The sequence below is a fragment of the Rhizobium album genome, assembly GCF_003122325.1.
Classification (GTDB): Bacteria; Pseudomonadota; Alphaproteobacteria; order Rhizobiales; family Rhizobiaceae; genus Metarhizobium; species Metarhizobium album.
Map to the genome: position 1 here is coordinate 1 of NZ_QFBC01000008.1, position 57,671 is coordinate 57,671.

The window sequence follows — 57,671 nt, forward strand, 5'->3', positions numbered from 1 at the left end:
TGGAACCAGCCGATCCAGCGTATCCGCGGTCGGATCGAGAAGATCTTCGGGACCTGGAAACGAAGCTACGGTCTGCGCCGGATGCGATGGTGGGGACTTGCAAAGGCAGGCGTGCAAATTCGCCTGACCGCCATCGCCTACAATATGAAACGGGGTTTGCAGATCATTGCCGCGGCCGGATAGGCCGTGGAACCACACGCAGGGCGCTCCGCCGCCCAACCAGGACGCACCAGAGCGCTAAAGGTCAACGCATGCCGCCGAAAGCCTAAGAAAATTCAGGAAATTCAGCCGTCTATAAATTTCCCCGCACAGGTCTCCTAGCCGTAATCAAGATGAAATTCGACGTTGGTGATCGCGATTGGCCGCGCGCCTGTTGGTAACATTGTCAAGCGCGCTGCCGGTGAAGTCTGGCCGATAACCCAACGATAGCCTCGAATGCTCGTTCGATTTAATTGCTCCCTGACTCTTACTATGCTTTCGGACCACATATGCAGCAGAGTCCGCCTGCATTCTCATCCTCCATTAGGTGCGATCATATGTGAATGATGTCAGCAGCGTGGTGACGAAATTACTCGCATTGTCCTTGACAAGCACTTCAGTCCATTCGCTCGTGCCACGCAGCCTTAGGTCGGAATAAATGCTATCGACCGCAGCCTCTTCGATACGCTTGATGTTTGCCAGAAAGGCTTTCTCTCCGTCCGCGTGATACATGTCGCGGATCACCATCCGCAGGATTTCCTGAATCGCGATCTGCCAGGCTGTGTTGATTGCCTGGAGTTCGCCGGGATTGTCTGCCATGGAGGTTTCCCTTCGGTCTAATGGATCTTTGGTAGCGGTTCATACCGCACTGTCAGTTGCGGATTTGAGCCGGCGGAAAGAGCCCGCCGAAAGCGTCTGGATTTGTTGGCGCCGCAGGGCCACGCGACCCCCCAACTTCCTCCGGGTGTTCTTAAAGCTGGAGACTAGGCTCGTCTGGCCTTGCGGTTGGCGTAGCGTCGATCGCGCTCGGCCTTGCGGGCGGCCTCGTCTTCGAGCACTCGCGCGATGCGGTTTGTTTCCGCTGCCTCGCGCGCTTCGGTCTCGGCGCGCGCTGCGGCGTCTGCAGCCGCCTGCCGCTCGGCGGCCTCGGCTGCTTGGCGCTCGGCCTCGTCGCGTTTTATCCGTTCGCGTTCAAGGCGCCGCTCTTCCCTCGCAGCCGCGATACTCACCCGCTCTGCTTGTCTCGCCAATCTGGCCGGTTCGTCGGCAGTCCTTGCGGCGCGATAGGCATTCAGGAGAGCGAACTTCGCTTCCGCAGCTGCAGTACGGCGATCGGAAAGGTCGTTGTTTCTGGTATTCTTCAAATCTTTATCCTGAAGAGAATGTTGCGGAAGGTCAGACGGACTTGGCCCGTCTGGCGAGAAGAGAGGCGGTCGCCGCCTCGCGATCGTTCAATTCTTTCGCAAGGCGAGCTTCACGAAGCCGCCGCGTCTTTTCCTCGCGGGCCAGGACGAGGGAATCGAGTTCCTCGACGGCGCTGTTACGGGCGAAGAATTGCGATTGGGTATTGGCGAAGGCAATCTCCGCCGTCTGGCGGGATTTGCTGTGTGTCTGTGCCATGGTTTTTTCCGGATTGGACGCCGCAGGATAACGCGGCAATAAAAAAGGCCAGGCAATCTGCCTGACCTTGCTGGTATCATGCTCTCGACAGTGCCAGTACATCCGTGGTCAACGGAGAGCGGATACCGGGATGATTAAGCAGCCTGCAGGTTGCAGGCCGACATTTTGCCCGACTTGTTGTCGCGCTCCAGCTCGTAGCCGATCTTCTGGCCTTCAACGAGTTCGCGCATTCCGGCGCGTTCGACGGCAGAGATGTGGACGAACGCGTCGGCGCCGCCATTGTCAGGCTGGATGAAGCCGAAGCCCTTGGTGGAATTGAACCATTTAACTGTGCCAGTGGTCATGACAAACCCTTTCATAGCAATAAGAGAGCCACAGCGCTCGCGGCGCTGCAGATGTGATAGCGATTTTTGAAAGAAAAGGTTCGTTCAGGGCACGGTGCCAAGCGCGCGATAACCAAAGCTAAGCAAGCAAATATCGACAATCAACATATAGGTATCTCATGTTCGATTGTCAACTTTTAGTTTTTGCTTTCCGGTATTCTCGGCAACTGGTTGCAATCTCGAGAGGGTTTTCACAGCCGAGATCGCCAGACCTCGCAGCATGCCATTCGTGGTTTTCGTCATCCATGCTTATCCATGGCAACCTCCACAAACTGCGCCCCTCGGGTCCCGAAGGCTATCGGCAAACCGGTAAACAACAGAAAATCAAAAGAAAGCGCTGCCCGTGCTCAACTCTCTTCCGACTTTCGAGCAATCTTGCCGACGGTCAAAGAGGTCAACAGCGAATTGTATGTTATGCGGTCACGCCAAGAGCGGTTGGGATTTCCAGAGGTGGAGGCCTCTGCCGCAGCGACGAGCGGGCAATTTGCAATGAAATGGACACAATAGCCCACACCAGCGCTGCCGCTGCTCTGTTGTCCCGTTTCAGCCTGTGTAGACCAACGCCCCTGATGGGGCGCTGGTCCAAGGATATGTCATCCTGCAACCCGGTCGATCAAAGCGAGTTGACGTTTTCTGCCTTCGACTTGCCGGTTTTGCGGTCCTGACCGAGGTCGTAGCTGACCTTCTGTCCGTCCCGAAGCGAGCCTGCGCCCTGCAGCGCCGAAACATGGACGAACACGTCCGGGCCGCCATTTTCTGGCGTGATGAAGCCGAAGCCCTTGTCCTGATTGAAGAATTTTACCGTACCGGTCGCCATTATCGTCCTCGTTGATTGAGCGGCTTACATGCCACGGGCGCAGTTTATTCATCGGCGGACGCTTTCGCAACTTCCCTTTGCCTTTTTGTTGTCTTTGAGCGGTCGTTCTCACACCTTTTCGCTGTCTTCCCGTTTCTGCCGCGCCGTGGCGACAGCTTTTTTCCGGAATTCCGCTTGTCCGGACATCCGTCGCCATTGTTGCCATCTTGCGACAGCCATTCATGCCTGTCCGTTCTATGATGTCGCCAAGCGGGGGATGCGGGATGCTGACAGTTTGGCCGAAAGAGGCCCTGACGTCTGAAACGATGATGTTTCTTCAGTCGATCCTTCTGGATTGGTGCAGGCAAAACGGCGTTGCCGTTATGAGCGACGTGGGTGTCGCCAAGGCGCGCTCCCTGATCGACTGGTACGAGTTCGGCATCAAGGAGCGCGGCGAACTGTTCAAGCTGCTGTCCGAGGAAATCGGCATGGCTGGTCCGGCCGCGCCGTAATTTCGTATCAGCAATTGGCGATCATCGTCACGCCGCCGGCCTGGTCGGCCATCCAGAGCGACGTTCCGCTTTCCTGCGGGCGCGCATTCAGGGAAATGCGTCCTCCGGCAAACAGCGGATGAACCGAGCGGAAGGCGAAGTTTTGGGGGATCTCCCCGTTTCGCAATTCTGTCGCCAGGTCGAGGAGCAGGTTTGCCTGCAGCGGTCCGTGGAAGATCAGTTGCGGATAGTTCTCTTCGTTTTTGACGTAGGGCTCGTCGTAGTGGATGCGGTGGCCGTTAAAGGTGATGGCGGAATAACGGAACAGCAGGACGGAGGTTGCCTCGATCTTGCGTGTATGCACGGCGGCTTGCGGCGGCGGTGCCGCCGCCGGCTGGCCGGCGGCGCCTGAGGTCTCCAGTTTGCGAAAGACCAGGTCCTGGCGTTCGTTCAGCGCTTCCCCCCGCGGTGTCGTGTAGCGATGACGCACGGTGACGAAGATCATCTCGCCGCTGCGCCCGGTCTTGAGCACGATGTCCTCGATCGTCGAGCGACGCACCACCTCGTCGCCGATGCGAAAATCGCCGGTAAACGTCAGGTCCCCGCCCGCCCACATGCGCCGGGGAAAAGGCACCGGTGGCAGGAAGTTGCCGCGTGCCGGATGGCCGTCCGGGCCGATCTGGCTCATCGGCGCGATGTCGGGGGCGAGGCACCAGTGAATGCCGACGGGGGCTGCCTTGCCTGCTGCCACCGGCTTGTCGATATCCAGCACGGCATTCAGGCTGCTGGCGAGGCGCGGCGTGATGATGTCGGCGATGCTGCGCTCGCGGCCTGTCCAGCTTTTCAGATAGTCGATATCGACGTCGGTCATGGTATTTCCTCAATAGGACCGCGGCAGGCCGAGCACATGTTCGGCGATGAAACTCAGGATCAGGTTGGTCGAAATCGGCGCGACCTGATAGAGGCGGGTCTCGCGGAACTTGCGCTCCACGTCATATTCCTCGGCAAAGGCGAAACCGCCATGGGTCTGGACGCAGGCCTCGGCCGCCGCCCATGAGGCTTCGGCGGCCAGCATCTTGGCGATGTTGGCCTCTTCGCCGCAGTTCTCGCCCTTTTCATACAGGCCGGCGGCTTCCGCCACCATCAGTTCGGCGGCACGCATCTGGGCATAGGCGCGGGCGATGGGAAACTGGACGCCCTGATTCTGGCCGATCGGCCGCCCGAAGACCACCCGCTCCCTGGAATAATCGCTCGCCTTCCTGATGAACCATTTTGCATCGCCGACACATTCGGCTGCAATCAGGATGCGTTCGGCATTCATGCCGGAAAGAATGTAGCGGAACCCCTTGCCTTCCTCGCCGAGAAGGTTTTCCGCCGGAATGCGGACGTTGTCGAAAAACACTTCGGTGGTTGCATGGTTCATCATCGTCCGGATCGGCCGGATCGTCATGCCGGATTTCGCCGCCTCCTGCATGTCGACGATAAAAACGGAAAGCCCGTCGGTCTTCTTGGCGACCTCATCCTTCGGCGTGGTGCGGGCCAGAAGCAGCATCAGGTCGGAATATTCCGCCCGCGACGTCCAGATCTTCTGGCCGTTGACGACATAGTGGTCGCCGTCCCGTCTGGCGAAGGTCTTGAGCGATGTCGTGTCCGTGCCGCTCGATGGTTCGGTGACGCCAAAAGCCTGCAGCCGCAACGCGCCGGTGGCGATCTTCGGCAGGTACTGGCGTTTCTGCTTGTCGTTGCCGTGCCGCAGGATGGCGCCCATGATGTACATCTGCGCATGGCAGGCGCCGCCGTTGCAGCCGGATCGCTGCACCTCCTCAAGGATCGCCGCCGCCGCCGAAAGCGGCAGGCCGGACCCGCCATATTCTTCCGGAATGAGCGCCGAGAGATAACCGGCTTCGGTCAGCGCATTGACGAATTCGCTGGGGTAGGCGCTTTCCCGTTCAAGCTTCTGCCAGTAGTCGCCCGGAAACCCGGCACAAAGCTTCGCCACTTCCGCTCGAATTTCGGCATAATCTTGAATAGGCACGTCTTTTCCTTTCTCTGGGGATGAAGGCAAGACCGAGTCTAGGGGCTGCAGGCTATAACCACAAATACAGATTGGTGAGGCTGAGTATATGAAGAATGTATGGCTTTAGCCGGCGAGATTACGGATGTCGCCGATCGTTTCTAGGCCGGACAGGCGGGAGAACAGGGCGGATGCGGCATTGCCGAGAACGGGTGTGGCAAGCGTCATGAACTTCGCCTCGACATCCGCCCTTGCCGGAAACGTGTCCGGTTCGCCGGAGGGGTCCGGGATGGTTCGTTCGATGGTGGCAGCAGTCGTGCGGACGGTGATGGTTGCACCGAAGGGATGGCGCAGGCCTTCGAGCCGCTCGTCGCGCCGGACATCGATGCGGGCGGTCATCGCTTCGATGTCGGGATTGCCGAGCAGGGCATAATCGTCCCAGCCGAAGCTGCCCTTGCTCAGCGCCACGGCGGCGGCGAAGGGCATGGAAAACTGCCCGTCCACCACTGTTTTCGGCCGGCGTTTTTCATCGAGCGGGGCTCCGGTAAGCACGATGCCGTTGGTATGCAGGCCAATCTCGACGGAAAGGATATCGGCCGGGCTCCAGCCGTGATCGCGCCGCAGCGCCAGCAGGCCATCGACCGCCGCATGCGTATACCGGCAGGCGGGATAGGGTTTCATGCCGATCTTCATCGTTTCGTAGACGTTGCCGAGTGCGGCGACCGCCAGTTCCGGCCGCGGATTGCCGGTATAGCCGACCAAAAGCCCGTGCTTGCCTTCGATGGCTTCGGCGGCGCCGATAAAATTTTCGCGGGCCAGCGTGGCGGCGATCAGCCCGTTCATGGCCGCGGCCCCCACCTGGTAGCGCTTGTTCCACGCACCGTTGACGAGGAATTGCAGCGACCCGGCGGCCTGGCTCGCCGCCACGCCGAAGGCGGAGGCGATCCCGGCCGTATCGAGACCCAGCAGCTTGCCCGCCGCGGCGGCGGCCCCGAAGGTGCCGGCCGTCGCCGTCGGATGGAAACCGCGCGCATAGTGGGCCGTCGGATCGAGCGCGTTGCCAAGCCGGCAGCAGACTTCATAACCGGCGACGATTGCCGCCAGCAGATCTTTGCCGGAGGCGCCGGTCATCTCCGCCGCCGCCAGCGCTGCCGGTACGACCGGCGCGCTCGGATGCAGGGAACTGTCGGAATGGGTGTCGTCGAAATCGAGCGAATGGCCGAGCGCGCCGTTCAGCAGCGCAGCCGTTGCCGGGATGTAGCCGCGGGCAAAACCGAAGACGGTTGAATGACCGGGCGCATCCAGACCCAGCCGCGCCAGCATGCCGAGCAGGCTGGCGGTGGAATCCGCCTCCTTGCCGGCGCGAACGATGCTGCCGATCAGGTCGATGGCGAGGTATTTCGCCCGCTCCGGCACCGCCGGTGGCAAGTCCGCATAGTCGAGATCCGCCACGTAGCGGGAGAGGGTTTCGGTGATTCCGGCCATGTTACGATCCATTCGAAAAGCGTTGATGCGCCCGGACGACCTGCCGCGCACGGGTGAGCACCGGCAGGTCGACCATGGCGCCGTCCACCGCACGTGCTGCACCATCCTCGACGCTGGCGACGATCCGCAGCGCCCAGGCGAGATCTTCGGCGCCGGGTGCCAATCCCTTGCGGGCCGGTTCGATCTGTCTGGGGTGGATCAGCAGCTTGCCGCCGAAACCGAGCGAGGCACCATAACGCATGTCATCCTCGATAAGGGTCGTTTCCCCGATTGCCAGCGTGACACCGTCGATCGGCGTTGGTGCCTTCGCCAGGCGCGCGGCCAGGACGATACGGCTGCGGGCGAAAAGCAGCGCCTCGCGATTGTGGGCGCAGCCGAGATCGGCGGCGAAATCGATGGAGCCGAAGGCGAGGCGGTCGGCAGCAACGGCGATCTCGTCCACTGCCGAAAGGCCCCTTGCCGATTCGACGATGGCGATGATGGGCATGGGCTCGGGCAAGCGCTTGCGCAGGGCTGCGATATCCGCCGCCGCTTCCGCTTTCGGCAGTATGACGCCATCGATGGGAAGAGCCGCGATCACGGCGACGTCGCCGTCATGCCAGGCCGTTTCCGCTCCGTTGACGCGAACGAAGATCGGCGAAGCCCTGTCCGTATCGCCCAACGCAAGACCCAGTCCGTCGCGCGCGCCCGCCTTGGCGTGTGCCGGCACGGCGTCCTCCAGGTCGATGATCACCGCGTCGGCGCCGGATGCGACAGCCTTGGCGAAACGCTCGGGCCGGTCGGCGGGAACGAAGAGAAAGAGGGCGTGGTCTGCAAATCCTGGCAACATGGTCATCCGAAACATCCGTGAAAACGGCGCCATTTTCGGTGGTTGCGCCCCGCCAGGCCAATATATTTTTGCTGGCGCGCATATAGTCTGCCCGTATATGCGCGGACCTTGATGGGATAACTTTCCTGTATGGCCATCCCATTAGAGTGTTATTTGAAGTGATGGCGAAAATCGGCAATGCTGCACGGGCAGGCTGAGGCAAGTCGGCGCTGACGCAACAAAAACCGGTTGGCAGGACAATGAAATCAGATCTTGAAGGCGTGCTGGTCGTGTCCGTCGAGCAGGCGGTTGCCGCGCCCTATCTTTCCTGCAAGCTTGCCGATGCCGGTGCCCGCGTCATCAAGGTCGAGCGGCCGGAAGGCGATTTCGCCCGCGAATACGACCATCTTGTGCATGGCGAGAGCGCCTATTTCGTCTGGCTGAACCGCGGCAAGGAATCAGTCTGCCTCGACCTCAAGCAGGAGGAGGACCGGGCGATCCTGATGGCCATGGTCAGCCGAGCCGACGTCTTCATCCAAAACCTGGCGCCCGGCGCCGTCGACAGGCTCGGTTTCGGCGCCGAGAGCCTGCGGCAGCGTTTTCCGCGCCTGATCACCTGTTCGATTTCCGGTTACGGCGACGAGGGACCGCTGAAGGATCTCAAGGCCTATGATTTGCTGGTGCAAGCCGAAAGCGGCCTTTCGGCGATCACCGGCAACGAACATGGTTCGGCCCGCGTCGGCGTCTCGGTCTGCGATATCGCTGCCGGAATGACCGCGACCCAGGCCGTGCTGCAGGCGTTGCTTGCCCGCGAAAAAACCGGCGAGGGCCGGCATATCGCCGTGTCGCTCTATCATGCGCTGTCGGACTGGATCAACGTGCCCTACCTGCAATTCCAGTATGGCGGCAAGGTGCCGGCGCGCAGCGGCCTCAACCATCCGACGATTGCGCCTTACGGTTCTTATGCCTGTGCGGATGGCAAGTCGGTGCTGTTTTCCATCCAGAACGAACGGGAATGGGCGATGTTCTGCCGCGAGGTGCTCGACTGGCCGGATCTGGCGACCGACCCGCGCTTCTCCTCCAATAGCGACCGCGTCAAGAACCGCGAGGCGCTCGACGCCGCCATCGTGCCGGTTTTTCTTGCCGCGAAGCGGGATGAGATGGCCGCACGCCTGCATGCCGCCCGTATCGCTTATGGTCGCGTCAGCACGCTGGAGGATGTCGCCGAACATCCGCAAAACCGCTACATGCAGGTCGATACGCCGACAGGGCCTGTGCAACTCATGGCGCCCGGTGCGCTTGCTGATGGCGTGATCCCGTCCTTCGGCGCCGTTCCGGCCCTCGGCGAACACACGGCGTCGATCCGGCAGGAATTTTCCGTCGTCCGCGCGGTGCAATGATCGGCAGGCCGTGATCGGCGGCCCCGCGTTCTTGACATCCGCGACCAAGCTCCCGCTATAATAAAAAACGAAGCTGCGCCATGCAGCCATAAAAGAATATTGGAGGAGTGCGTGGATCTTCGCCAGTTGCGGTATTTCGTTGCGATCGTCGAGCAGGGCTCCTTTTCCAAGGCGGCTGCGACGCTGAACGTCGCGCAGCCGGCCCTCAGCCTGCATGTGCGCAACATGGAGGCGGATCTCGGAACAGCGCTTCTGTTTCGCAGTCCGCAAGGCGTGATGGCGACAGAAGCCGGCGAAATCCTCTTGCGCAACGCCCGCATCATCATCGACCAGTTTGCGATCACCCAGGAGGAAATCCGCGGGCACGAGGCGGAACCTGCCGGCGAGGTGCGGCTGGGATTGCCGGGGACGATCAGCCAGATCCTCTCGGTTCCGCTGATCATCGCCGCGCGCAAGCGCTACCCGAAGATCAAGCTGCGGATTGCCGAAGCCATGAGCGGCTTCATCACCGAATGGATTCGTGAGAGCCGCATCGACATCGCCGTTCTGTATATCCCTGTCGAGGACCGGGTTCTGACCTCCTACCCGGTGCTGACGGAAGAGCTTTGCCTGCTCGGTCCCGCGACGCCGATGGAAGGCATCAAGACGCCGCCGTTCGGGCCGCTGGCGCTGGCCAAGGTCGCGCCGCTGCCGCTGATCCTGCCGAGTGCCAATCACGGCCTGCGCGAGCTTCTGGAGCGTGAAGCAACGTCGAACAGCCTCGATCTCAACACCGTCATCGACGTCGATTCCTACGGCAACATCAAGGAGCTGGTGGAAAAGGGCATGGGTTATTCCATCCTGCCGTTCAACGCCATCGCCCGCGAAGTGCGCGAAGGCCGGCTGCGCTCCTGGCGCATCACCAAGCCGGAATTGAAACGCGATGTCCATCTGGTGCATCCGGCCGACCGGCCGATGACCAACGCCGTTTCCGCCATCGAGGCGTTGTGCCGCGACACGTTGCTGGAACTTGCCGCGACCGGCCAGTGGAGCGGTGCCAAGGCACTGCGCTGAGCCCGGCAGGCTCATCGCCGAACAATCCTGAAATTATAAGCATTTAACCGCGATTTTTCCCACGCCGCCAGTAGCTCTGGCCGTGGTGCGGCATGCCGATACGGATGCGGTCCGCAGCCGCTTGCGGACATGTCGCCGCTATAACATCGCTATATGGAGCTTAACGCAATTTGATAATTTAATTAATACGCCCGCCTGTTATAGTTTCATTCCAGCAGCGGAGATTTCTGTTGGAATTTCAGTTGGTTGGACATTGCGCCGGGAGGGGCGGCGGATCTGGTTTCAGGTTCGCGGGTCCATGAAACCACATGAAGGATCTGCTTCCGTCGCCCATCCGCAAATCTGCGTGCAGGGGCAACGGGAAGCGGTCTTCGGCACTGTGACTGTCAGGGAGGACGTGCGTCGTGAACGCTCGAAAACTGTTCCGCTATCTCAACCAGGAGAAGATCGTCTTCCTGCTGACGGTGCTGCTTTTTGTGGCCTTTTCGCTGACGCTCAACAACTTCCTCGACGGCAACAACATCCTCTCGCTCATCCGCAGCGTCGCCGTGCTCGGCATCCTCGGGCTCGGCATGCTGATCGTCGTGCTCGGCCGCGGCATCGATTTGTCGCTGGTGGCGACCATGGCGATCTCCATTGCCTGGTCGATGCAATTGATCCATGAGGGGATGCCCGTCTATGCCGCCCTGACCACCGGCCTGCTGTTTGCGCTCGGCGTGGCGCTGTTTACCGGCATTCTGGTCGCTTATGCGGAAATACCGCCGCTTTTCGCCACGCTGGCCATGGCAACCTTCGTTTACGGTTTCGGCCGGGCGCACCTGATCGTCGGCACCGATGTCGTCTACATGCCGAAGACCATGGGCTGGATCGTGATGCTGGGCCAGGGAAAGCTGTTCGGCGTGCCGATGCCGATCGTCGTGGCTGCCGCCATGGCGCTGATCGTCTTCCTGTTTCTGAAATTCACCAAGGTCGGCAACTTCGTCTATGCCATCGGCGACAATCTCGCCGCGTCGCGCATCGGCGGCATCGCCGTGCGGCCGATGCTGGTGCTGCAATATGTGCTTTCCGGCGGCATCGCCTTCGTGGCCGGCATCATCACCGCCACCTCGGTCGAGGCGATGAACACCCGCATCGTCAATTCCAACATGATCTACGACGTCATCCTGGTGGTCGTACTCGGCGGCGTCGGCCTGTCGGGCGGCCGCGGCAACGTCCGCAACGTCATCGTCGGCACGCTGCTGATCGGCGTGCTGATGAACGGCATGACGATCATGGATATCCAATACACGGTTCAGAACGTCATCAAGAGCCTGATCCTGCTGCTCGCCATCGTCGTCGACAGCATCGTCAATCCGCGCGACGAGCAGACGGGCCAGCAGGGAGACATCTGAGCGAACAGGCAGACAAGATCACCAGACAGATGTGACAAGGAGGAGTGGAACATGGGTAAGACTGGTTTGATGAGACTTGCGGCGACGGCGCTCGCCGCCTTTACCATCGGCGCAACGGCGGCCTATGCCGACGACGACATGAACGATCCCTATCGTGCGCCGGCGCTTTCGGCGCTCGCCGGCAAGAAGATCGCCTACCTGCCGATTTCCATCGGCTTCGATCTGGCCCAGGCCTGGGGCGGCGTGGTCAAGACCGAAGCCGAGCGTTACGGCATGAGCTTTTCCTCGCAGGACCCGAACTGGAACACCGACGCGATGGCGCAGGGCATGACGGCGCTGATCGCCGAACATCCCGACGTCATCGTCACCCAGAACCCGGACATGCAGTCGCTGGCCCGGCTTCTGAAACAGGCCAATGCCGAAGGCATCGTCGTGGTGCAGCTGAACATGCAGGGCGCGGTGCAGACCGACGCCTTCGTCGGCCCCGACTTCATCGCCATGGGCGAACAGGCCGCCAACATGATGCTGGCGAAGTGTGGCGCCGAGACGCAGACCTCCCATAAGGTGGCGATCGTCCAGGGCGTGCTGACCGGCGGCGTCAGCTATTACCAGGTCCAGGGCATGATGAAGGTGTTCAACGAACATCCGGAAATCCAGATCGTCTCCAGCCAGGCGGCTGACTGGGATGCCTCGAAGGCGCGCGCCATCACCGAGACGGCGCTGCAGCAGCATCCCGATCTCTGCGGCGTCATCGACGTCTGGGACGGCCAGGGCATCGGCACGGGCGCTGCGATCAAGCAGGCCGGCAAGCAGGGCCAGGTCTATTTCATCACTTCGGGCGGCGGCGCGCAGAGCATGTGCGACGGCCTGCTGGACGGCACCTATTCCGCGACGATCAACTACAATGCGCCTGGCATGGGCCGCGACGCCTGGACGGCGATCACCACGGCGCTGCAGAACAACCAGGGCGCCGGCGTCATCAAGACCCAGATCTATTCGCCGACGCGCGTCATGACCAAGGACGACGTGCAGGCCGGCACCTGCTGGGATCCGCAGCAATACGCCAAGATCCTCCGTTGATCCGATCTTGACCAGCGCACGGCCGGCGGTCTGCCGGCCGTGTTTTTCCAACCTTTCGATTTGTATTGACCATCAAGCATGGAGGCGGGCCTTGGCGTCGGCGAACACCCTTACAAAGCTGAGATACCGCTTCATTCCCGACCACGTCATCGGAGAAATCCTCTCGAAGAAGTGGATCGACAATGCCATTCCCTTCCTGGTGCTGATCTGCGTCATCGTCGTCTTCGGCTCGTTGATCCCGAATTTCTTCAGCGGCAGCAACCTGTCGATCACCTCACGGCAGCTTGGCGAATTCGCGCTGGTCTGCATCGCCATGATGCTGGTCATCGTCGTCGGCGGCATCGACCTGTCGGTCGGGTCGAATTTTGCGCTCGGCAATTTCATGACGCTGGCGCTGCTCAATCTCGCCGGCTGGTCGGTGTGGACGACCGTACCGGCCGTCATCCTGATCTGCGGTTCCGTCGGCCTGCTCAACGGCGTTCTCGTCGGTTATCTGCGGCTGCGTGCCTTTCTCACCACGCTGGTGACGCTGATCATCGTGCGCGCGGTCGTCGACATGCTGCTCCTGAAATACGCCCAGGCGATGTCGATGAGTTTTTACCAGTCGGACGCCTGGGATCTGATGGGTCTTGGCGGTTTCTTCGGCATTCCCTTCTCCTTTTGCGTGCTGATCGTCGTCGCCATCGTCGGCCATATCCTGTTGACGCGTTCGCGGCCCGGCTGGCGGCTGATGGCCATCGGCGGTTCGCGCCGCTCGGCGCACAATATCGGCCTGTCCGTGCGCCGCACGGTCTGTGCTACCTATACGATCTCCGGCATGCTCTGCGGCCTCGCCGGCGTGCTCTACGCCGCCCGCCTTTCCGGCGCCGGCACCGATACCGGCATGGGCCTGGAGATTTCGGCGCTGACGGCCGCCGTGCTCGGCGGCAACAGCCTCGGCGGCGGCCGCGGCTCGATCGTCAAGGCGCTGATCGGTGCCGTCATCGTGCTCGTCATGACCAATGGCGTGTTGCGCCTCGGCCTCAATTCCGGTTCGGGACCGATGGTGCTCGGCCTCACCCTGATCTTCGCCGTCTTCGTCGATGTGCGCTGGCTGAAGAACCGCGACAAGCTGCTCAACAAGGTCTACGTCTCGCCCACCTATATCGAACTGCCCGAGCCGGCATCCACCAGCGCCGATTCCGGCTCCGCCTTCGCCCTCAACGACCGGCTGAAGGACGTCGAGATCATCGGCCTTGCCGATGTCGAATCCCCCGAGGACGTCATCCTCGATGACGACGATTACCTCTATTGCGGCACACGCCACGGCGATATCGTCCGCTTTGCCCCGCCCGACTACAAGACGCATGAGGTCTATGCCCATATCGGTGGCTCGCCGCTCGGCATGAGCTGGGACAAGGACAGGAACCTGCTCGTCTGCGTCGGCGGCATGGGCCTCTACAAGATCGATCGCAGCCGTACGGTGACGAAAGTCACCGACGAGACCAACCGGTCGAAACTCTCTGTAGTGGACGACTCCCGCCTGCGCCTGGCTGACGATCTCGACATCGCGCCGGACGGCCGCATCTATTTCTCGGAAGCGACGATCCGTTACGAAATGCACGACTGGCCGGTGGATGCGCTGGAAAGCCGCGGCAACGGCCGTCTCATCTGCTTCGATCCGAAAACCGGCCGGACGCAGACGGTGCTGCGCAACCTGATCTTCCCGAACGGCATCTGCACGGCCCAGGACGGCCAGTCGATCCTCTTTGCCGAAAGCTGGGCATGCCGTATCAGCCGCTATTACATCGACGGCCCGAAGGCCGGAACGGTCGAGCGGGTGCTCGATCGGCTGCCCGGCTATCCCGACAACATCAACCGGGCATCCGACGGCACCTATTGGGCGGCGATCATGGGCATGCGTTCGCCGGCGCTCGATGTGGCGCTGCGCATGCCGGGCTTCCGCAAGCGCATGGCACGCCGTATCGCCCCCGACCAGTGGCTTTATCCCAACCTCAACATCGGCTGCGTCATCCGCTTCGACGACAGGGGCGAGGTGCTGGAGACCCTGTGGGACCAGGGCGCCGAAAACCATCCGATGATCACCTCGATGCGCGAACACAAGGGTTATCTCTATCTCGGAGGCATCACCAACAACCGCATCGGCCGCATCAAGCTCGAAGGACGCGATACCAGCTGGTCGGGTTACCGGAACTATTGGGGGAGGGCGTGATGGCCAATGCTCTGCGCAACTGGGTCGACCGCTTCCTCGGTCGCGGCGAAGCCGCCGTCACCGTGCCGCCGCTGGACGGTGCGCTGAAACCCAACAATATCCTCGAGGAAGCGCCCGTCGGCATTCATGCCAAAACCCCCGACAATCTCGTCGTGACGACGACCGGGCTGGTCTATTCCAGCGGCTCGACACTCCATCACCAGCCGGCCTGCGGCGGGGCGGGCGCCGTGCTGCTGGATGCCGGGGCGGCGGTGACGGCGATTGCCGCCTCCGAAACCGGGCTGCTCGCCGTTGCGACACCGCGTGGGATTGCTTTCTTCGACGCGTCCGGCAGTCCCGCTGCAGGGTTTTCGTCTGGAACCCAGGCCTGTGCCAACGTCACGGCCATGGCCTTTTCGCCGGACGGTTCGCTGGTCGTTGCGGTGGGTTCCTCGAAAAATGCCCTGGAGAATTGGCAACGCGACCTGCTCGACGGCGAACGGGCAGGCTCCGTCTGGCGGCTTGACCCGAATACCGGACAGGCGGCCGTGCTGGCAAGCCGGCTCGGTTTTCCAAACGGCATCGCCATCGAACCGGATGGCACCATCGTCGTCAGCGAGGCCTGGGAGAAGCGCCTTGTCCGGCTGGACGCCGGTGGCAAGATGCTGGGCCAGGTCATGGAGGATCTGCCCGGTTATCCTGCCCGCATCAGCGGCTCGGCGCGGCAGGGTTATTGGCTTTCGGTATTTGCCCCACGCAGCCAGCTGATCGAGTTCGTGCTGCGCGAGGATGTTTACCGCAAGGCGATGATGGCCGAGGTTGCGCCGGAATTCTGGATCGCTCCGGCGCTGCGCAGCGGTTATTCCTTTCGTGAGCCGATGCAGGGCGGGGCGCTCAAGCAGATGGGCATCCTGAAACCTTGGGCACCGACGCGCTCCTATGGCCTCGTCATCGAGCTGACGGCCGATTTCGTGCCGCTTCGCAGTTTCCACAGCCGCGCCGGCGGCAGGCGGCATGGCATCACCTCTGCCGTGGAGGCGGGCGGCAAGCTCTGGGCCACCAGCAAGCGCGGCGACGAGGTGATCGCCGTCAACCTCGGCATGCAGGGAAATTGACATGAGCCCCATTCTCGAACTCAAGAACGTCACCAAGGAGTTCCATGGCGTTGCCGCCCTGCGCAATGTCAGCTTCACCCTGATGCCGGGCGAAGTCCATTCGCTGCTCGGCGAAAACGGCGCCGGTAAATCGACACTGACCAAGATCATGGCGGGCGTGCACGAGCCGACTCAGGGCGAGGTGGTCTTCAACGGCCAGCCGATGACCTTCGGCAGCCCGGCAGAGGCGCTGCACAAAGGCATCGCCATGGTGTTTCAGGAAACCAGCCTGGTGCCGTCGCTGACGGTGGCGCAGAACATCTATCTCGGCAACGAGAAATTCCTCAACCGCCTGCGCGGCATCTACATCGCCGCCCAGCAATTCCTGCAGTCCCTGAATTTCGGTGTCGATCCGACCATGTACGTTTCACAGCTCGGTGCGGCGCAGAAGCAGATGGTCGAGATCGCCCGCGCCGTGCACCACAAGGCGCGCATCATCATCTTCGACGAGCCGACCGCAACGCTGACGCCGGAAGAAAAGCATCATTTCTTCTCGCTGGTGAACCGGCTGAAGCGCGAGGGCGTCTCGATCATCTTCATCAGCCACGCGCTGGAGGAGGCGCTGGCGATCTCCGACCGGATCACCATACTGCGCGACGGCCAGCACGTGATCACCGACGATGCGAAGAATTTCGACCGCGACAAGATCATCTCCTCGATGGTCGGCCGTTCGCTTTCGGCCGAACTCTACAGCCGCGACAAGAGCCGCAAGGCACGGGCCTATGGCCAGAAGGTGCTGTCGGTGCAGAACCTTTCGATGGGCAAGATGGTGCGCAATACCTCGTTTTCCGTCTATTCGGGGCAGATCACCGGCATTTTCGGCCTGATCGGTTCGGGACGCACGGAAACGGCGAAGATCATTTCCGGCGTCGTCAAGCGCGATTTCTTCCATGGCGGCGAAGTCAGGCTTGACGGACGCTCGGTGCGTTACCGCGTGCCGCGACCGGCGGTGAAGGACGGCATCGTCTACGTGACGGAAGACCGCAAGATCGAGGGTTTCTTCGAAACCAAGTCGATTGCCGAAAACATCTACATGAACCTCTTGTCCTCTGATCTCAATCGCGGCGTGGTGGTGTCCCATTCGGAAATGATGGAGCTTGCCAAGGACTGGACGAAACGGCTGAACGTCAAGGCGATCGACGGCAATGCCCGGGTGATCGAGCTTTCCGGCGGCAATCAGCAGAAGGTGGTGATCGCCAAGGCGCTGGTGCAGAAGCCCAAGCTGGTGATCTTCGACGAGCCGACCCGCGGCGTCGATGTCGGCGCCATTGCCGAACTTCACCAGGTAATCAACGAACTTGCCGATGCAGGCCTCGCCGTCGTGGTGATTTCTTCGTACCTTCCGGAAATTCTCAATCTGGCCGACCGCATCCTCGTATCGCGGCAGGGCCGGGTGGTGGAGGAATTCTCCACCGAGGAGGCGACGGAAGAGAAGATCATGTATGCGGCGGTCCACTGACCGGCCGATCGAGGACACGGCCGCTGCGGCCGCAGGAATGAGGAAGACGAGATGAAGATCAGGGCGGCTGTTCTGGAGGAAATCGGGCTTGAACGCCCCTATGCGCGCACGTTGCCGCTGAAGGTGCAGGAGGTGGAACTTGAGGGGCCGGGGCCGGGTGAGGTGCTGGTGAAGATCGCCGTTGCCGGCCTTTGCCACTCGGACCTGTCGGTCATCGACGGCAACCGCCCGCGGCCGGTGCCGATGGTGCTGGGGCACGAGGCTTCCGGTGTGGTCGAGGCGGTGGGCGAGTATGTCGAGGACCTGAAACCCGGCGACCATGTCGTTTTCGTCTTTGTTCCTTCCTGCGGCCATTGTTCGCCCTGTGCCGAGGGGCGGCCAGCACTTTGCGAACCGGGTGCGGCCTCGAACGGCCACGGCGAACTTCTTGGCGGCGTGAGCCGGCTTTCCCGCCATGGCGAAAGGGTTCATCACCATGTGGGCGTCTCGTCCTTCGCCGAATATGCGACGGTCTCCCGCCGCTCGCTGGTCAAGGTGGAAAAGGATGTACCGCTGGATATCGCCGGCCTGATCGGTTGTGCGGTGCTGACCGGTGCGGGCGCGGTGTTCAACACCGGTGACGTCAAGCCCGGCTGCTCCACGGCGGTGATCGGCCTGGGCGGGGTCGGGCTTGCAGCTCTGATCGGCGCTGCCGCAGCCGGTGCCGAAACCATCGTTGCCGTGGATCGGCTGGACTCCAAGCTGGAATTCGCCAGAGAACTGGGTGCTACCCACACATTCAACGCCGATGATCCGGATATCGTCGGCAAGGTCAAGGAGGCCACCAAGGGTGGCGTCGAGGCGGCGCTGGAGTTTGCCGGATCGGTCAAGGCGCTCGAATTCGGCTACGCCATCACCCGGCGCGGCGGCACCACGATCACCGCCGGCCTGCCCAATCCCAAGGCGATGCTCTCCCTGCCTGCGGTTACTCTGGTGGCCGAGGAGCGGACGTTGAAGGGCAGCTATATCGGCTCCGGCGTGCCCTCGCGCGACATTCCCCGTTTCCTCGCCCTCTACAAGCGCGGCAAGCTGCCGGTCGACCGGTTGCTGACCCATCGTCTGCGGCTCGACGACATCAACGAAGGGTTCGACCGGCTGGCGGATGGGTCTGCCGTGCGTCAGATCGTCGAATTCGACTGAAAACGGCAAGACGCCTTCCAGGAGCCGCCGCTGTCGGCATAGTCAGGACATAGGGAGTTATCGACATGGCCAGAAGCCAGGAGATCAAGGATTTTCGCTGCTTTATAGACGGCGAATGGACCGATGCTTTATCGAAAGAGACCTTCGAATCCTTCGACCCGTTCACCGGCAAGGTCTGGGCGAACATCCCGAAATGTGATGGACGCGATGTCGACCGCGCCGTCAGCGCCGCCCGGCGCGCCTTCGATACGGGCGACTGGTCGAAACTCAACGCCACCCAGCGCGGGCACCTGCTGCGCCGGCTGGGCGATCTCATCGCCCGCGACGCCGATCATCTGGCGGCGACGGAAGTGCAGGACAACGGCAAGCTCTACGCCGAAATGCGCGGCCAGGTCGGCTATATGCCGCAATGGTTCTATTATTTCGCCGGCATGGCCGACAAGGTCGAGGGTGCCGTCCAGCCGATCGACAAGCCCGACATGTTTACCTACACCCGCCACGAGCCGGTCGGTGTCGTCGCGGCGATCACGCCCTGGAATTCGCCGCTGCTGCTGCTGACCTGGAAGCTGGCACCGGCGCTGGCGGCCGGCTGTACCATGGTCATCAAGCCGTCGGAATTCACCTCCGCTTCGACGCTGGAACTGATGCGGCTTGTCGAGGAAGCGGGTTTTCCCAAGGGCGTCGTCAATGTCATCACCGGCTTCGGACAGGATGTCGGCGAGGCGATCTCGACGCATAACGGCATCGACAAGATCGCCTTTACCGGCGGCGAGGTGTCCGGCCGCCGCATCGCCCAGCAGGCGACCGGCAATTTCAAGCGCATGACGCTGGAACTCGGCGGCAAGTCGGCGCAGCTGGTATTTCCCGACGCCAATCTCGACAATGCCGTCAAGGGCGTGGTCTCAGGCATATTCGCCGCCACCGGCCAGACCTGTATCGCCGGCTCGCGGCTTCTCGTGCACCGGTCGATCCACGATGCCTTCCTCGAAAAATTCCTCGAACTGGCAAAGACGGCCCGCATGGGCGACCCGATGGAAATGACCACGCAGGTCGGGCCGGTGACAACCCAGCCGCAGTTCAAGCGTGTGCTGTCGATGATCGACATGGCCAAGGCCGAAGGCGCCGAGGTGGCGATGGGCGGCAGGCGGGCAGACCGACCGGAATGCGGTGATGGCTGGTTCATCGAGCCGACCGTATTCGTCGGCGTCAGGAACGACATGCGCATCGCCCAGGAAGAGGTTTTTGGCCCGGTGCTCTCGGTCATTCCCTTCAACGAGGATGAAGAGGCCTACCAGATGGCCAATGATACGCCTTATGGGCTTGCTGCCGGCGTCTGGACCTCCGACATGGCGCGGGCCTTCACCGCGGCGAAACGCCTGCGTGCCGGCACGGTGTGGACCAACACCTACCGCGCCGTTTCCTACATGATGCCTTTCGGCGGTTTCAAGAATTCCGGTGTCGGACGCGAAAGCGGCCAGGACGCCATCTACGATTTCCTCGAAACCAAGAGCGTCTGGCTGGCCTTCAACAAGGACGTGCCGAACCCGTTCGTCATGCGGTGAGACGGGAAGGCCGCAGTTTCCCATTCTCACCGGGCGCCGCCCGGCGAGATCGTCGGAAGCGGTCGGGCCGCCTGCTCAGCCAGACGTCCGTTCCCAGTACCAGGCGACATACATCTTGTCCCGGTCGTGCTTGCGGCTCTTGAGAAAGGAGCGAACGGTGCGCACATCGTCCTTTTCGCAGGCGACCCAGACGAAGGTATCCGCATCGGCGGCAGTGATCGCCGCCTTGATGGCATCTGCCAGCACGCTTGCCGATCCGGCCGGGTAGTCGGCGCGATGCAGCCAGCGGACGTCGAGCGAGCCGGCGGAGGGAAGGGGCTGTTCTTCCGCCGCATCCTGCACTTCGATGATCGCCTGTATCTGCGTGCCGGCAGGCACTTCGGCGGCGATGCGGACGATCGCCGGAAGCGCGCTTTCGTCGCCGGTCAGGAGGAGTTTCTCCGCCTTGGGCAGACTGCCGCCGCCGGGGCCGAGCAGCGCCAGCTTTTCGCCGGGCTGCGCATCCCGGGCAAAATCGGCGCCGGGAGTGGCAACGCCCGGCGTCGGATGCTGCAGGAAATCCACCCACAATTCGCGGCGCTCCGTATCGATGGCGCGGATCGTGTAGACGCGGACCAGAAGTTCGTCCTCGCCCTCCGGCCAGGCGACCCGGCCGTCGTCCTTCAATCCCGGCCAGACCGGCGTGCGGCCCTTCGGGGGAACCAGCAGGCGCACATGCATGTCGCCGCCGATGAACGGCGTGACATCGGCGCAGGCGAATTTCACCCGCCGCATGTGCGGCGTGACGTCCTCGGCGGAGACCACGGTGATCTCATGCAGGTTCGGCAGCACCTGCGTCGATGCCGGTTGCGACCATGTCAGTTCGAGCGGATCCTCGCCGGCGAAATAGAACATGTGTTCGGCTACGCTCGTGCGGCTCATCTGCAGCATGGCTTCCGAAAACGAGGCCAGCTCGATGAGCAGCTTTCCGTCCTGCAGCCTAATGTTTGCGGTTCCCGCCTTGCTGGTCATCGACGCCAGGTTTCCGTCCCGCCGGACATCGCCGTGTTCGATGAAGTGCTCGCATATGTCATCGAGCATGCGCGCGGCATCCTTCGGAAGCGCTACACCTGAGAGTTTGAATGTCTGGGCCGCGTTCATGACCGTTCCTCCGTGGCTTCTGTTGGTGTTTTCATCCGGTGGCGACCGATCGGCAGCATGATCGGCCGGCCCGAGGTGGGGTCCAGGATGATCCGGCTTTCCAGGCCGAAGACCTGCCGCACGTTTTGCTGCGTCAGCACCTCTTCCGGTCCGCCTGCAACGTGTATGCGTCCCTCGCTCATCGCAACGAGATAATCGGCGTAACGGGCGGCGAGATTGAGGTCGTGCAGCACCATGGCGACGGTGGTGCCGCGCGACTGGTTGAGATCCGTCAAAAGGTCCAGCACCTCGACCTGGTGGTTGATGTCGAGGAAGGTCGTCGGTTCGTCGAGCAGCAGGACTTCCGTTTCCTGCGCCAGCGCCATGGCGATCCACACCCGTTGCCGCTGGCCGCCGGAGAGTTCGTCCACCGGCCGTTCCGCGAGATCGACGATTCTGGTGGCGGTCAGGGCATTGGCCACCGCTTCGTCGTCCCGCTGCGTCCAGCGCGAAAACAGCCCCTGGTGCGGATGCCGTCCGCGGCTGACGAGGTCGGCCACCGTGATGCCTTCGGGAGCGATCGGCGATTGCGGCAGCAGGCCGAGGGTGCGGGCCAGTTCTCTGGAGGGCGTGCGGTGGATCGACTTGCCGTCGAGCAGCACCTCGCCGCCGTTCGGCGAAAGCAGCCGGGACATGACACGCAGCAGCGTGGATTTTCCACAGGCATTGGCGCCGACGATCACGGTGATCTTGCCCGGCGGCACGGCGAGATCGAGCCCCTGCAGGATGTCGGTATCGCCGTAACCGGCCGAAAGCCGGGTGGCGGTAAGGGAACGGGCAGTCATCACGAGCCTCCGATGCGGTTGACGCGCATAATGAGGAAAATCAGATAGGGAGCGCCGAGCGCGCCGGTCAGCACGCCGACCGGATAGCGGCTGGGCAGCAGGAACTGCCCGGCATAATCGCCGGCAAGTACCAGCAAAGCGCCGACCAGCGCCGAGGGAATCAGCGACGAGCCGCTGTTTGCGGTGATGCGGGCGGCAATCGGGCCGGACAGGAAGGCAACGAAGGCGATCGGCCCCGTCACCGCCGTCGCCGATGCGATCATGCCGACGGCTGCGATCATGACCAGCACGCGGGTGGTGGCGACACGAACGCCGAGCGCCGCCGCCATGTCGTCGCCGAGCCGCAGGGCTTCAAGGTCGCGGGCGCGGCCGAGCAGCAGGCCGCCGAACACGATCAGGGCCACGAGAAGCGGAAGCGCCTGGCCAAGCTGAGCGCCGTTGACGCTGCCGGTCAGCCAGCGCATCGCCTCCTGCAGGTTCCAGGCCGGCGCCTGGGAGAGGATGTAGGCGATAAAACTCTCCAGCATCGCCGAAACGCCGATGCCGACGAGGATCAGCCGCGTGCCGGCGACGCCGTTCTTGAAGGAAAGCCCGTAGACCATCATCGCCACGCCAAGGCCGGCCGTCACCGCGAAGATCGAGACCACCGGCCCCGTCAGCGACAGCACGACGATGGCGAAGACGGCGGCCGCACTGGCGGCGGAACTGATGCCGATGATATCGGGACTGGCGAGCGGATTGCGCAGCATGGTCTGGAAGGCGGCGCCGGCAAGGCCGAAGCTCAGCCCGGCAAGCACCGACAGCACGGCCCGCGGCAATCGCAACTGGCCGACGGTAAAGACCGTCGCCGGCAGGCTGTCGCCGGACAGCATGCGGATAATCTCTCCGGGCGGTGTAAACGACTGACCGAGCATCAGCGTCAAGGCGAAGATTGCGCCGACCAGCGCCAGCAGCGCGGTGATTACCAGAAGGCGCCGGTTGCTGCGGCAACTGCGATTGTCGGCGATGCGGCGGAGGGTGGCGGAGGATGTCGTCATAGTTCCCGCACCCTCTGCCGCCGGACGATCCAGATGAAGAACGGCGCGCCGAGGAAGGCCGTGACGATGCCGACATCGAGTTCGGCCGGTCGGGCGATGATGCGGCCGAGGATATCGGCGGCCAGCAGCAGGCAGGCGCCGCCCAGCGCCGACAGCGGCAGCAGCCAGCGATGATCGACGCCGACGAGCAGGCGGCACAGATGCGGCACCACCAGGCCGAGAAAACCGATGGGACCGCAAACCGCTGTTGTGGCGCCGCACAGCAGGATCGCGCCGAACGAGGCCGATGCACGGGCAAACGCCACGCGTTCGCCAAGTCCGGCGGCCAGTTCGTCACCGAGCGCCAGTGAATTCAGTTTGCGCGCAGAGAGCAGGCTGATGGCGAAGCCGACGGCAAGAAACGGCAGGACCGGGAGAATGCGGTCGAAGGTGGCGCCGCCAACGCCGCCGATCTGCCACGAGCGGACGCCGCCGGCGATATCGCCGCGCGGCAGCACCACGGCAATCACCATCGAGGCAAAGGCGACCGATGTCGCCGCCCCCGCCAGCGCCAGCTTCAGCGGCGTGGCGCCGCCGCGCCCCAGCGAGCCGATGGTGTAGACGAACACCGCCGTGCATCCGGCGCCCAGGATCGCCGTCCAGATAAAGGCATTGGCCGATGTCATGTCGAACCAGGCGACACCGACGACCACGGCGAGCGAAGCGCCCATGTTGACGCCGAGGATGCCGGGGTCCGCCAGCGGATTTCGCGTCACGCCCTGCATCACCGCGCCGGCCAGGCCGAGGGCGGCGCCAGCGAGCAGCGCCAGCGCGGTCCTCGGGATCCGCAGCGCCACGGCTGCCTGGCCGATGGTTTCGAGCCTGCCCGCCAGTGATGCCCAGATATCCGCCCAGCCGACCTCGCGCGTGCCGACCGTGACGGACAGAGCGCACAGCACGGCCAGCAGGGTCACCAGCCCGACCAGGAACAGGCTGCGGTTCCGGTTAGACCGTCCCGGCAAGGGCGGCCGGCGGGCGGGCTGCGGCGCGGCTTGCGTCATCTGGATTTTCCGGCCGCCTCCGCAAGTAGGGCGACATAATCCTTCAGCACCCACGGGATGGACAGCGGCGTCGGATTGGCCGCGGTGCCGACCGGGTTGCGGCCGAGGACGACGAGCGCACCGTTGCCGACGGCCGGCATCCTCGATGTCAGCGGGTTGGCGGCAAGCGAATCGAGCAGCTTGCGGTCGCCGTAGGTGACGAGAATATCGACGTCGTCGAATTCATCGATGCGCTCGGCGCTGATCGAGCCGGAAAATTTTCCCGGCAGCGAGGCCGTCGTGACGCTCTTGGGCGCCTTGAGGCCGAGATCGGCGAAGAATTTCACCCGCGTGTCGTTCGTCGTGTAGAAATTGACGACGCTCAGGTCCGTGGCGTTGAGATGGGTGATGAACATCGCCGATTTGTCGTGAAGTTCGGGATGGCCGGCCACCGTCAGGGCGATGTCGGCTTCGATCTTCCTGATCAGCGCCTCGCCTTCCGCCGCCATGCCGAGGCCGAGGCTGTTGAAGCGGATCATCTCGCGCCAATCCGTCGACCAGGGTGCCTCGGGATAAGCGACGACGGGAGCGATCTGGCTCAGCGTATCGTAGTCGGCCTGGCTGAGGCCGGAATAGGCGGCAAGGATGACATCCGGGCTGGTGGCGGCGACCGCCTCGAAATCGATGCCGTCGCCTTCGTCGAACAGCACCGGCTTTTCGCCGGGATGTTGCGCCAGCTTGTCTGCCACCCACGGCAGGATGCCGTCGCCGTCGTCATCGCCGAAATTGGCTGCGGCAAATCCCACGGGCACGATGCCGAGTGCCAGCGGCACTTCGTGGTTGGCCCAGGCGACCGTTGCCACCCGCACCGGCTTCTTTTCAATGATCGTGGTGCCGAGCGCATGCTTGATGACGATCGGATAGGTCGTTTCGTCTCCTGCCCGGGCGCTGCCGGATGCCAGTGCCAAGACGAAGGCCGCCACCTGCATGGCAGAAAAAATGAACCGCAGCATCACGCAAACCCTGGCTGACGTTTTTAAGTGGACCTCCAGTCTCAGGTTCATTAAGCGACGTCAACAGGAATGCCGCGCTGGCGACGGGCTGTGTCGAGATTTCCGTTGGATCCTACAAAACGCTGGAAATCTACAATACTGGATGCAAGTGCTCAAGTTAAGAACGGCGCCGGGGACAATCAAACCGTGGTGATGGCGAGCGCCAGTGTCGGGAGACGAACTCTCACTGGTTATGGCTCGGCGCCGGCAGCGCGTGTGGGGTGCGGGTCCCCAAGACTGGCGCCGGCCAGGTGCGGAAATAATCCAATTTAACTTATGGAACGTGAACATGGACATCGAAAGAACAAGCAGTCATCGGAGACAGCCCCTCATCCGCTACAGGAATGCGGTCCTGCTGGGTTGTACGGCGCTTGTCGCTTTCACCCCGAGCCTTTCCTTCGGCCAGGAGGCTGCAGCAGGCTCCGACACGGCTCTCAAGCCGATCGTCCTGGAAGAAAAAAGCGGCCGGGTCGATGCCGATAACGACGCGAAGTCGATCATCGCGACGAAAACCACGAGCGGCAGCAAGATCCCGACGGATATCCTGGTAACACCCGCATCGGTTTCGGTGATCACCTCGAAGGAAATCCAGCAGCGCGGCGCCCAGGATATCGAGCAGGTGATCCAGTACACCGCCGGCGTCGCCACCGATTTCTACGGCTCGGACGACCGTTTCGACTACTTCAAGATCCGCGGTTTCGATGCCTATATCTACCGCGACGGCCTGACGCTCGGCGACCCCTTCGGCGCCATCCGCGACGAACCCTACGCGTTCGAGCGCGTCGAGGTGCTCAAGGGTGCCAGCTCGACCATCTTCGGCGTTTCGGACCCGGGCGGTTCGGTCAACTACGTCACCAAGCTGCCGAAGAGCGAGCGTTTCGGCGAGGCCTTCCTGACGGGCGGTTCGTTCAGCCGCCGTGAAGGCGGTTTCGATTTCGGCGACAACATCACCGAAGACGACACGCTTTCCTATCGCCTGACGGGCAAGATCCGCAAAGCCGACGACGAATACGATTATTCGCAGGACGACGAGAAGTTCTTCATGGGCGGCCTCACCTGGCGTCCGACAGACATGACGACGCTCAGCGTCGTCTACGACCATCTGGATCGCGATGGCGTTCCGGGCGGCGGCGGCCATCCGGTCGGTTCCGATTTCAAGCGGAGCCGCTTCTTCGGCGAGCCCGACTACAATTATCGCGACGTCGACCGCGACACGCTCAGCGTCATGTTCGACCACGATTTCGGTTCCGGCCTGACCTTCAGCGCCAATGCGCGCTACAGCGACAGCAAGAGCAATTTCGGTTATGCCTATATCGCCGCGACGCCGACCGACGGCTCGACGATCGCCAAGCGCGATTTCTTCGGCAACGACAGCACGGCCGAAAACTTCATCATCGACGCCCGGCTGCAATATGATGCAAGCTTCGAATCGATCGACAGCAAGAGCCTGGTCGGCGTGCAATACAATGCGCTCAACTCGACCAACGATGCCTTTTACGGCAATGCGCCGAACATCGACTGGATGAACCCGGTCTATACGGGCGCGCCGGCATCGGTTCCGCTGTATCAGAGCCTGAAGAACGACCAGAAGACCAAGGCCCTCTACGTCCAGCAGGACCTGACCTTCTCCGACAAGGTCATCGCCAGCGTCGGCCTGCGCAACGACTGGCTCGATTTCGAGCAGGCAAACAACCTCCGCGGCACGACGACGGAGGCGGACCTCAGCGAGTTCACCAAGCGCGCCGGCCTGACCTACAAGTTTACCGACGAGTTCGCCACCTATGTGAGCTACGCCGAGTCGGTCCTGCCGCCGTCCCTGACCCTCGAACCGGAACGGGGCGAGCAGTGGGAAGCCGGCATCAAGTACCGGCCCGAGGCATTTCCCGCTCTCTTCAGCGCCGCCGTCTACGACCTGACCAAGAGCAACATCACCCGCACCAATCCGGCGACCAACATGCAGGAAACCATCGGTGAAGTTCGGGTCCGCGGCATCGACCTGGAAGCTAAGGCCGAGGTGACCGACAATGTCAGCCTGACCGCCTCCTATTCCTACATGATGTCCGAGATCGTCGAAAACGGCACGGGCGGCAACGAGGGCAACGAACTGTCCTTCGTGCCGAACCACTTGGCGTCGCTCTGGGTCAACTACATGCTTCCCGGAGAGGGCATGCGCGGCGACATGAATTTCGGCCTCGGGGCGCGTGTTTCCGGCGCCTATTATTTCAACGACGCCAACACCCAGTCGACGGGCGCGAACATCGTCTTCGATGCGGCCTTCAGCTACAAGATCCGGCCGAACACCGCTTTCGAAGTCAGCGTCAGCAACCTGTTCGACGAGAAGCATGTCGCTTACGGCGGCTTCGGCGCCGATTGGTACAATCCCGGCCGCGCGGTCTACGCAACGATCCGCCAGACCTGGTAACCGACCCGTCCCGTCCGCACCCTGTTGCGGGCGGGACGCAGCCTGTCGGCTGACACATGTGCATTTCCGGTGCTTGCCGCGATTGCGGTTACAGCAGCTGCTGTATCCGGCGCCAGGCGGCGGGCGTGTCGCCGGCGATCTGCCGAAACGTCTTCGTCAGGTGCGCCTGATCGGAAAACCCCAGCTGTGCCGCGATGTCGGCGACGGAAAGATCGCTTTCCAGCAGCAGTTTCTTGGCGCGGTCGACGCGCTTGGCAAGCTGCCATTGCAGCGGCGTGCTGCCGGTGGTCTGCTTGAAGACATTGGCGAACCAGCTTTCCGAGAGCCCGACCGTCGAGGCCATTTCGGCAATCGTCAGCCGGTAGTCGCCATGGACGTCGATGCGGGTCTGCAGTTTGTTCATCTGCGCCTGCGTCAACCTGCCATTGGCGGTCTTGCTGTCGTCGTCGGGAATGTCGAGAAGGCCGGTGACGATGCTGCCCACCAGGTTCTCGCCGTAGACGGCATGCTTGGACGGGTTCGATATTTCATCGACCAGCAGGCCGGCCAGCGTCTCGATGGCGCCGAGATCCTGGATTTCCACCGGCCGGCGCAGGGCCGTCATCGCGGCGGAGGCGCCGACGGACGGCGACAGGAACCGCAGGACCCGGTCCTTGTGCAGATGCAGGTTGAGATGCGAGAATCGGTGCTTGGATTTGCTGGTGGTCCACATCGGCACGCCGGCAGGCACATAGACCGCCCGCGTCATCGGCCGCGAATGGCGGGAGAACTGGCCGTCCTCGTTGGAAATCTGAACGCGGGACGAAACATCGTTGAAGAAGATCATGATGCGCGGGTCGTCTGCCAGGTAATATCCCTTGGCGCCGGTCTGGCTCTCCGCTTCCCAGAAAACACCGACCATGCCGTCGAAACGGCGCCATTTCACCGGCGCGACGACCTTGATGCCCTCCGTATGCCAATCCATGGAGTGCCAGTAACTCAACCTTCTATTCCACTCTTGTTTGGCGTCGCCGATAACACCCTCAAAGGTGCCGAAGGCAGTTAGTCCGGGCGTTCAAGCGGAGTCAAATCCCGGAAATAATATGAGTATTATTATCATGTTTTCTGCCGATGGCAAGCGGCACGACTCGCTTGTGCCGCAGCGATCGACACTTCGGCATCCGGCCGTCCACCTTCTGGAAGCAATCATCAAAATAATTCAACCCGCTCGCCCTTGCTTTCTTGTCTGTTAAAGGCAAGCATCCCGGCGAAACGCGATATGCACATGGCAGAAGCAAAGGAAGCGCAATGTTCGAAAAGCGGCAGTTCTACATCAATGGTCAATGGGTCGATCCGATCAGGAAACACGACCATTTCGTCATCAACCCGTCGACGGAAGAGCCCTGCGCCCTGATCTCCCTCGGCTCGGACGAGGATACGGATGCGGCGGTGAGCGCCGCCAAGACCGCGTTTCCGGGCTGGGCGGCCACACCGCCTGCAGAACGCAAGCGATATGTCGAGGCGATCCTCGCAGAGTTCGACAAGCGCCGCCAGGAAATGGCGGAAGCCATCTCGGTGGAGATGGGTGCGCCGATCGATTTTGCCTTTTCGGCCCAGGCGGGATGCCTTGACTGGCATCTCAAGAATTTCCTCGTCGCCTTCGACGAGATCCAGTGGCTGAAGCCGCTCAATGCCAATGCGCCGGGCAACATGGTGGCGCAGGAGCCGATCGGCGTCGTCGGCCTGATCACGCCGTGGAACTGGCCGATGAACCAGGTGACGTTGAAGGTCATCCCGGCGCTGCTCGCCGGTTGCACCTGCGTGCTCAAGCCGTCCGAGGAAGCGCCGCTGTCCTCGATGCTGTTTGCGGAATTCGTCCATGACGCCGGCGTGCCGGCGGGCGTGTTCAACCTCGTCAACGGCGACGGTGCCGGCGTCGGCACGCGCCTGTCGTCGCATCCCGACGTCGAGATGATCTCGTTCACCGGTTCGACGCGGGCCGGACGCGCCATTTCCAAGGCGGCGGCCGAGACCTTGAAGCGCGTGACGCTGGAGCTTGGCGGCAAGGGCGCCAATCTGGTCTTTGCCGATGCCGACGATGCAGCCGTGGAGCGCGGCGTTCGCCACATGATGTCGAATTCCGGCCAGTCTTGCAACGCGCCGTCGCGCATGCTGGTCGAGCGTCCGCTTTACGACAAGGCGGTGCAGATCGCGGCCGACGTCGCCAATTCGATCACCGTCGGCCCGGCTTCCGAGCACGGCAACCACATCGGCCCGGTGGTTAACAAGCGCCAGTGGGACATCATTCAGGGTTACATCGAAAAGGGCATCGAGGAGGGTGGCCGCGTTGTTGCCGGCGGCCCCGGCCTGCCGCAGCATCTCAACCGCGGCTATTACGTCCGTCCGACGGTGTTTGCCGACGTGAAGCCCGGCATGACGATCGAGCGTGAAGAGATCTTCGGACCGGTTCTGACGATGATGCCGTTCGACAGCGAGGAAGAGGCGGTGCAGATCGCCAACGACACGCCTTACGGCCTGACCAGCTACGTCCAGACCCAGGACCGCACGCGCCGCAACCGCCTGTCCTTGCAATTGAAATCGGGCATGGTGGAGATGAACGGCGAAGCCCGTGCCGCCGGCGCGTTCTTCGGCGGCGTCAAGGCCTCCGGCCGCGCCCGCGAAGGCGGCGTCTGGGGCATCGAGGAATTCCTCGAAAGCAAGGCGATCTCCGGCTGGGCCGACTGATACGGCTGCTCGGCAGCGATAAGGGAGAAGGGGCATGGACTCGCTTTGCGGGTCCATGCCCGACGCCGACGCGATTCCACGGCGGCTGGAAATCGTCTGGATCGGCATAATCCGTGCCCGACAGCTGGATGGCGCCGATCCGCGTCGCGCTGTTTCAGGCGCCGGAGCCATGGCGACCGTCCCGCCGCCGGCCTCGTGCCGTTTGCAGGCACGCCCGGCGATGGCGTCGTGACTTCACGTTAAAGTTACGCGTTTGCGCCGCGGTGTTCCATTTTTGTCCTTGCCTGCTCGCTGTTCAAGTGATGATTTTGATGAAACATCACTCGGTCAGGATGATAACCGGCAATGAACATGGCCATCTCCGTCGACGTCGCCCAGGAGCCGGACACGGCTCCGGATGCAGAAACACGAACGCAGACCATTCAGGCAACCCTTGCCATTCTGGATGCGCTCTGGTTCGGATATGATGAAACCGACCGGCTGGCGACATCGTCGCCCAGCCCGGATACGGCTCCGGAGTGAAGGGCCTTCCGGCCCTCGAAATTAAAAGCCGATCAGAGCACCGCCGTCGACCACGAGGGTCTGGCCGGTGACGTATCCTGCCGCTGCCGAAGACAGAAAGACCGAAGCCCAGCCGATATCTTCCGGCTTGCCGACCTTGCCCATCTGGATGCGGCCGATGATCTTGTTGTAGCGGGCGGGATCGTTCGAGGTTGCGGCGCGAAACAGATCGGTGTCGATCCAGCCCGGCGCGATGCCGTTCACCCGGACGTTGCGGCCGGAATATTCCGCCGACAGGCCGCGGACCACGCCCGTCAGTGCCGATTTGGCGGTGGTATAGCCGATGACATAGGGCTGGCCGATGAACGAGGTCATCGAAGCGATGAAGATGACCGAGCCGCCGCCGCGGGCGGCCTGCCCGGGAATGATGTGACGCGTCAGCTCCAGCGCGCCGCGGACATGCACGTCGAACACGCCGTCGAGATCGTCGATCGTCTGCTCCTCGAACGGCTTCTTGACCGTGTTGCCGGCATTGTTGACGAGAATGTCCACCGGACCGTGCAGTCTTTCGACATCGGCCGCAAAGCCCTGGATGGAGGCGGTGTCGCGGAGATCGAGTTGCAGGACATGCACGTCGCCGCCGATATCGCCCGCAGCCTGCTGCAGCAGTTCGAGCCGCCGGCCGGCGATGGTGACGCTGGCGCCGGCGGCGACCAGCGCCTTGGCGATGGCCAGCCCGAGGCCGCTGCCGCCGCCGGTGACGAGGGCATGCTTGCCGGCAAGCCCGAAAGCCTGTTCCAGCGGTGTCGGGGCATGGTTCGTCATGGTCAGGTCCGTTCGATGATGATTTTCAGGATGTCGCGATTGGCGTCCCAGTAGGGAAGCGCCTCTTCGGCGTCTTCGAAGGGGAAGATCTTCGAGATCAGCCGGTCGGCGTCGTCGCCGATGGTTTCGAGATGGGAGACGACGGCGCGGAAATCGTCGATCGTCGCGTTGCGCGATCCCATGATGTCCAGTTCCTTGAGGTTGAAGAACTGGGTCTGGTAGGTGACCGGCGCCTTGGAATAGCCGACATACACGACACGACCGGCAAAACCGGCAAGCTCGATTGCCTGCGTGAACGTTGCCGGCAATCCCACCGCCTCGAAGGCGATATCGACGCCATCGTCTGCCGTCAGCTCGTTGACCGCACGGACAAGCTCTTCGCCGCCGGCGGGCAGGGCGCGCCATGCTCCGAATTTCAGCGCAAGACTGCGCTTCTCCTCGCTTGGATCGACGGCGATGACACGGGCGCCGCGGGCGACGGCGCCGATGAGCACACCCATGCCGATCATGCCGCAGCCGAGCACCGCCACCGTCTCGCCGGCGACGAGCCGGCCGCGTTCGACGGCGTGAAAACCGACGGACAGCGGCTCGACCAGGGCGAGGTGGCGCGGTTTCAGCGTCTCGTTGAGGATCAGTTTTTCGGCTGGCAGGACGATTTCTTCGGCCAGGCCGCCATCCTGCTGCACGCCGAGCGTCTTGTTGTAGCGGCAGGCATTGAGCCGGCCCTTGCGGCAGGAGGAACAACGGCAGCAATTGGTATAGGGCATGACGATGACGCGCCGGCCGGGCCGGTAGGCCGGATCGACTCCGGGACCTGCGGCAAGGATCTCGCCGCCGATTTCATGGCCGGGAATGCGGGGTAACTGCACCAGCGGATTCAATCCCTTGAAGGTGTTGAGATCGCTGCCGCACAGGCCGACATGGCGCACGCGGACCCGCACCTGGCCTTCGCCGAGCACCGGCGCCTCGACGCTGCGAAAGCGCGTCAGGTTTTCTTTCTCTATCTGCAGTGCCTTGATCATGCCTCTTCCATGCCTGTTTGCTGCGGCGAACTCTTCTGGAATGCCAGGAGTAGGTTCTGCTCGCTGTATTCGTAGTGGTCGGAAAGCGCCGCCGTGGCGGCGTCGAGGGAGCGGGCGCGAAATGCCGCAATGATCGAACGATGCGCCGCGCCGGTCTTTTCGCTGTTGGCGGGATTGCTCTTGCCAATCTCCATGTAGAAGACCAACGTATGCGTCAGCGCCGTGTAGAGCTTCGCCGAGACGCTGTTGCCGGAAATCCGGATGATCTCGTTATGGAACGCGAAATCGGCTTCTGCGGCCTCATGTGCCGTCAAAGCCCGGTCCATATGGTCGATATGGCGCTCCAGCAGCGCCAGGTCCGCCTCCGTGATCCGCTCCAGCACCTGCGGCAGCGCGCCGAGATCCATCATCCGGCGGAAATTCAACAGATCCTGGCAGGTTTTCAGGCTGCGGTCGAAATACTGGTCCATGATGTGGAAGACGGCGCTGACGTCGGGCGCACGGATACGCGGGCCGCGCTGCGTCTTCTCGATGATTCCGAAGGCCTCCAGATGGATCAGCGCCTCGCGAACCGTGTTGCGGCTGACGTCCAGCCGCTCGGCGATCAACCGCTCGTTTGGCATCAGGTCTCCCGGCTTGTGGTTCTGCCGGATGTCCGCGCGCAACACCTCGACCACGCTCTGGACTGCGCTTGTTCTGCTCACGTCTTCCCCATTGGTCCAACAATAGGACCAAAATCGAGTTAGCACAAGCCATTCTCCCTGTCGAGAGAGCGATAGGCTTATCCACCTCGTCAGGTATGGCGGACGCCTGTTCTTCGCCGCTTATCGAGGGTGTCTGCCGTCAGTAGAAGGGGCGTACCTCGACCGGCGCCCGGCAGGCGATGGCGGCCTTGCGTCCCCATGCCAGGGCCTCGTCGAGGCTGGCGACCTCAAGCACCCAGAAGCCGCCGACATGGTCCCGGGTCGGTAGAAAAGGTCCCTCGGCCACCAGAACGGTGCCGTCGGGCTGGGTCCGAAGCGACCTGGCGCGGCTGACCGGTTGCAGCCCGCCGACAAAAATCCGAATGCCGGCGGCGACCATCTCCTCGTTGAGGATGTCGATATCCCGCTCCATCGCTGGGTCCTCTTCAGCGAACGGATCGTAGTCGTCGGGGTGATGAATGGCGACAAGGTATTGTGACATGGGGTCTCCTGCGGCAGGAATGGGCAGCACGTTTGTCCTGCCCTCGTTGCAAGGACGCGCGGATCTACCGGAAGCCGACACCGCGCCCGTAAATCCTTGCCGGTAAGCCAATGCGCGGAAGCTCCCGGCAATTTCCCGAGCCTCGGCCTATTCCTCGAAACGGTTTTCCGACTCGCGATCCCGGTCGTAGCGGCGCGCCAAGGGGAACGGCGGCAGCCAGGATTCCCGCCTTATGGTCCAGAGTTCGTATGTCGGTTTCAGCTCGTCCGGCGCATCCAGGGAGCCCAGGTTGACCTCGATTTCGTCGCCGGTGCGGGCAAAGACGGGAGAGCCGCAGCGGGGACAGAAAAACCGCCCGGCATAATCGCGTGTTTCTCCCTCGACAGTGACCGCCTCCCGGGGAAAAATTGCCGAGGCATGAAACAGAGCCCCGTGATGTTTGCGGCAATCGAGGCAATGGCAGAGGCCGATCCTGTAAGGTTTTCCCGACGCCACAAATCGCACGCTGCCGCAAAGGCAGCCGCCAGTAAAACGATCCATGCCGCGTCTCCTCCGAAATCGAGCCCAGCAGATAGTTACAACGGGCGGCGGGTTCATCGCAATTGCCCCATGGAGGTCCTGAGGCCTCTTCCGCATCGGCCGGCCTGCGCTCCGCCCGCTGCTTGCGTTTTCACATGGAACCGGTTGGCGGCAATCCGGTTTATGGCGATATGAACCAGATGATAGCGAAAGATACGGTTGCGGCGGCGGTGGCGGAGGTGAAGCTGGCGTCGGGGCTCGTCTATTGCAGCAGCCTCGACGAAGGCATCACGCGCAAGGCAACGGCCAAGGGGTTTGCCTATTACCTGCCAGGTGGTCGGCGGATCAAGGACACGTCGGAGATCGCCCGGCTGAACGCTCTTGCCATTCCTCCCGCCTACACCGATGTGCTGATTTCGACAAATCCCCTTTCTCATCTCCAGGCTGTCGGCAACGACGCCCGAGGCCGCCGGCAATACCGCTACCATCCCGACTGGCATGCGGAGCGAGGTCGCGCCAAATTCGAACGGCTGGCCGATTTCGCCTGCCGCCTTCCGGATATCCGCGAGCGCGTCGACCACGATCTCCGCACGCGGGGGCTGACGATGGAAAAGGCACTGGCGACCGTGGTCTGGATGCTCGACAATCTCTATATCCGCATCGGCAACAGCACTTATGCGCAGAGCAACGGCTCCTTCGGGCTGACGACCTTGCGAAACCGGCATGTCAGGATCGAGGGCTCCAGCGTGCGTTTCCGGTTCAAGGGAAAATCCGGAAAGCAATGGAACCTCGTCCACAGCGACAGGCGGATCGCCAATGTCGTGCGAAAGCTCCAGGAACTGCCGGGCCAGCAGCTTTTCCAATATGTCTGCGAAGGCGGCGATTGCCGGCAGGTCTCGTCGCAGGATGTCAATGCCTATATCAGGGAAGCGGCCGGCGACGACTTTACCTCCCGCCAGTTCCGTACCTGGGGAGCGACCTGCATGGCCGCTTCAGCCCTTGCTCCGCTGCAGGCGGCCACGTCCGAACGGGGCATTGCCCGCCAGATCAACGAGGCGATCGACGACGTGGCAGCCAGGCTCGTCAATACCCGCGCCGTCTGCCGCTCGTCCTACATTCATCCCGCCGTTTTCGAAGATTTTCGTACCGGGGCCTTGGCGCAGGTCAACAGGAGCCGGAGAAGCCGCAGCCAGCGGCTTCTGGAGTGGATGGATGACGAGGAGATCCGTGTGCTGCGCTGGTTGACGTCGCGGGAGACCGCCGGGCCGCCTGAGACGGAAAAGGCCCGCTGACATTGTCAGCGAGCCTCTTTTTGGGTTGATACTGAACGCTTCGATCAGGCGATGTCGAAACGGTCGGCGTTCATCACCTTGGTCCAGGCAGCGACGAAGTCGTTGACGAACTTTTCGGCATTGTCGTCCTGGGCGTAGACTTCGGCATAGGAACGCAAGATCGAGTTCGAGCCGAAGACCAGGTCGACGCGCGTCGCGGTCCACTTCACGGCACCTGTCTTGCGGTCGCGGATTTCGTAGAGACCGTTGCCGACCGGCTTCCAGTTGTAGGCCATGTCGGTCAGGTTGACGAAGAAGTCGTTGGTCAGGGCGCCGACGCGGTCGGTGAACACGCCGTGCGCCGTGCCACCATGGTTGGTGCCGAGAACACGCATACCGCCGATCAGGACCGTCATTTCAGCGGCGGTGAGCCCGAGCAACTGGGTCTTGTCGAGCAGAAGCTCTTCGGCGCTCACGAGGTAGTCCTTCTTCAGCCAGTTGCGGTAACCGTCATGGATCGGCTCCAGCACGTCGAAGGAGGCTGCATCCGTCTGCTGGTCGGTGGCATCGCCGCGGCCCGGTGCGAAGGGCACCGTGACGTCGAAACCGGCGACCTTGGCAGCCTGCTCGATTGCGACATTGCCGGCAATCACGATCACGTCGGCAATGCTGGCACCGGTTTCCGCAGCGATCGGCTCGAGGACCGAAAGCACGCGGGCGAGGCGGGCGGGCTCGTTGCCTTCCCAATCCTTCTGCGGTGCGAGACGGATGCGCGCGCCGTTGGCGCCGCCACGCATGTCAGAACCGCGGAAGGTGCGGGCGCTGTCCCATGCGGTGGTGATCATGTCGGACAGGGACAGGCCCGAGGCGGCGATCTTAGCCTTCACCGCCACGATGTCGTAGCCGGTGTTGCCGGCCGGGACCGGATCCTGCCAGATCAGTTCCTCGGAAGGAACGTCCGGTCCGAAGTAGCGTGCCTTCGGTCCCATGTCGCGGTGGGTGAGCTTGAACCAGGCGCGGGCGAACGCGTCGGAGAAAGCCTCCTGGTCGTTCATGAAGCGCAGCGAGATCTCGCGGTAGATCGGATCAACCTTCAGCGCCATGTCGGCGTCGGTCATCATCGGGTTGTGGCGGATCGACGGATCTTCGACGTCGGCCGGCTTGTCGGCGTCGGCAATCGAGACCGGCTCCCACTGCCATGCGCCCGCCGGCGACTTGCGCAGTTCCCATTCATGCTTGAACAGCATCTGGAAGAAGCCGTTGTCCCACTTCGTCGGTTCCGTCGTCCAGGCGCCTTCGATGCCGCTGACCACCGTGTCGCGACCGATGCCGCGCTTGGTGGTGTTCATCCAGCCAAGACCCTGGAATTCGACGTCGGAGGCTTCCGGATCGGGGCTGAGCAGGCTGGCGTCGCCGTTGCCGTGCGCCTTGCCGACCGTATGGCCGCCGGCAGTGAGCGCCACGGTTTCTTCATCGTCCATCGCCATGCGGGCGAAGGTTTCGCGCATCATCGCCGCCGTCTTCAGCGGGTCGGGCTGGCCGTTGACACCTTCCGGGTTGACGTAGATCAGGCCCATCTGCACGGCTGCGAGCGGGTTTTCCAGGGTTTTCGGATCGGCAAGGCTGTCATAGCGGTTGTCGCTCGGTGCCAGCCATTGCTTTTCGGCGCCCCAGTAGACGTCCTTTTCCGGATGCCAGATGTCTTCGCGGCCGAAGGCAAAACCGAAGGTCTTCAGACCGGCGGTTTCATAAGCGATGGTGCCGGCAAGCGCGATCAGGTCGGCCCAGCTGATCTTGTTGCCGTATTTCTTCTTGATCGGCCACAGCAGGCGGCGCGGCTTGTCGGTGTTGGCATTGTCGGGCCAGGAGTTCAGCGGCGCGAAACGCTGGTTGCCGGTGCCCGCACCGCCGCGGCCGTCGGTCATGCGGTAGGAGCCGGCCGCGTGCCAGGTCATGCGCACGATGGTGCCGACATAGTTGCCCCAGTCGGCCGGCCACCAGTCCTGGCTGTCGGTCATCAGGGCGCGCACGTCGTTCTTCAGCGCTTCGACGTCCAGCGTCTTCAACTCTTCGCGGTAGTTGAAATTCTTGCCGAGCGGATTGGTCTTGGTGTCGTGCTGGTGCAGGATGTCGAGATTGAGCGAATTGGGCCACCAATTCATGACCGAAGACCCCGAAGAGGTCATCCCGCCATGCATGACGGGACACTTGCCCGCCGGCTTCACGCTATTACCGTCCATTTCTCTTCCTTTCATGGCTTGCGAATGATCCGGCATAGACCTGACTGCTGGAATTCCCCTCCGGCGCCCTCGATCTTGCCCTGTGACAACCGTATAGATCACTCCTTGCATAAAGAAAACTTGTATTTTCTAATGACATCGATATGAATAACTTATGAGTTTGATTTCCATCCGGCATCTCCGTTATTTCGACGCGCTGTCCCAGCACGGGCATTTCGGCCGGGCCGCCGAAGCCTGCGCCATTTCCCAGCCGGCGCTCTCCCTGCAGGTCAAGGAGTTGGAAGAAGTGCTCGGCGTATCGTTGATCGAACGAGGCAGCCGGCAGATCCGGCTGACCAGCGTCGGGGAAGCCTTCGTGCCGCGTGTGCGCGAAATTTTACGCGCCATCGATGAATTGAGCGATCTGGCACGCGCCTCGCTGAGCCCGCTGGCCGGCCGGCTGCGCATCGGCATGATCCCGACCGTCGCGCCCTATCTGCTGCCGGCGTTCATCAAGCGGCTGACCGAGGATTTCCCCGATCTCGACCCGCGTCCGCGCGAGGCGGTGACGCAGAAGCTGATCGAGGACCTCATGGACGGCCGCCTGGACGTTGCCGTGGTGGCGCTGCCGGTCTCCGAGCCGTCGCTGTACGAACAGCTGCTCTTCGATGAGGAATTCATGTTGGTAAGGCCCCTGAGCGATCGCGACAAGCCGGTGCCGAATTCGGATGTGCTGCGCGAGATGCGCCTGCTGCTCTTGGAGGAGGGGCACTGCTTCCGCGAGCAGGCCCTGTCGTTCTGCAAGATGTCTCCCACCGTGGCGCGCGAGCTTATGGAGGGGAGTTCGTTGTCGACCCTGGTGCAGATGGTCGGGGTCGGCCTCGGCGTTACGCTCATCCCCAGCATGGCGCTGGTCACCGAGACGGCGTCCGCAAAGGTTTCCGTTGCCAGGCTGGATGCGCCGCGGCCGTCGCGCAGCATCGGCATGGTCTGGCGGAAAACCAATCCGCTGGCGGAGGGGTTTTCGCAGATTGCCGAAATCCTCCGGCAGGAGCATGAAAACCACAGGCTTTCCAGCGCCGTGTAACCGCTCGCAGCCGGTCCTGCGCCTCAGCGGCCGCTTTCCTTGACGGATTCCATCGCGACGGAGGTGGAGGTGCTTGCCACATTGGGAAGACTCGATATCTTTTCCCCGAGGACTTCCCTGTAGCGTCTGATGTCGGAAGTCCGGATCTTCAGCAGGTAATCGAACCGGCCGGCGATCATATGGCACTCCTCGACCTCCTTGATTTTGCGGACGGCGGTATTGAATGCGGTCAGCGCCTTCTCCTTGGTATCGGACAATTTCACCTCGGCGAAGGCGACATGGTCCATGCCCAGCTTCTTCGGATTGAGGATGGCGCGGAAGCCGTCGATGTAGCCGTCGCTGATCAGCCGCTGCAGGCGAAGGGCGCACGGGGTTTTCGAAAGACCGACGGCCGTGGAGATTTCGGTGATGGAAATGCGAGCGTTTTCAACGAGTAGATCGAGAATCTTCCTGTCTATCGTGTCGATTTCGCTGTTTTCCTGTTTGATTTTGGACATAAATTAGCGCCTTGGCCTGTATATTTGGTGATAAGTCCTGATTTATCCAGAATAATGGTGAGAATTCGCTGCGGCAATTGAATATGGTGGCGCCGCGCAATCTCCTCCAGGTCGACGGTTTGCGTGAGACCCAATGGCTTCCTCCTGCAAGGATGGTGACGGAAATGGCTGAGCCCGCGATCAACAACGAAAAAGACATCTTTGCCGGTTTCGCCCCGCCGGTCCGGGCGCAGAGCGAATTGCGGCAGGCAATCACCGCCGCCTATCGCCGCCCGGAACAGCAGGCCGTCAACGATCTTCTGCCGCAGGCCTCGCTGCCCGACGATATCGCCGCGCGTACCCGCGAGACGGCGCGAAACCTCATCGTGGCGCTGCGGGCGAAACACAAGGGCTCCGGCGTCGAAGGGCTGGTGCATGAATATTCGCTCTCCAGCCAGGAAGGCGTGGCGCTGATGTGCCTGGCGGAAGCGCTGCTGCGCATTCCGGACACGGCGACGCGCGACGCGCTGATCCGCGACAAGATCGCCGACGGCAACTGGAAATCGCATATCGGCGAGGGCCGGTCTCTGTTCGTCAACGCGGCGACCTGGGGTCTGGTCGTCACCGGCAAGCTCACCTCGACCGTCAACGACCGCAGCCTTTCCGCAGCGCTGACGCGACTGATCGCCCGCTGCGGCGAACCGGTCATCCGCCGCGGCGTCGACATGGCTATGCGCATGATGGGCGAGCAGTTCGTCACCGGCGAAACCATCGAGGAAGCGCTGCGGCGTTCCCGCGCCATGGAGCAGAAGGGGTTCCGCTATTCCTACGACATGCTGGGCGAGGCTGCGACCACGGCCGCCGATGCCGAGCGTTATTTCAAGGATTACGAAACGGCGATCCACGCCATCGGCAAGGCATCGGCCGGGCGCGGCATCTATGAAGGGCCGGGGATCTCGATCAAGCTGTCCGCCTTGCATCCGCGTTACGTGCGGGCGCAGGCCGAACGGGTGATGAGCGAATTGCTGCCGAAGGTGAAAGCGCTGGCGGCCATCGCCAGGTCCTACAATATCGGCCTCAACATCGACGCGGAAGAGGCGGACCGGCTGGAACTGTCGCTCGACCTCCTCGAAGAACTTTGCTTCGATCCGGCTCTCTCCAACTGGGATGGCATCGGCTTCGTGGTGCAGGCCTATGGAAAGCGCTGCCCCTTCGTGCTCGATTTCGTCATCGATCTCGCCCGGCGGTCGAACCGGCGCATCATGGTCCGCCTGGTGAAAGGCGCCTATTGGGACGCGGAGATCAAGCGGGCGCAGCTCGACGGGCTGGAAGAATTTCCCGTCTTCACCCGCAAGGTGCACACCGATGTCTCCTACATCGCCTGCGCCAGAAAGCTGCTTGCCGCTACGGATGCCGTCTTCCCGCAATTCGCCACCCACAATGCCCAGACCCTCGCGTCCATCTACCAGCTGGCAGGTCCGGATTTTCGAGTCGGCCAATACGAGTTCCAGTGCCTCCACGGCATGGGCGAGCCGCTTTACGAAGAAGTCGTCGGTCGTGAAAAGCTCGACCGCCCCTGCCGCATCTATGCGCCGGTCGGTACCCACGAGACGCTGCTGGCCTATCTCGTCCGGCGCCTCTTGGAAAACGGTGCGAATTCCTCCTTCGTCAACCGTATTGCCGATCCGCTGGTTTCGGTGGACGAACTCGTCGCCGATCCGGTGGCGGTGGTGCGGGCCATGGCGTCTCCGGGCGCGAAACACGACCGCATCTCCCTTCCCCAGGATCTCTACGGCAAGGGCCGGCTGAATTCCGCCGGGCTCGACCTCTCGAACGAGACGGTGCTTTCGACGCTCTCCGCGGAACTGCGCGACAGTGCAGGGATGGATTGGCAGGCCGAACCGATGCTGGCGGATGGTTCGGGCGCAGGGGACCGGCGTGCCGTTCGCAATCCCGCCGATCTCAGCGACGTGGTCGGATACGTCACCGAAATCGGCGTCGAGGACGTGGCGAAGGCTGCGCGTCTGGCACTTGAGGCGGCACCCGCATGGGCTGCCGTGTCGCCGCGTGAACGGGGCGACTGCCTGGATAGGGCGGCAGACCTGATGCAGGCGCGCATGCCGGCCCTGATCGGCCTGGCGATCCGCGAGGCCGGCAAATCGGCGGCGAACGCGATTGCCGAGGTGCGGGAAGCGATCGATTTCCTGCGTTATTACGCCGAACAGGCCCGCCGCACGCTCGGTGCCGGCCATAAGCCGCTCGGACCTGTGGTCTGCATCAGCCCCTGGAATTTCCCGCTCGCCATCTTCACGGGACAGATCGCGGCGGCCCTCGTCGCCGGCAATCCGGTGCTGGCCAAGCCGGCGGAAGAAACGCCGCTGATCGCCGCCGAAGCGATCCGTATTCTGCGCGAGGCCGGTATCCCTGCCGGCGCCGTGCAGCTTGTGCCGGGAGACGGACGGGTGGGCGCCGCCCTGGTCGCGGCCGGTGAAACGGCGGCGGTGATGTTTACCGGCTCGACGGAGGTTGCCCGCCTGATCCAGGCGGAACTGTCGAACCGCCTGTCGTCGTCGGGAAAACCGATCCCGCTGATCGCCGAGACCGGCGGGCAGAATGCCATGATCGTCGACTCCTCGGCGCTGGCGGAGCAGGTGGTCGCCGATGTCATCGCGTCCGCCTTCGACAGTGCCGGCCAGCGCTGCTCCGCGCTGCGCGTCCTGTGCCTGCAGGAGGATGTCGCCGATCGGACCCTGACCATGCTCAAGGGCGCCCTGGCCGAGCTTCGCATCGGCCGCACCGACAAACTCAATGTCGATACGGGGCCGGTGATCACCGCCGAAGCCCGCGAGACCATCGAGGCGCACATCGAGAGAATGCGCTCGCTCGGCCGCAAGGTCGAACAGGTGGCGCTGCCGCCGGAAGCACAGCGCGGCACCTTCGTCTCGCCGACGATCATCGAGCTGGAGTCGATCTCCGATCTCAAGCGCGAGGTGTTTGGCCCGGTGCTCCACGTCGTTCGCTTCAAGCGCGACGACCTGGACCGGTTGATCGATGATATCAACGCAACGGGATACGGGCTGACCTTCGGCCTGCACACCCGCCTCGACGAAACCATCGCGCACGTCACCAGCCGGGCCAAGGCGGGCAACATCTATGTCAACCGCAACATCATCGGCGCGATCGTCGGCGTGCAGCCGTTCGGTGGCCGGGGTTTGTCCGGAACCGGGCCGAAGGCCGGCGGGCCGCTCTATATCGGCCGCCTCGTCCAGACGCCGCCGATCCCGCCGCAGCACAGCTCGACCTATATCCATCCCGGCGTGCTCGACCTGGCGGAATGGCTGCGCAAGCGCAACAACAACCAGCTCGCCGATCGCATTCGCGATCTCGGCGGCAACAGCGCGCTCGGCATGACCGTGGAGCTTGCCGGCCCTGTCGGCGAACGCAACCTCTATGCGCTTCACCCCCGCGGAAAAATCCTTCTGGTTCCCGCGACGGAAGACGGATTGGTGGCGCAGCTTGGTGCGGTTTTCGCCACCGGCAATATTCCGGTGATCGACGCCGGTTCCGGCCTGCGGCCCTCGATGGGGGATCTGCCGGCGAGCCTGAAGGCGCTTCTGACCTGGTCGACCGACTGGCCGGCGAACGGTCCGTATGCGGGAGCGCTGATCGAGGGCGACGCGGAAACGGTTCTGGCCGCCACCCGCCGTATCGCCGGCCTTCCGGGTCCGCTGGTCCTCACCCAGGCCGCATCGACGGCAGAGATCCGGGCCGGCGCCGAGGCCTATTGCCTCAACTGGCTGCTGGAAGAGGTATCGACCTCGATCAATACCGCCGCCGCCGGCGGCAATGCCAGCCTGATGAGCATCGGGTAGGGCTGTTGCCGCAGCGTTCGGAGCGATGACGGCCGGTGTTGTTCGGTCGGCAAGGCTGCGGAAAGCTCCTCATCCGCCTGTCGGCCCTTCCTCCCCGTTTTTGACCGGAAGGGGTATGCCGCTCCGTTTCCGCCACATTCGACGCTGCGTGAGGCAAGTCCCCTCTCCCCGCATGCAGGGAGAGGGTTGGGATGAGGGCAGGCCCAAACGCCGCCGATCTCGCTCAAGATGATTTTGCCGTTCGGCCCGCATCCAGCGTGGCGTCGACAGGAACATCCTACGCTTCGGCACCCTTCGTTTCGACGAAAGCTGCCTGGCCGTCATCGGCGACCGCGATGACGATATGGCCCCACGGGGCACTCCATTCGCTGTGGCGGTAGCGGTTGACGGCCACCCCATGTTCGGCGCGGAACCGGCCGTTCTCCATTGCGGCTTCTACCGGGATACCGTCCACGGTCAGCGAAATCGCCGATGAGCCGGTCTCGCCGCTGATGAGAAGTTTTTCGCGGTCGTCTCCCTCCGCCTCGACGGATACCGTCAGCGTCAGGTTGTCCGAAGCCGTGTCCTGCGCCGAGGGCGCGGCGGCGGTCTCAAGTGTTCCCGTCGTGCGCGGCGGCGCCTGCCGGTAGGTCCCGGTGGCCTCGAAGGCGGCGGCCATGCCCAACAGGTTCGCATCGTCCCAGGCGCGGCCGGCAAAGGTCAGGCCGGCGGGCATCCTTGTGTCGGCCATGATCCCCATCGGCACGGTGACGGTCGGAATGCCGAGATGGCGGATGGCCAGGTTGCCGTTGGCGACCCAGACGCCGTTGCGCCAGGCCAGGGCGGCCGAATCGGGATTGACGTCGGCATCCGCCGGGCCGACGTCGGCCGCCGCCGGGAAGATCACCGCGTCCAGCCCCAGGCGGTCCATCCATTCCTCCAGATCGACGCGCCGGGTCTTCTCCAGGCCGCGAAGGCCTTCCTCCAGATGGGGGATCTGCCGGAGATCGGTCACCGGATGGGCGCGCGCATGGGCCGGATATTCGGTGATCCGGTCGTTGAAGCCGAAATAACGGTCGGGCAGGCTGCCTTCGGGGGCGGGGAAGATCCTGTCGCCATCGACATCCGCCAGCCGCGACAGTTTCGGATCGCCGTTCGCATCGAGAAAATCGTCCCAGGACCACACCGACAGGTCGAAGATTTCCGATGTCAGAAAATCCGGGCTGACGAAGCCGCGGGCGGCGATCGTCGGGCAGCCGGGCCGGTCGCCCTCGTAGTTGCTGACGGCCGGGAAATCGACGACCACCACCTCCGCGCCGGCCGCTTCCAGCGCCCTGCGAGCGGTCTCCCACAAGGCGATGATCGAGGTGCGCGTCTCGATCCTCTGTCCGGTCGGGCCGCCGACACCCGGCTTTTCCGACGTGCCGGCGTCCGGATCGGCGTTGATGTACATCGCCGGCACGCCAAGACGCTTGCCGGCCAGCGTCGCGGTTCCGGCGAGCGCGGGGTAGGAGGCGGGACGCGTCTGCGAGGCCGGCGGGATGGAAATCCACGGCTGGCTGCGCCAGAGATCGCCGCGCGTCTCCGGGTCGTCGGCAACGATGGCGTCGAGGATTTCCAGCATGTCGGCCATGGTGCGCGTGTGCGGCACGACGACATCCATGGTCGGCACCAGCGGCCAGTTGCCGCGCACCGAGATGACGCCGCGGCTCGGCGTATAGGCGCAGAGCCCGTTGTTGGCCGCCGGCGCACGGCCGCTGGACCAGGTTTCTTCGCCGAGCCCGAACGCCGCAAAGCTTGCGGCCGTCGCCGTGCCCGAGCCGTTGGAAGACCCCGAGGCGAAGGCGGCCGTCAGATAGTCGGCATTGTAGGGGGATTCGGCCCGGCCGTAGACGCCGCGCTGCATGCCGCCATTCGCCATCGGCGGCATGTTGGTCAAGCCCATCAGCACCGCACCCGCTGCCCGCAGCCGCGCGATGGCAAAGGCATCGTCGGTGGCGACCAGATCGGCAAAGGCGGGAGAGCCCGATGCGACGGTCAGGCCGCGCACCTTGTAGCTGTTCTTGGCGGTATAGGGGATGCCGTCGAGCGGCCCGAGGCTTTCGCCGCGCTGGCGCCTGAGATCCGCAGCGCGCGCCTCCTCGAACATCGCCGGGTTGAGGACCGGCACGGCATTGAGGGAAATCCCGTGCCGGTCGAAATAGGCGATCCGGGAGAGGTAGGCGGTTACCAGGGCGACGCTGCTGGTGCGGCCGGCTTGCAGCGCTTCGCGCAGGTCGCCGATCGATGCTTCGACGATCTTCATTTGGCCGCCCCCGCTTTCGGCTGCTGTTGCGTGATGCAATGCACGCCGCCGCCGCGGGCGAACAGTTCGCGGGCATCGACCGAAACCACCCGCCGTCCCGGATAGGCTTCGGCAAGCATGTCGCGAGCAACGGCATCGGCTTTTTCCTCGCCGAAACCGCAGGCGATGACGCCGTCATTGACGACGAGATGGTTGATGTAGCTCCAGTCGACGAAGCCGTGGGCGTCGGACAGCGTTTCCGGTGCCGGCAGGTCGATGATGTCGAACGGCCGGCCGCTGGCATCGGTCGCGCCGGCCAGGAGCGCCCGGATCTCCCGCATCACGGCGTGATCGGGATGGGCCGGGTTCTGCTGGTCGTGAAGCAGGATTTTCCCAGGCGCCGGCAGGGTCGCGACGATATCGACATGGCCGCGGGTGCCGAACTCCTCGTAGTCGCGGGTCAGGCCGCGCGGCAGCCAGATCGCCTTCGAGATGCCGAGCGTGCGGGCAAGTTCCGCCTCGACGCGCTCCTTGTCGGCATGCGGATTGCGGCCGGGATCGAGCTGCACGGTTTCGGTCACCAGAACGGTGCCTTCGCCATCGACATGGATGCCGCCGCCCTCGTTGACCAGCAGCGAGGAAACGACGGGCACGCCGACCAATCCGGCGATGAAGCGGGCAAGGCCGCGGTCGTTGGCGGCGTTCGTCCAGGTGCCGCCGCCCCAGCCGTTGAAGATCCAGTCCACTGCGGCAAGCGAACCGTCTTCGGCGGTGACGAAGGTCGGGCCGGAATCGCGCATCCAGAAATCGTCGATGACGCGCTCGACGATCTCGATGTCCGTGCCCAGCATGCGGCGGGCGCGGGCGATTTCGGAAGGATCGACGATCATCGTCACCGGCTGGAAGGCGGCGACGGCATGGGCGACGGCCGACCAGGCCGCATAGCCTGCCTCACGCTCGGCAGCGGTGTCGCCAAGGGTCTGGTTTTCCCGGGGAAACGCCATCCAGACGCGGTCCTGGGGCGCGGTTTCTGCCGGCATTGTCCACGTCATGTCTTCGTCTCCCGATCCCTGTGCCTTCACTCGGCTTTTCATCGCACGAATCCCGCACGTTTCGTGCTCCATGGAATTTGATCAAATTTCCATATCCGAGTATTGTCAAGGCTGATGACGGGAGAGACTGCCGGTTTTGTCGCCTGGAAGCCTTCCCGACACTCGGCGGCCGGTCCTGCGGCAGGCGCAGTCGGAAGCTCTGTGGTTTTTCGGTGACTCCGGCAGCGAAAAAACCGTCGGTTGCCAAACGGGCATGCAGCGATGCAGTTGCCGTCTTCCGGCATGCCGCCAACAAAATCAACGACTAAAGATGAGAAAAGAAGACTAGTTTACGATCCAGGTTGCATATGCGGGGCGCCGCCGGATATTGCCTAGGAAATTCTATGCGTTTATTTCCTGATGTCAGGGAAACGGGGATGGGCGCGCCTGACGCGCATCCCGGAACGGCAGTCGGGAATGACCACGGACGCGGATATCCGGCATGGACTCTATATCGCGCATCGCTCGGCGCTGATCGATTATGCCGCGCGCATTCTCGGTTCGCGCGAGGCGGCGGAAGATATCGTGCAGGATGCCTATCTGCGTTTTGCGCCGGGACGGGTGGGCGGCGATCCGGCGCGCCAGGCGCTGGCCTACCTCTATCGCATCGTTCGCAATCTCGCTTTCGACGTTCTCAAGCGTCGAAAGATCGAGGTTCGGGAACAGGCCGGCGATCCGCCTTTCTGGACGGTGCCGCAAACAGTCGAGACGCCGGAGCAGACCCTGATCCTCAACGACGAGGTTCGCATTGCCGCGGATGTGCTGGCTTCCCTGCCGCGAGACGTGCAGATCGCCGTGGAGATGCATCGTTTCGGCGGACGGACGCTGGACGAGGTCGCGGCGCATCTCGGGATCTCCGTCGCCACCGCCCATCGCCATGTCCGCTCGGCCATGGTCAAGATCGCCATGGCCATCGGCACGGCCGGTTCCTGAAAAACAGCGGGTGCGCCTGAAAAAAAACAGCGCGTCGATCGTCTCTACGAAGAAGGAAAGAATTCGGTTAGAAGTGCCGGCTTGCGGCATCGAGGTCCGAAGCAGGTACGGTTTGGCACGGCAGGACGACAAAAACAGCGTGATTCTGGAAGAGGCTATGGATTGGTTCCTGCGGCTGCGGGAAGAACCACGCCATGCCGCCGTCGAGGCGGAATTTGCCCACTGGCTGCAGCAGTCCGCCGCCCATGCCGAGGCATGGCAAAAGGCCTGCCGGACCTGGGACGTGCTCGGCGACGTGACGCCCGTTCATACAGCCTCCTGGCAGAGCCACAATATCGCGGCATTTTCTCCGCCGCCCTCCCGCCGCCGGGGCCGGTGGATGGCGGCGAGCGTGGCGCTTGCCGCCTGTCTGGTGCTGGCGCTTGCAGGTCCGGCCCTGCTGATCCGGCTGCAGGCCGACTACATGACCGCGACGGCCGAAACCCGCCGGGTCACGCTGGAGGATGGAACGGTGGTCGACATGGGGGCCGACAGCGCCATCAAGGTGGAGATTGCCGGTTCGTCGCGGCATGTGACGCTGCTGCAGGGCGGGGCGTTTTTCGACGTCGCCCATGATGCCGCCCGGCCGTTCACGGTCGATGCCGGCGGCGTCGAGGTGGCCGTGCTCGGTACGGCGTTCGACGTGCAGCTGTCCAGCGAGGAGACGACCGTGGAGCTTGCCCGCGGCATCGTCAGCCTGTCTCCGGAACCGGCGGCCGGCAGGGCCGTCGAACTGGCGCCGGGCGAGATGGCGGTGGTCGATCACGACAGCGGTGCCGTCGTCAAGGGCATGATCGCAGTGGAGGACATCGCTTCCTGGCGCAACGGCCGGCTTTTCGTCAACGACGTGACAATCGCCTCCGTGGTCGAACAGTTGCAGCGCTATCATCCGGCCTGGATCAAGGTCGCCAATCGCAAGCTCGCGTCCCGGCGCGTGACCGGCCTCTACGATCTCGGCAATCCCGACCGCGCCCTGCATGCGCTTGTCGAGCCCTATGGCGGCAAGGTCCATGCGCTGTCGCCCTATCTGCGCGTGCTTGCCGATTTCTGACGGCCGGCAGCAAAAAAATCGCCCGTCGGTGAAAAACATGAGGCAGCTGGTCGTCTTTACCCCTGAGACGCAGCCATGGGGGCGCTGCGGACAAGCAGGAGACTAGGGCGACATGACTTTGCCGGGGTGCAACGCTGGACGGGGTTCGAAGACCAGCACGAGCCGATTTTTTGTAACGCGTCTGCTGGCGACGGTGGCGCTGGCCGGCGTTTCTGCCTTGTCGCTGGCGAGCGTCCGACCGGCGGTGGCGCAGGAGACCACGTCGCGGCTCGGCGCCGCCCGCGATTTCAACATTCCGGCACAGCCGCTCGCCAGCGCCCTGAACAGCTTCGGCCGGCAGTCGGGCCTGCAGGTGACGCTCGCGGCCTCCACGTCGCGCGGCGTGACGGCCAGCGCCGTGCGCGGTTCGCTGACGCCGCAGCAGGCCCTGTCGCAACTGCTTTCTGGCACCGGCATTTCCTTCCGCATCACCGGTGACGGCACGGCCGTGGTCGGTGCCTCGCCCTCCGCGGCGGCTGTCGGCGGTGATACCGTGACAGATGGATCGACGGTCCTGAGGCCGATCCAGGTGTATGGAAACGGCACCAGCGGCGACGGTATCGGCGAAGTCAGCATCACCTCGGAGGATCTGGAGCGCGCGAACCCGACCAATATCGCCGACGTGTTCCGCAACGAGCCGGGCGTTGCCGTCGGCAGCTCGCTTCCCGCATCGCAAAAGGTCTATGTCCACGGCGTCGAGGAAACCAATCTTGCCGTCAGCATCGACGGCAGCCGCCAGAACAACAAGATCTTCCACCACAGCGCCACCAACCTGATCGATCCCAGCCTGCTGAAGGCCGTCGACGTCGATGCCGGCATCGCACCCGCCGATGCCGGTCCTGGGGCGCTCGCCGGCGCCATCAACTACGAAACCAAGGATGTGCGCGACCTGCTCACCGAAGACGGTTTCGGCGGCTCGGTGACCTCCAGCTACAATTTCAACAGCCACACCCTGACGACCGGTGCTTCGGTCTACGGCATGCAGGACGGCTTCGAGATGCTCGGCGCCTTCAGTTTCGGACGCGGCGACGAATTCACGGCAGGAAACGGCGATCTCGTCGGCGGCACGGCGACGGATTTCCTGAGCGGGCTCGGCAAGGTCGCCTACGAATTCGACAGCGGCGACCGTGTCGAACTCAGCCACGAACGTGTCCATGATGCGGCGGCGCGGCCGTTCCGCGCCAATATCGGTTTTATCACCGGCCGTCCGGCCTGGGAGCCACGCGTGCGCGATTATCGCCTGGACCGTCAGAATACGGTCTTCACCTATACGGATGCGACACCGGAAGGCTGGTGGGATCCGAAACTCGTGCTCGCCTACAGCCGCAACACCGTCGATACGATGGGTTACGCCTGCCCGGGTCGCGGCTGCACGGTGCCGACTTCCTATCCGACGATCGGCGAGACCGACAGTTTTAACGGCCGCTTCGAAAACAAGTTCGATGTCGGCATCGGCAACATCACTGCCGGCGTCGATTTCTACAAGGACAGCGTCGATCTGGATGCGGAAAGCGTCGCGCTGGCCTTTTCGGATTCGGCACGGGAAAAGGCCAGCAATGTCGGCATCTATGCCCAGGCAAGGCTTGAGCCCTGGGAGCGGACGCGGCTTTCCTTCGGCGGCCGCGCCGATCATCAATGGTTCACCGGCGTCGATAATTCCGACTGGAGCAACAGCGGCCTGAGCGGCAACATTTCCGGCGAATACGACATCACCGACTTCCTGACGGCCAAGGCCGGTTACGCCCATTCCTGGGGCGGTGTTCCGCTTGCCGAATCCTTCATCCTGAACACGGCCTGGGCCTATGGCGACGGACCCAAGCCGGTCAGCGCCGACAATTACCTCATCGGCCTGGAAGCCAGATATGCGGGCTTCACCGTCGAGGGCAGCCTGTTCCGCACCGATATCGAGGATGCCCGCGTCGCACGCTACAACCCGGCGGCGACCGGCGGCCTCAGCGCCCGCGACCTGGAATCGCGCGGCTTCGAGGTCGGTGCGGGTTACGCCTGGCTCGACGGCTACATCAAGGTGAAATACGCACATGTCGACGTCGATATCGATGGCGCGCCGGCGGATTCCGACACCGGCAACTACCTTGCCGCGCCCGTCGGCGACATCATCACCATCACCGGCGCGCACACGTTCGAGGACTGGGGCCTGACCATCGGCGGCGATATCGAAATTGCGCCGGAATACGATCGGGTCGCCGCCAATGCGCCGGCCTACAAGGCTTACGAGGTCGTCAACATCTTCGCCGAATACAAGCCGGCGAGCCTGTCGCACTTCACCTTCCGCGCCGACGTCAAGAACCTCTTCGACGAGACCTATGCGGAACGCGCCACTTACGGCCAGGAATTCGGCACGGTGACACCACTCTACGAAGCGGGCCGCACCTTCCTGCTGACGGCGAAGGCAACCTTCTGATGCCGGGCCACCGTCGAGACAACGATCATCGGGAGTTTTCCCGATGATCGCCGCAACTGCCATGCTGCCGACCGAGAGCGGCGGCAAATATCTGGTGCAATTGTGCAAACATTTCGCCCATCGCATCGATGTTTCCTACAGCGATGCCTGGGGTGAATGCCGGTTCTCCTGCGGCACTGCCGTCTTGAGGGCCGATGGCGACGGTTTGCATATCCGCACGACGGCGCCCGACGAGGCGCAGTTGGCAGAGACGAAATCGGTGATCGAAAGTCACCTCATCCGCTTCGCCTTCCGAGAAAAGCTGCAATCGCTCGACTGGGTGGAAGCGGCCGCCGACTGAGCCGGTCGGTTCAGCGGCCGAACAGGGCGATCAATCCGTCCGAAATGGCGCCGCGCCAGACGAGATAATCGTGGCCGCCGGCATATTCACGGTAAGAAACCGGCACGCCCTTGGCGACGAGGATGTCGCGCAGGTGGCGGTTGGTTTCGAGGATGCCGGCCGTGCCCTGATGCGGCCCGCTTTCGAACAGGCCGGCAGAGAGGAAGAAGCGCAGCTTTGGCGCCGTGGCTTCCGCCAGCGCCGCCGCCACATATTCCTGACGATCGCGCGGCGTCCCCGCCGGGCTCCACCAGAAGGAGCCGGAAAGGCTGAGGACATTGCCGAAGCTTTCGGGATGCCGCAGCGCCACGGTTGCGGCAGCCAGGCCGCCGTAGCTCGATCCGGCAAGGATTGTCCGCGCCGGCCGTGCTCCCATGCCGGTCTCTTCCAGCACTCGTGGCAGAAGCTCGCCGGCCATGAAATCGGCGAAATCATCGTTGCCGGGCAGTTCGCGCGCCCGGGTTTCCCGATCCGGATTGGGGATGAAAACGGCGACGACAGGCGGTATCGCCTTGGTCTCGATCATGGCGTCGAGAATGGCCGGCAGCGGCACTTTCGACATGTATTCGCTGGCGTCGAAGACGAAAAGCAGGAGCGTATCGGGATCGGCCGGATCGAAGTCCACCGGACGATAGAGGCTGATCGTGCGGCGATTGCCGAGCGTCCCGCTCTCAATGTCGAAACTGGACAGGGCGCCTCGGCGATTAGCATGGTCCGTCAACCAGGGCTGCGCCGGCGCATCGGCGAGTTCGAGCACGGATTCCTGCCTGTAGGCATCGATCGCCTCTGCCGGCCAGGGATGGCGGTTCAATGGATCGGCCTTGGCGGTCGCCAGGATGGCGATGCGCCGGTCGCGGGCGGTTCCCGGCACGTCGGGAACGTCGAAGGCCAGTTGGTAGGAGAGCCGGGTGTCGTTCGGAACGACAAAACTCTTGAACCAGACATCGCTGTCGCCGAGACGCTGCAGTTCCTCATGGTCGCCGGACGGTGCCCCGAACAGGCGGACGTTGCGCTTCGCCCCGCGCGCCAGGAAAGTGACGATCTTTTGGCCATCGGCCGCGTCTTCGATCAGCGGCGTGCCGTGCTTTTCGATAGCCGACCAGAAGGCTTCCGTCGTTCCGCCCTGCGAAAGATCGGCTGCGAGTGTCGTCAATTGCGGGCTCAGCAAGGGATCAGCTGTGGCAATTTGCTCGGTGACCGGCAGGCGTTGGAGGATTTCAAGGCTGTAGTCGCCCGCGCCGCGCGCCGTAAGCTTCAGGTGCCCCGGCTCTTCCCCCTCGACATAGCGGAAATCCACAGCTCCGGTCGCGTCCTCCGCCAGGCGGCGCAGGTGGGCGCCGCCCGGGGTAACGAGGTCGAGGTCGAACCGTCCCTCGTTCACCCGCAGGGTTCCGGTGACGTAGTCGCTGCGTCCCGCCGCTGTTGTGAAGGTCGTCGCCGCGCCGCCGGCCAGATGGCCCAGGCGCGGCATCTTGGGCAGCAGCAAGGCATCGTCCGCCCTAAGCGGCACGGAGAGGATGAGCAGGGCGGACATCGCGGACGACAGGAGACGGAGCGGCAATCGCATTCAGGCCATTTACCAGGTTTTCTTCAGGGTCGCGACGACGCTGCGGCCGGAGCCGTAGAAGCAGGCATAGGCGCTGGCGCACGAGGCGACGTAGGTCTTGTCGGCCAGGTTCTTGACGTTGAGCTGCAGCGACAGCCCCTTCAGATCGGCATTGACGGCGCCGAAATCGTAGCTCGCCATGGCGTCGAACAGCGTGACCGACGGGACCTTGAACGTATCGGTGTTGTTGCCGAAGCTCGATCCGATGTAGCGGACGCCGGCGCCCAGCGTCAGGCCTTCCAGCGCGCCGCTGTCGAAACCGTAGGTGCCCCAGAGGGCGGCCTGATGCGCCGGAATGCGGGCGGGCGTCTTGCCGATTTCGCCTGCGGTGACAGAATCGACGATCTCGGAGTCGATGTAGCTGTAGCTGGCGATCAGCGAGAGATTGTCGCGGATCTCGGTCTTTGCCGAGAGTTCGAGGCCGCGATTGTGGATCTCGCCGATCTGCGAATAGACGGAGCGTCCCAGCGTGCCGTTCCAGGCGCCCATCACCACGTCGTTCTGCGTCAGGTCGTAATAGGCGACGGTCAGCAGCGTGTTGCTGCCCTCGGGCGCATATTTGGCGCCGATTTCGAACTGGCTCGCCGTGGTCGGCGAAAATGCTGCCTGCCCGGGTTCCGGCATCTGCAGCGCCGGTTCGAAGGAGGTCGAATAGCTGACATAGGACGCAATGCCGTTGTCGAAGCGATAGAGAGCCCCGGCGCGCCAGGTGAAGTCGCCATCGTCGTAAGCCTGATCGTTGTTCGAGGTCAGGCGGTCGTCGATATCGGTGCTGGCCCAGTCGTAACGGATGCCGGCCATCAGGTTGAGCTTGCCGATTTCCACCTGGTCCTGCAGGTAGACGCCGGTCTGCTTTGCGGTGAGTTCCTGCAGGTCGCTGGTGTTGAGGGTGAGCGAGGCGTAATCGAAGCCGCCGTAGACGGGATCGGTCAGGTCGATGCTCGGCACCGAAGCCCGGCCCCATTCGTAGTCGCGGCTGCGATAGCGATAATCGAGGCCGCCGAGCAGCGTGTGCGATGCCGCCCCGGTGTCGAATTCGGCCTGCAGCTGGTTGTCGATGGCAAATTGCCGCCAGTTGTCGGTGCCGCCGCTTGCCGAGCGGTTGACGATCGTGTCGAAGCCGGTGACGGGATCGGGGCTGGCATAACTCCAGACCAGCGTGTGGTGCTCCGTGCCCACCCAGTGGAAGCGGGCGTTCTGCCGGAACGTGAAAGTGTCGTTGATGACGCGCTCGAACTCGTAGCCGATCCAGGCCTGTTCGCGGCGGAACCGCTCATAATTCGGGTCGGAAACGAAGAAGTCGCGCGGAACGTAACCGTAGCCGTCGATCGGATCGACCGTGCCGGCGGCGTCGAGGAAGTTGCGGAAGCCGGCATCCGGTTCGTTCTGGTAGCCGCCGAGCACGGTCAGCGTCGTATTGGCATCGGGCGTCCAGGTCACCGACGGCGCGATGGCGAAGCTGCGCTGCTTGGCGAAATTCTCCTGCAGGTCCTGGCTGAGGCCCGTCGCCGCCAGCCGGTAGGCGAAATCCTCATTGCCGGGGATCTTGTCGCTGATGTCGAAGCCGGCGCTGATATGCTTGTCGGTGCCGAGTGACACCTGCACCTCGCGCAACGGCTGGTCGGTGGGCTTCTTGCTCACCATGTTGACCAGACCGCCCGGATTTGCCTGCCCATAGAGCACCGAGGAGGGGCCGGAGAGCAGCTCGACGCGTTCCAGCAGGTAGGGGTCGACCTTCGCATAAGAGAGATCACCGGCCAGGAACAGCCCGTCGAGATAACGTGGCACGTAATAGAAGCCGCGTACGAACATCTCGTCGCGCAGGTTGGAGGCGCCGCGATATTCGGTGAAGACGCCCGGCGTATAGCGCAGCGCTTCGGCGACCGAGCCGACATCCTGGTCCTGCATCTGGTCCTTGGCGACGACGGCGATCGATTGCGGCGTCTTGGCGATCGGCGTGTCCGACTTGGTGCCGGAACGGCTCTGCTTGGCGACATAACCGTCGACCGGCCCGCCGCCCTTCTCCTGGCCCTTGGCATTGAGATTGATGGTTTCCAGCGTCGTCGCCTGGGCGCCGTCGCTGTCCTGGGCCTTGGCCGCCGACAGCGCGATAAGACTGACCGCTGCCGCAAGCGCCGCCCGCTGCGCCAGCAAGGATCCGGTGGAAAGGAAAGAACGCGCCATAGCCGATGCCCCCATCATGCGATAATCCGCCCCCTGGCGGGAGGCGGTAAACTTGATTGACGGCCTCATGTATATGGTTAGGATAGAGTTGCTGTCGACCGCAAAGACATTGGCAAAAACGGCAAAAAACTACGCGCAAACGGCAGGCTCGGCCGAAAGCGGCAATGGCTTCAGACATGGAAATGACCGCAATGCAACAGAGGATTCTCCCCGACGTTCCGCAACACCTGTTCGTCGGCGCCATGGACGGTGTCACCACGTGCACGCCGGACACCGAGCTTCATGATATCTGGCCGAAATTCATCGTCATGGTCATCCTGCAGGGCGAGCAGCATTTCACCATCGATGGCCAGCGTTTCGATATCGATGCCGGGCACGGGCGGGAGGCGAGCCCGGTCGTCTTCATGCTCAACGTCGCCCGTTTCTGCAAGCTGCAGTTCATCAACGACAGCGAGGTGCCGCTGCGCAAGGTGATGATTTCGGCGCCGTTTCCCTGGGTCGAACGGCTGATCCAGTCCCAGCCGGACGGCATGCCGAAACTGGAAGCCTTTTTTGCCCAGCATCTCAGCCAGTTCAGCTTCCGGCCGAGCCAGCATATCGTCCACCTGTCGGAACAGATCGTCGATCCGCCGTCGGCCATGCGCGGCGAGTTGCAGACGCTCTATCGCCGCTCGCACGCCATGGACATCCTTTGCCACGCCTGCGCCCTGCTTCTGGAAAGCGAGGAGGGCGCTTCCGCCCGCGCCGGACTGATGAGCCGGCGGCAGAGCGAAAGGGTGCGGGAGTACATCGCCGCCAACATCCGTCGCGACCTGACGCTCGAAACCATCGCCCGCGAGGTCGGCCTCAGCACCTCCTCGGTGCAGCGGCATTTCAAGGAGCATTTCGGCCTGACGATCTTCGAGTTCATTCGCCAGAAGCGTCTGGAAAGCGCCCGCTGGGCACTTGAAAGCGACGGCGTGCCGATCGCCCAGGCGGCCTATATCGCCGGATACAACAACCCTTCCAGCTTCACCACGGCGTTCAAGAAGGCCTACGGCGTTTCCCCGAAATACCGCCGCGCCTGAACGCCACAGATTTGCCGGCGATGTTGCCTCGCGGTGAAAATGCCGCTAGTGATCCGAAAAACATGAGGGAGTCATTCATGATTTTTCGAACTGCCGCATTCTTTGCAATCCTCCTGTCGGCGCTTGCCGGCCCCGCCGCTGCCGAAACCATCACCGTCGAGCATGCAAGCGGCAAGACCGACGTCGCCGTCAATCCGCAGAAGGTGCTGGTCTATGATCTCGGCGCGCTGGAAAACCTCGACCAGCTCGGGATAACGGTGACCGGCGTTCCCGGCTCGAACATCCCGCCGTCGCTGGAGAAATACAAGGATGCCGCCTATGCCAAGGTCGGCACGCTGTTCGAGCCGGATCTCGAAGCGGTCAACAGCGCCGAGCCGGACCTGATCATCGTCGCCGCCCGCAGCAGCCCGCATTATGCGGCACTTTCGGCCATGGCGCCGACCATCGACCTGACGTTGCCGGACCAGGATCTCGTCGCCGGCGTCAAGCGCAATGCCGAAATCATCGGGAAGATCTTCGGCAAGGAAACCGAGATGAAGGCCCGCATCGACCGGCTCGACGCGTCGATCGCCGAACTCAGGTCGCTGGCGCCGCAGGTCGGCACCGGCCTGATCCTGCTGACGACGGGCGGCAAGGTCAGCGCCTACGGCAAGGGCTCGCGGTTCGGTGAAATCCACGATGCGTTCGGCGTTCTGCCTGCCGATACCGACCTGCAGCAGGCGACCCACGGCCAGGCCATCTCCTACGAATACATTCTCGAAAAGAACCCCGACTGGCTGTTCGTCATTGATCGCGATGCGGCCATCGGCCAGCAGGGACAATCGGCCGCCTCGCTGCTCGACAATGACCTCGTCCACCAGACGAAGGCCTGGAAGAACGGCCATGTCCTTTACCTTGATTCCGCGAAGCTTTACCTGACGGGGGCGGGAATCCAGTCGCAGCAGGATATCGTCGACGTGCTGCTCAAGGCGTTTCACGCCTCTCTCGGCCGGTGATCATCCCAGCTCTGCGTCCGGCCATGTGGTTTGCCTGAGCCGGCTCAGGCGGCAGCGCCGATCGTGCCCGGTATGCCCTTGCAGGCGGGCGTGCCGGACTTGCGGTCGTAGTCGGCAGCGGCGACCGGTCTGTTCATCTCCGGATAATAGCCGGCAATGGAGCCCTTTGCGCAGGAACAGCACCGGGTCGCTTGCGGCCGGCGATAGCCCATCGGCGGCGAAGAATAAAGCTTACGTCACGCTGGACGAACACGCTGCGGCTGCATAACCTGCGCCGACTGGTCCCCGCCGACGCCGGCGCGGCCCGAACGCTGCCCCAGTTTCGAACGCGAGTCGCCGCATGTCGCCAAACAGCTTTGAAA

At 63.2% G+C, this 57,671-nt stretch carries 50 protein-coding genes and 1 pseudogene (1 of these 51 running past the window's edge); 24 read left to right on the forward strand and 27 right to left on the reverse strand.

What is annotated here, in order from left to right:
* Positions 1-183: transposase (locus DEM27_RS17655; RefSeq protein WP_165823469.1), on the forward strand; the 183-nt coding region annotated here is incomplete at its 5' end.
* Positions 184-522: 339 nt separating this feature from the next.
* Here the strand turns inward: DEM27_RS17655 and DEM27_RS17660 are convergent.
* The 5 genes from DEM27_RS17660 to DEM27_RS17680 form a co-directional block, all read right to left on the reverse strand.
* Positions 523-798: a hypothetical protein gene (locus tag DEM27_RS17660; protein ID WP_109459580.1), complete on the reverse strand. Its 276-nt coding sequence runs from the start codon at positions 796-798 to the stop codon at positions 523-525.
* Positions 799-962: 164 nt separating this feature from the next.
* Positions 963-1,343, reverse strand: coding sequence for a DUF6481 family protein (locus DEM27_RS17665; RefSeq protein WP_109459581.1), 381 nt, complete (start codon positions 1,341-1,343; stop codon positions 963-965).
* Positions 1,344-1,374: 31 nt separating this feature from the next.
* Positions 1,375-1,599 carry a hypothetical protein gene (locus tag DEM27_RS17670; RefSeq protein WP_109459582.1) on the reverse strand — a complete coding sequence of 75 codons (225 nt, stop codon included), beginning with the start codon at positions 1,597-1,599 and terminating at the stop codon, positions 1,375-1,377.
* Between the two features lie 134 nt (positions 1,600-1,733).
* Positions 1,734-1,943 carry a cold-shock protein gene (locus DEM27_RS17675; protein WP_109459583.1) on the reverse strand — a complete coding sequence of 70 codons (210 nt, stop codon included), beginning with the start codon at positions 1,941-1,943 and terminating at the stop codon, positions 1,734-1,736.
* 652 nt (positions 1,944-2,595) lie between these two features.
* Positions 2,596-2,799 (reverse strand): cold-shock protein, encoded by a 204-nt coding sequence (locus DEM27_RS17680; protein ID WP_109459584.1) that lies wholly within the window; start codon positions 2,797-2,799, stop codon positions 2,596-2,598.
* A 263-nt stretch (positions 2,800-3,062) separates the two neighbouring features.
* Between DEM27_RS17680 and DEM27_RS17685 the strand changes: the two genes are divergently transcribed.
* A complete protein-coding gene (locus DEM27_RS17685; RefSeq protein WP_109459585.1) occupies positions 3,063-3,290 on the forward strand; it encodes a hypothetical protein in 228 nt (75 codons plus the stop codon).
* 7 nt (positions 3,291-3,297) lie between these two features.
* On the opposite strand, the gene DEM27_RS17690 is transcribed toward DEM27_RS17685, so the two are convergent.
* The 4 genes from DEM27_RS17690 to DEM27_RS17705 all read right to left on the reverse strand — a co-directional run bounded on the left by DEM27_RS17690 (position 3,298) and on the right by DEM27_RS17705 (position 7,603).
* The gene (locus tag DEM27_RS17690) at positions 3,298-4,140 is read right to left on the reverse strand and encodes an HTD2 family dehydratase (protein WP_109459586.1); all 843 of its coding nucleotides are present in this window, start codon (positions 4,138-4,140) and stop codon (positions 3,298-3,300) included.
* A 9-nt stretch (positions 4,141-4,149) separates the two neighbouring features.
* Positions 4,150-5,304, reverse strand: a complete 1,155-nt coding sequence (locus tag DEM27_RS17695) for an acyl-CoA dehydrogenase family protein (RefSeq protein ID WP_109459587.1) — start codon at positions 5,302-5,304, stop codon at positions 4,150-4,152.
* A gap of 105 nt (positions 5,305-5,409) precedes the next feature.
* Entirely contained in the window at positions 5,410-6,768 is a 1,359-nt protein-coding gene (locus DEM27_RS17700; RefSeq protein WP_109459588.1) for an MmgE/PrpD family protein, read from the reverse strand.
* A gap of 1 nt (position 6,769) precedes the next feature.
* Complete coding sequence (locus tag DEM27_RS17705; RefSeq protein ID WP_109459774.1) at positions 6,770-7,603, reverse strand: HpcH/HpaI aldolase/citrate lyase family protein; 834 nt, start codon at positions 7,601-7,603, stop codon at positions 6,770-6,772.
* 233 nt (positions 7,604-7,836) lie between these two features.
* Between DEM27_RS17705 and DEM27_RS17710 the strand changes: the two genes are divergently transcribed.
* The 9 genes from DEM27_RS17710 to DEM27_RS17750 all read left to right on the forward strand — a co-directional run bounded on the left by DEM27_RS17710 (position 7,837) and on the right by DEM27_RS17750 (position 20,045).
* Positions 7,837-8,976 carry a CaiB/BaiF CoA transferase family protein gene (locus DEM27_RS17710; protein WP_109459589.1) on the forward strand — a complete coding sequence of 380 codons (1,140 nt, stop codon included), beginning with the start codon at positions 7,837-7,839 and terminating at the stop codon, positions 8,974-8,976.
* 111 nt (positions 8,977-9,087) lie between these two features.
* On the forward strand, positions 9,088-10,029 hold the full coding sequence (locus tag DEM27_RS17715; protein WP_109459590.1) for a LysR substrate-binding domain-containing protein: 942 nt from the start codon (positions 9,088-9,090) through the stop codon (positions 10,027-10,029).
* Between the two features lie 404 nt (positions 10,030-10,433).
* On the forward strand, positions 10,434-11,420 hold the full coding sequence (locus DEM27_RS17720; protein ID WP_109459591.1) for an ABC transporter permease: 987 nt from the start codon (positions 10,434-10,436) through the stop codon (positions 11,418-11,420).
* A 51-nt stretch (positions 11,421-11,471) separates the two neighbouring features.
* Positions 11,472-12,500: a sugar ABC transporter substrate-binding protein gene (locus tag DEM27_RS17725; protein WP_109459592.1), complete on the forward strand. Its 1,029-nt coding sequence runs from the start codon at positions 11,472-11,474 to the stop codon at positions 12,498-12,500.
* Positions 12,501-12,591: 91 nt separating this feature from the next.
* Entirely contained in the window at positions 12,592-14,712 is a 2,121-nt protein-coding gene (locus DEM27_RS17730; RefSeq protein WP_109459593.1) for an ABC transporter permease, read from the forward strand.
* A complete protein-coding gene (locus tag DEM27_RS17735; RefSeq protein ID WP_109459594.1) occupies positions 14,712-15,806 on the forward strand; it encodes an SMP-30/gluconolactonase/LRE family protein in 1,095 nt (364 codons plus the stop codon). Before DEM27_RS17730 ends, DEM27_RS17735 begins: the two co-directional genes overlap by 1 nt.
* Position 15,807: 1 nt before the next feature.
* Positions 15,808-17,304, forward strand: a complete 1,497-nt coding sequence (locus tag DEM27_RS17740; protein ID WP_109459595.1) for a sugar ABC transporter ATP-binding protein — start codon at positions 15,808-15,810, stop codon at positions 17,302-17,304.
* Positions 17,305-17,355: 51 nt separating this feature from the next.
* Positions 17,356-18,483 carry a zinc-dependent alcohol dehydrogenase family protein gene (locus tag DEM27_RS17745; RefSeq protein ID WP_109459596.1) on the forward strand — a complete coding sequence of 376 codons (1,128 nt, stop codon included), beginning with the start codon at positions 17,356-17,358 and terminating at the stop codon, positions 18,481-18,483.
* A 65-nt stretch (positions 18,484-18,548) separates the two neighbouring features.
* The gene (locus DEM27_RS17750; protein ID WP_420028835.1) at positions 18,549-20,045 is read left to right on the forward strand and encodes an aldehyde dehydrogenase; all 1,497 of its coding nucleotides are present in this window, start codon (positions 18,549-18,551) and stop codon (positions 20,043-20,045) included.
* A gap of 75 nt (positions 20,046-20,120) precedes the next feature.
* Here the strand turns inward: DEM27_RS17750 and DEM27_RS17755 are convergent, their stop codons facing one another.
* From DEM27_RS17755 to DEM27_RS17775, 5 genes are read right to left on the reverse strand one after another with little or no spacing between them, the layout of a single operon-like run.
* Entirely contained in the window at positions 20,121-21,185 is a 1,065-nt protein-coding gene (locus tag DEM27_RS17755; protein ID WP_109459597.1) for a DUF2218 domain-containing protein, read from the reverse strand.
* Entirely contained in the window at positions 21,182-22,009 is an 828-nt protein-coding gene (locus DEM27_RS17760) for an ABC transporter ATP-binding protein (protein ID WP_109459598.1), read from the reverse strand. The genes DEM27_RS17755 and DEM27_RS17760 overlap by 4 nt, the downstream gene beginning before the upstream one ends.
* Positions 22,009-23,046: a FecCD family ABC transporter permease gene (locus DEM27_RS17765; protein WP_109459599.1), complete on the reverse strand. Its 1,038-nt coding sequence runs from the start codon at positions 23,044-23,046 to the stop codon at positions 22,009-22,011. Before DEM27_RS17765 ends, DEM27_RS17760 begins: the two co-directional genes overlap by 1 nt.
* Positions 23,043-24,086 carry a FecCD family ABC transporter permease gene (locus DEM27_RS17770; RefSeq protein WP_109459600.1) on the reverse strand — a complete coding sequence of 348 codons (1,044 nt, stop codon included), beginning with the start codon at positions 24,084-24,086 and terminating at the stop codon, positions 23,043-23,045. Before DEM27_RS17770 ends, DEM27_RS17765 begins: the two co-directional genes overlap by 4 nt.
* Complete coding sequence (locus DEM27_RS17775; protein ID WP_109459601.1) at positions 24,083-25,078, reverse strand: iron-siderophore ABC transporter substrate-binding protein; 996 nt, start codon at positions 25,076-25,078, stop codon at positions 24,083-24,085. Before DEM27_RS17775 ends, DEM27_RS17770 begins: the two co-directional genes overlap by 4 nt.
* 328 nt (positions 25,079-25,406) lie before the next feature.
* Here DEM27_RS17775 and DEM27_RS17780 point away from each other — a divergent pair, with 328 nt between their 5' ends.
* Positions 25,407-27,539, forward strand: a complete 2,133-nt coding sequence (locus tag DEM27_RS17780) for a TonB-dependent siderophore receptor (RefSeq protein WP_109459602.1) — start codon at positions 25,407-25,409, stop codon at positions 27,537-27,539.
* A gap of 88 nt (positions 27,540-27,627) precedes the next feature.
* Here DEM27_RS17780 and DEM27_RS17785 read toward each other — a convergent pair whose 3' ends face one another.
* Complete coding sequence (locus DEM27_RS17785; protein WP_205908915.1) at positions 27,628-28,521, reverse strand: helix-turn-helix domain-containing protein; 894 nt, start codon at positions 28,519-28,521, stop codon at positions 27,628-27,630.
* 305 nt (positions 28,522-28,826) lie between these two features.
* On the opposite strand from DEM27_RS17785, the gene DEM27_RS17790 reads away from it, so the two are divergent.
* Both DEM27_RS17790 and DEM27_RS34050 read left to right on the forward strand, forming a co-directional pair.
* Positions 28,827-30,263 (forward strand): aldehyde dehydrogenase family protein, encoded by a 1,437-nt coding sequence (locus DEM27_RS17790; RefSeq protein ID WP_109459604.1) that lies wholly within the window; start codon positions 28,827-28,829, stop codon positions 30,261-30,263.
* Positions 30,264-30,608: 345 nt separating this feature from the next.
* On the forward strand, positions 30,609-30,785 hold the full coding sequence (locus DEM27_RS34050) for a hypothetical protein (RefSeq protein ID WP_165823470.1): 177 nt from the start codon (positions 30,609-30,611) through the stop codon (positions 30,783-30,785).
* A gap of 21 nt (positions 30,786-30,806) precedes the next feature.
* Here DEM27_RS34050 and DEM27_RS17800 read toward each other — a convergent pair whose 3' ends face one another.
* From DEM27_RS17800 to DEM27_RS17820, 5 genes are all read right to left on the reverse strand, one after another.
* On the reverse strand, positions 30,807-31,589 hold the full coding sequence (locus DEM27_RS17800) for an SDR family NAD(P)-dependent oxidoreductase (protein WP_109459606.1): 783 nt from the start codon (positions 31,587-31,589) through the stop codon (positions 30,807-30,809).
* A gap of 2 nt (positions 31,590-31,591) precedes the next feature.
* The gene (locus DEM27_RS17805; protein WP_109459607.1) at positions 31,592-32,611 is read right to left on the reverse strand and encodes a zinc-binding alcohol dehydrogenase family protein; all 1,020 of its coding nucleotides are present in this window, start codon (positions 32,609-32,611) and stop codon (positions 31,592-31,594) included.
* The gene (locus DEM27_RS17810) at positions 32,608-33,315 is read right to left on the reverse strand and encodes a FadR/GntR family transcriptional regulator (RefSeq protein ID WP_128755524.1); all 708 of its coding nucleotides are present in this window, start codon (positions 33,313-33,315) and stop codon (positions 32,608-32,610) included. Before DEM27_RS17810 ends, DEM27_RS17805 begins: the two co-directional genes overlap by 4 nt.
* A 139-nt stretch (positions 33,316-33,454) precedes the next feature.
* On the reverse strand, positions 33,455-33,796 hold the full coding sequence (locus DEM27_RS17815) for a YciI family protein (protein WP_109459609.1): 342 nt from the start codon (positions 33,794-33,796) through the stop codon (positions 33,455-33,457).
* A 147-nt stretch (positions 33,797-33,943) separates the two neighbouring features.
* Positions 33,944-34,336, reverse strand: coding sequence for a GFA family protein (locus tag DEM27_RS17820; RefSeq protein WP_109459610.1), 393 nt, complete (start codon positions 34,334-34,336; stop codon positions 33,944-33,946).
* A 170-nt stretch (positions 34,337-34,506) separates the two neighbouring features.
* Between DEM27_RS17820 and DEM27_RS17825 the strand changes: the two genes are divergently transcribed.
* Positions 34,507-35,607 (forward strand): DNA topoisomerase IB, encoded by a 1,101-nt coding sequence (locus DEM27_RS17825; protein WP_109459776.1) that lies wholly within the window; start codon positions 34,507-34,509, stop codon positions 35,605-35,607.
* 44 nt (positions 35,608-35,651) lie between these two features.
* Here the strand turns inward: DEM27_RS17825 and katG are convergent, their stop codons facing one another.
* On the reverse strand, positions 35,652-37,826 hold the full coding sequence (gene katG / locus DEM27_RS17830; RefSeq protein ID WP_109459611.1) for a catalase/peroxidase HPI: 2,175 nt from the start codon (positions 37,824-37,826) through the stop codon (positions 35,652-35,654).
* 154 nt (positions 37,827-37,980) lie between these two features.
* On the opposite strand from katG, the gene DEM27_RS17835 reads away from it, so the two are divergent.
* Positions 37,981-38,892, forward strand: a complete 912-nt coding sequence (locus tag DEM27_RS17835; protein WP_109459612.1) for a hydrogen peroxide-inducible genes activator — start codon at positions 37,981-37,983, stop codon at positions 38,890-38,892.
* A 23-nt stretch (positions 38,893-38,915) separates the two neighbouring features.
* Here DEM27_RS17835 and DEM27_RS17840 read toward each other — a convergent pair whose 3' ends face one another.
* Positions 38,916-39,389 (reverse strand): Lrp/AsnC family transcriptional regulator, encoded by a 474-nt coding sequence (locus DEM27_RS17840; protein WP_109459613.1) that lies wholly within the window; start codon positions 39,387-39,389, stop codon positions 38,916-38,918.
* A 164-nt stretch (positions 39,390-39,553) separates the two neighbouring features.
* Between DEM27_RS17840 and putA the strand changes: the two genes are divergently transcribed.
* Positions 39,554-43,240 carry a trifunctional transcriptional regulator/proline dehydrogenase/L-glutamate gamma-semialdehyde dehydrogenase gene (gene putA / locus DEM27_RS17845; protein WP_165823471.1) on the forward strand — a complete coding sequence of 1,229 codons (3,687 nt, stop codon included), beginning with the start codon at positions 39,554-39,556 and terminating at the stop codon, positions 43,238-43,240.
* A gap of 277 nt (positions 43,241-43,517) precedes the next feature.
* On the opposite strand, the gene DEM27_RS17850 is transcribed toward putA, so the two are convergent.
* Both DEM27_RS17850 and DEM27_RS17855 read right to left on the reverse strand, forming a co-directional pair.
* Positions 43,518-45,524 (reverse strand): amidase, encoded by a 2,007-nt coding sequence (locus DEM27_RS17850; protein WP_109459614.1) that lies wholly within the window; start codon positions 45,522-45,524, stop codon positions 43,518-43,520.
* Positions 45,521-46,555 carry an agmatine deiminase family protein gene (locus DEM27_RS17855; protein ID WP_109459615.1) on the reverse strand — a complete coding sequence of 345 codons (1,035 nt, stop codon included), beginning with the start codon at positions 46,553-46,555 and terminating at the stop codon, positions 45,521-45,523. The genes DEM27_RS17850 and DEM27_RS17855 overlap by 4 nt, the downstream gene beginning before the upstream one ends.
* Before the next feature lie 456 nt (positions 46,556-47,011).
* Between DEM27_RS17855 and DEM27_RS17860 the strand changes: the two genes are divergently transcribed.
* The 4 genes from DEM27_RS17860 (at position 47,012) to DEM27_RS17875 (ending at position 51,418) form a co-directional block, all read left to right on the forward strand.
* A complete protein-coding gene (locus tag DEM27_RS17860) occupies positions 47,012-47,527 on the forward strand; it encodes an RNA polymerase sigma factor (RefSeq protein WP_109459616.1) in 516 nt (171 codons plus the stop codon).
* Between the two features lie 157 nt (positions 47,528-47,684).
* Positions 47,685-48,617, forward strand: coding sequence for a FecR family protein (locus tag DEM27_RS17865; protein WP_109459617.1), 933 nt, complete (start codon positions 47,685-47,687; stop codon positions 48,615-48,617).
* A 112-nt stretch (positions 48,618-48,729) separates the two neighbouring features.
* Entirely contained in the window at positions 48,730-51,078 is a 2,349-nt protein-coding gene (locus DEM27_RS17870) for a TonB-dependent receptor (protein ID WP_109459618.1), read from the forward strand.
* A 43-nt stretch (positions 51,079-51,121) separates the two neighbouring features.
* Complete coding sequence (locus DEM27_RS17875; RefSeq protein WP_109459619.1) at positions 51,122-51,418, forward strand: DUF2218 domain-containing protein; 297 nt, start codon at positions 51,122-51,124, stop codon at positions 51,416-51,418.
* Between the two features lie 10 nt (positions 51,419-51,428).
* On the opposite strand, the gene fes is transcribed toward DEM27_RS17875, so the two are convergent.
* Complete coding sequence (gene fes / locus DEM27_RS17880; RefSeq protein WP_109459620.1) at positions 51,429-53,024, reverse strand: enterochelin esterase; 1,596 nt, start codon at positions 53,022-53,024, stop codon at positions 51,429-51,431.
* Positions 53,025-53,033: 9 nt separating this feature from the next.
* The gene (locus DEM27_RS17885) at positions 53,034-55,247 is read right to left on the reverse strand and encodes a TonB-dependent siderophore receptor (RefSeq protein WP_109459621.1); all 2,214 of its coding nucleotides are present in this window, start codon (positions 55,245-55,247) and stop codon (positions 53,034-53,036) included.
* Between the two features lie 191 nt (positions 55,248-55,438).
* On the opposite strand from DEM27_RS17885, the gene DEM27_RS17890 reads away from it, so the two are divergent.
* Both DEM27_RS17890 and DEM27_RS17895 read left to right on the forward strand, forming a co-directional pair.
* Positions 55,439-56,314 carry a helix-turn-helix domain-containing protein gene (locus tag DEM27_RS17890; RefSeq protein ID WP_109459778.1) on the forward strand — a complete coding sequence of 292 codons (876 nt, stop codon included), beginning with the start codon at positions 55,439-55,441 and terminating at the stop codon, positions 56,312-56,314.
* 77 nt (positions 56,315-56,391) lie between these two features.
* On the forward strand, positions 56,392-57,309 hold the full coding sequence (locus DEM27_RS17895; protein WP_109459622.1) for a siderophore ABC transporter substrate-binding protein: 918 nt from the start codon (positions 56,392-56,394) through the stop codon (positions 57,307-57,309).
* A gap of 44 nt (positions 57,310-57,353) precedes the next feature.
* Here DEM27_RS17895 and DEM27_RS35080 read toward each other — a convergent pair.
* Positions 57,354-57,473 (reverse strand): annotated as a pseudogene (locus DEM27_RS35080) (molybdopterin dinucleotide binding domain-containing protein); the annotation flags it as partial.
* A 176-nt stretch (positions 57,474-57,649) separates the two neighbouring features.
* Here DEM27_RS35080 and DEM27_RS17900 point away from each other — a divergent pair.
* A protein-coding gene (locus DEM27_RS17900; protein ID WP_109459623.1) for an acyl-CoA synthetase crosses the window boundary here: on the forward strand, positions 57,650-57,671 show its beginning. Its footprint extends 1,622 nt past the window's final position; 22 of the gene's 1,644 nt are visible here — the first part of the coding sequence; the start codon lies at positions 57,650-57,652; its stop codon lies beyond the right edge, outside the window.

Coding starts and splice junctions, on each gene's coding strand:
- DEM27_RS17660 (WP_109459580.1), bottom strand. CDS start 798: ATGGCAGACAATCCCGGCGAACTCCAGGCAATCAACACAGCCTGGCAG.
- DEM27_RS17670 (WP_109459582.1), bottom strand. CDS start 1,599: ATGGCACAGACACACAGCAAATCCCGCCAGACGGCGGAGATTGCCTTC.
- DEM27_RS17675 (WP_109459583.1), bottom strand. CDS start 1,943: ATGACCACTGGCACAGTTAAATGGTTCAATTCCACCAAGGGCTTCGGC.
- DEM27_RS17680 (WP_109459584.1), bottom strand. CDS start 2,799: ATGGCGACCGGTACGGTAAAATTCTTCAATCAGGACAAGGGCTTCGGC.
- DEM27_RS17685 (WP_109459585.1), top strand. CDS start 3,063: ATGCTGACAGTTTGGCCGAAAGAGGCCCTGACGTCTGAAACGATGATG.
- DEM27_RS17690 (WP_109459586.1), bottom strand. CDS start 4,140: ATGACCGACGTCGATATCGACTATCTGAAAAGCTGGACAGGCCGCGAG.
- DEM27_RS17700 (WP_109459588.1), bottom strand. CDS start 6,768: ATGGCCGGAATCACCGAAACCCTCTCCCGCTACGTGGCGGATCTCGAC.
- DEM27_RS17705 (WP_109459774.1), bottom strand. CDS start 7,603: ATGACCATGTTGCCAGGATTTGCAGACCACGCCCTCTTTCTCTTCGTT.
- DEM27_RS17710 (WP_109459589.1), top strand. CDS start 7,837: ATGAAATCAGATCTTGAAGGCGTGCTGGTCGTGTCCGTCGAGCAGGCG.
- DEM27_RS17725 (WP_109459592.1), top strand. CDS start 11,472: ATGGGTAAGACTGGTTTGATGAGACTTGCGGCGACGGCGCTCGCCGCC.
- DEM27_RS17735 (WP_109459594.1), top strand. CDS start 14,712: ATGGCCAATGCTCTGCGCAACTGGGTCGACCGCTTCCTCGGTCGCGGC.
- DEM27_RS17740 (WP_109459595.1), top strand. CDS start 15,808: ATGAGCCCCATTCTCGAACTCAAGAACGTCACCAAGGAGTTCCATGGC.
- DEM27_RS17745 (WP_109459596.1), top strand. CDS start 17,356: ATGAAGATCAGGGCGGCTGTTCTGGAGGAAATCGGGCTTGAACGCCCC.
- DEM27_RS17750 (WP_420028835.1), top strand. CDS start 18,549: ATGGCCAGAAGCCAGGAGATCAAGGATTTTCGCTGCTTTATAGACGGC.
- DEM27_RS17755 (WP_109459597.1), bottom strand. CDS start 21,185: ATGAACGCGGCCCAGACATTCAAACTCTCAGGTGTAGCGCTTCCGAAG.
- DEM27_RS17760 (WP_109459598.1), bottom strand. CDS start 22,009: ATGACTGCCCGTTCCCTTACCGCCACCCGGCTTTCGGCCGGTTACGGC.
- DEM27_RS17765 (WP_109459599.1), bottom strand. CDS start 23,046: ATGACGACATCCTCCGCCACCCTCCGCCGCATCGCCGACAATCGCAGT.
- DEM27_RS17770 (WP_109459600.1), bottom strand. CDS start 24,086: ATGACGCAAGCCGCGCCGCAGCCCGCCCGCCGGCCGCCCTTGCCGGGA.
- DEM27_RS17775 (WP_109459601.1), bottom strand. CDS start 25,078: ATGCTGCGGTTCATTTTTTCTGCCATGCAGGTGGCGGCCTTCGTCTTG.
- DEM27_RS17780 (WP_109459602.1), top strand. CDS start 25,407: ATGGACATCGAAAGAACAAGCAGTCATCGGAGACAGCCCCTCATCCGC.
- DEM27_RS17790 (WP_109459604.1), top strand. CDS start 28,827: ATGTTCGAAAAGCGGCAGTTCTACATCAATGGTCAATGGGTCGATCCG.
- DEM27_RS34050 (WP_165823470.1), top strand. CDS start 30,609: ATGAACATGGCCATCTCCGTCGACGTCGCCCAGGAGCCGGACACGGCT.
- DEM27_RS17800 (WP_109459606.1), bottom strand. CDS start 31,589: ATGACGAACCATGCCCCGACACCGCTGGAACAGGCTTTCGGGCTTGCC.
- DEM27_RS17805 (WP_109459607.1), bottom strand. CDS start 32,611: ATGATCAAGGCACTGCAGATAGAGAAAGAAAACCTGACGCGCTTTCGC.
- DEM27_RS17815 (WP_109459609.1), bottom strand. CDS start 33,796: ATGTCACAATACCTTGTCGCCATTCATCACCCCGACGACTACGATCCG.
- DEM27_RS17820 (WP_109459610.1), bottom strand. CDS start 34,336: ATGGATCGTTTTACTGGCGGCTGCCTTTGCGGCAGCGTGCGATTTGTG.
- DEM27_RS17825 (WP_109459776.1), top strand. CDS start 34,507: ATGAACCAGATGATAGCGAAAGATACGGTTGCGGCGGCGGTGGCGGAG.
- katG (WP_109459611.1), bottom strand. CDS start 37,826: ATGGACGGTAATAGCGTGAAGCCGGCGGGCAAGTGTCCCGTCATGCAT.
- DEM27_RS17835 (WP_109459612.1), top strand. CDS start 37,981: ATGAGTTTGATTTCCATCCGGCATCTCCGTTATTTCGACGCGCTGTCC.
- DEM27_RS17840 (WP_109459613.1), bottom strand. CDS start 39,389: ATGTCCAAAATCAAACAGGAAAACAGCGAAATCGACACGATAGACAGG.
- putA (WP_165823471.1), top strand. CDS start 39,554: ATGGCTGAGCCCGCGATCAACAACGAAAAAGACATCTTTGCCGGTTTC.
- DEM27_RS17850 (WP_109459614.1), bottom strand. CDS start 45,524: ATGAAGATCGTCGAAGCATCGATCGGCGACCTGCGCGAAGCGCTGCAA.
- DEM27_RS17855 (WP_109459615.1), bottom strand. CDS start 46,555: ATGACGTGGACAATGCCGGCAGAAACCGCGCCCCAGGACCGCGTCTGG.
- DEM27_RS17860 (WP_109459616.1), top strand. CDS start 47,012: ATGACCACGGACGCGGATATCCGGCATGGACTCTATATCGCGCATCGC.
- DEM27_RS17865 (WP_109459617.1), top strand. CDS start 47,685: ATGGATTGGTTCCTGCGGCTGCGGGAAGAACCACGCCATGCCGCCGTC.
- DEM27_RS17870 (WP_109459618.1), top strand. CDS start 48,730: ATGACTTTGCCGGGGTGCAACGCTGGACGGGGTTCGAAGACCAGCACG.
- DEM27_RS17875 (WP_109459619.1), top strand. CDS start 51,122: ATGATCGCCGCAACTGCCATGCTGCCGACCGAGAGCGGCGGCAAATAT.
- fes (WP_109459620.1), bottom strand. CDS start 53,024: ATGCGATTGCCGCTCCGTCTCCTGTCGTCCGCGATGTCCGCCCTGCTC.
- DEM27_RS17885 (WP_109459621.1), bottom strand. CDS start 55,247: ATGGCGCGTTCTTTCCTTTCCACCGGATCCTTGCTGGCGCAGCGGGCG.
- DEM27_RS17890 (WP_109459778.1), top strand. CDS start 55,439: ATGCAACAGAGGATTCTCCCCGACGTTCCGCAACACCTGTTCGTCGGC.
- DEM27_RS17895 (WP_109459622.1), top strand. CDS start 56,392: ATGATTTTTCGAACTGCCGCATTCTTTGCAATCCTCCTGTCGGCGCTT.